The sequence below is a fragment of the Rathayibacter sp. AY1C2 genome (genome assembly GCF_002931195.1).
Lineage (GTDB): Bacteria > Actinomycetota > Actinomycetes > Actinomycetales > Microbacteriaceae > Rathayibacter.
Map to the genome: position 1 here is coordinate 1 of NZ_PSWG01000004.1, position 54,165 is coordinate 54,165.

Genomic DNA, 54,165 nt, shown 5'->3' on the forward strand with positions numbered 1-54,165 from the left:
CCCCGGGGGTCGGCGCAGGGTCGCCGACACGCCGACGCCCCGGTGCCGTTCGGCCCGGGGCGTCGGTGCGGGGGGGGAACGGGTCAGACGACGCGCGGGTCGGACTCCTGGGTGTCGTCCTCGGGGATGTGGACGTCCTGGACGGTCACGTTGATCTCGGCGACCTCCATGCCGGCGATGTGCTGGATGGCGTCGGCGACGGCGGAGCGCACGTCCTCGGCGACCTTCTGCAGCGGCGCGGGATACTCGGCGACGATGGTGATGTCGGCGGCGACCTGACGCTCGCCGACCTCGACCTTGACGCCCTGGCCGCGGTCGTCGTTGCCGATCGCGCTGCGGATGGCGCCGATCGCTCGGGCCGCTCCTCCGCCGAGGGCGTGGACGCCCGGGACCTCGCGCGCGGCGATGCCGGCGACCTTGGCGATGACGCCGTCCTCGATCACGGTGCGTCCGGATCCGGTGCTGGTCTGACGGGTGGTGGTCGCGGTGGTCTCGGCCATGGTCTCCTCTTTCGCTCGGGGCCCGATCGCTCGATCAGGCGGGGTATGCAGGTAGGACGCTCCGTCGACGCCGAACGTCACGGTCGGATCCGGCCCGCCCAGGCAACTGCCAGAGAGGCGGGCCGGGCCGGGCCGGTCCTCTCAGGAACGCGGTCGACGCCCGTCGATTCGCCCCCGGCCCGGTGCTGTGGTGGCATGGAGCCGTGACCGACGCGACCGCCCCGCAGGCGCCCCTCCCCGATCGGACGGCCGCGCGCATGCGCCCGCGCGCCCTGCTCGTCCTGGCACTGATCGGCGCGGTCGGCGGGACCCTGTCGGGCGCGTTCGGCGTCGGCGGCGGGATCGTGATGGTGCCGATGCTGATCGCGTGGGCCGGGATGGACCAGCGCCGCGCCTCCGCCACCTCGCTGCTCGCGATCGCTCCGACCTCGGTCGCCGGAGCGTTCGGCTACGCCCTCGCCGGTCAGGTCGCCTGGGTTCCGGCGGCGGTGATCGCGGCTGCGGCGATGCTCGGGGCGGTGGCCGGATCCTGGCTGCTCGCGCGGCTGCCGCTCGGCGTGCTGCGCTGGATGTTCGTGGCGCTGCTCGTGGCCGCGGCGGTGCGGATGGCCGTGTTCGGCTCGAACGACACCGGCGACGTCGCCGAGGGCTGGGGCGTGTGGCCCGGATTCGCCGGGCTCGGCATCGGGATGGGCGTCGCCTCCGGCCTCTTCGGCATCGGCGGCGGAGCGATCGCCGTGCCGGTCCTGGTCGGCGCCTTCGGGCTCGCGGACCTCCTGGCCAAGGGCACCTCGCTCGCCGCGATGATCCCGACGGCGGTCACCGGCTCGATCGCGAACGCCCGGCGCGGCCTGCTCGACGTGCGGGCGGGCCTCGTGGTCGGGCTCACCGCCACGGCGTTCTCCTTCGCCGGAGTGGCGCTCTCCTTCCTCCTGCCGGCGCGCGTGTCCGGGATCCTCTTCGCGGTCCTCCTCCTGCTCGCGGCGGTGCAGCTCGCCCTTCGCGGGCGGCGCCGCTGAGCCCTGCACGACGCGGATCCCCGCCGTCAACGCCCTGTCCGATCCGTCGCAGACGCTCGTAGCGTCGTCGCGATCGGGCGCGGGCCCGGAGGGGCGGGAGCACGATGGACCAGCAGCAGCGCGAGCAGCAGGGCCGGCAGCAGCGGCGAGGGGGCGGCGCGAGCCTGCACCGGGACGTCGCACCCGGAGTGCACCGGCTCGAGCACGCCTGGACGAACCTCTACCTGATCGAGGAGGCCGGCCGGCTGACCGTCGTCGACGCCGGACTCCCGAGGACGTGGCCGCACCTGGTCCGCGCGCTGGAGGTGCTCGGCCGCTCGCTCGGCGACATCGACGCCCTCGTGCTGACCCACGCGCACTTCGACCACCTCGGCGTCGCCCGCAGCCTCGTCCGGCGGGGCGTCCCCGTGCACCTGCACGCGGCCGACCAGCCGCTCGCCGCGCAGCCCTACTCCTACCGCCGCCAGCGCACGCCGTTCGTGTACCCGCTGCTGCACCCCTCCGCGATCCCGGTGCTCGGAGCGATGGCCCGTGCGGGCGCGCTCGCGGTGCCGCCCGTGCACGGGACCCTGCCGCTGACCGCCGGAGCGGTGCTCGACGTGCCCGGATCGCCCCGCGTGCTCGCGACTCCGGGGCACACCGACGGGCACGTCTCGCTGCACCTGCCCGAGCGCGACGCGGTGATCGGCGGAGACGCGCTGGTCACGCTCGACCCCTACTCCGCGCGCACCGGCCCGCACCTGGTCGCGCGCGCCGCCACCGCCGACACGGCGCAGTCCCTCGACTCGCTGCGGGTCCTCGCCGGGACCGGGGCGCGGACACTCCTGCCCGGCCACGGCGCGCCCTGGCGCCTGGGCGTCGCGGCGGCGGCCGAGCTCGCGGCGCGGACGCCGATCGCCTAGGGCAGGCTCCGCAGGCCGCTCGGACGCCGGTGGCCTGCCTCCCCGCCCGACCCGGTCCCGCAGCCGTGACACCATCGGAGGTGATGTCGATCTCCGGTCCCGCATGAGCGCGGTCAGCTACCAGGCCGCGTCGATCCCCCTCCGCCTGGCCAGCGCCGGCATGGTCGTCGCCCTCCCCGTCCTCGCCGTCGAGCGTCTCGGCGACGTCGCGCTCGGCGGCGCCCTGACCGGAGCGGCGCTCTTCCCCGCCGTGATCGCCGCGCCGCTCGTCGGCACGGTGCTCGACCGGGTCCGCCGCCCCCGTCGGCTCCTGGTCGGCGCCGCGCTCACGACAGCCGTCGCCTTCGCGGTCGCCGCCTTCCTCGGCGAGGTGTCGACGCCGCTCATCGTGGTGCTGCTGCTCCTCGCGGGGCTCGCGACGCCCGTCTACATGGGCGGCATGTCGAGCTTCGTCACGAGCGCCATCCCGGAGCCGCGCCGCGCCTACGCGCAGGACTCGCTCTCGTACACGGTCGCCTCGATCAGCGGGCCGGCGATCGTGGGCCTCGCGGTCGGAGTCGGGGGAGCGCGGACCGCGATGCTCGCCATGGCGGTCCTCGCCCTCATCGGCGTCGTCGGGTCGCTCGGCCTGGCGATGGAGGCCCGTCCGGCGCCGACCGTCGGCGTGCTGCGGACGATCGTCGCGGGCGTCACCCACCTCGTGCGGCACCGTCCGATCGCGGTGGTCACCTCGGCGGGCACGCTCAGCCAGGTCGCGGGCGGAGCGGCGGGAGTCGCGGCGATCAGCCTCTCGGTGGAGCGGCTGGGCAGCACCGACGCCGCCGCGTGGATCCTGACCGCCTTCGCCGTGGGCGGCCTGCTGGGCGCCCTCGCCGTGGCGGCCCGCCGCTGGACCCGCCGTCCGCCGGCGTGGACCATGGGCGCCGCCTACATCGCGACCGGCGCCGTCCTCCTGATCGCCGTCCCCGACCTGGGCATAGTCGTGGCGGTCGCCGCCTTCGCGGTCGCGGGCGTCTTCACGGCCCCCTCGAACGCGGCGATGCTGCTGCTGCGCGATCAGGAGAGCCCCGCCGCCGTCCGCTCGCAGGTGTTCACGATCGGCGCTGGGCTGCGCTCCGCCGCAGCGGCCGTCGGCGCTGTGCTGGCGGGAGCGGCGGCCGGCCTCGGAGCCTCCTGGCTCGTCGCGGGGATCGCCGTGGTCTGGATCGGCTCCGGCCTGCTGCTGCGGCTGTTCCCCGCGCGCGACCGCGACTGACCCGGGCCGCGCGCGGAGCGCTCGGCGGGACCGGCACCGCCGCGCGCGGAGATGGCGATCAGGCCGCGACGCCCGCCAGCGTGCCCGTGCTCGGCCCGTTCGGGTCGGTGATCATGCAGTTGATCGTGCGGTCGCCCGTGCCCCAGCTCTCGGCGGTCGGGTAGTAGTAGCTGAAGTCGTACGCCGAGTCCTGGTAGCCGATCCCGGTGAACGACTCGAACGCCGTGACGCAGTCGGTCTCGGCCTGCTCCGTCGCGACGGACTCGCCCGGGTACTCGTCGGCGTCGGCCATCGTCAGGTTCTGGAACACCTCGTAGACGTGCGGGTCGGTGCAGGGCACGGTCGGCACGTCGGTGACCTCGGTCGCCTCCTCGCTGAGCTCGCCGTTCAGGCAGTCGCCCACGCGCAGCTGGAAGACGTCGGTCGTCCCGCCCTCGGTGATCTCCCCGGTCTCGTCGTCGCGGGTCTCGCCTCCCATCAGGCCGTTCAGGCCCGAGCAGCCGGTCAGGCCGAGGGCGAGGGCCGCGCCGGCGGCCAGGACGAGGGCGGTTCTGCGGCGGTTCATGACGACTCCCGGGATCTGCTGCACGTGCTGCACGGAGGTGTTCCTGTGACGGCTCCCAGGCCAGGGGTGCAGGGCATCCGTCCCGAGGGGGATGCACCCGATCCGGATCTCCACTTTCCGGAGTAGCGGACGCTCAGCCCGGTCCGGTCGAATGGGGTCATGGCTCAGAAGACGGTCGCAGACCAGCTCATCGCTCAGCTCATCGACGCCGGCGTCTCCCGCATCTACGGGATCGTCGGCGACTCGCTGAATCCGATCGTCGACGCGGTGCGCCGCAGCGGCGGATCCGAGAAGGGAGGCATCGACTGGATCCACGTGCGCAACGAGGAGGCGGCCGCCTTCGCCGCCGGCGCGGAGGCGCAGCTCACCGGGCGCCTCGCCGTCTGCGCCGGCAGCTGCGGCCCCGGCAACCTGCACCTCATCAACGGCCTCTACGACGCGCACCGCTCCTCCGCCCCGGTGCTCGCCATCGCGAGCCACATCCCGAGCAACGAGATCGGCTCGTCCTACTTCCAGGAGACGCACCCGGACAGGCTCTTCGTCGAGTGCTCGAACTACCGCGAGCTGATCTCGACCGCCGCCCAGGCCCCGCGGGTCGTGAACGCCGCGATGCGCAGCGCGGTGGCGCTCCGCGGAGTCGCCGTGGTCACCCTCCCCGGCGACATCGCCGAGCTGGAGGCGGTCGACGGCTTCCCCGCGTTCGTGCTGCCGTCGACGCCCGTCCTGGTCCCCGCCGACGCCGACGTCCGCGCCCTCGCGGCCGCGATCGACCAGGCGCGGACCGTCGCGATCTTCGCGGGCGCCGGAGTGCAGAACGCGCACGACGAGGTCGTCGCCTTCGCCGAGCTGGTGGGCGCGCCCGTCGGGCACAGCCTGCGCGGCAAGGAGTGGATCCAGTACGACAACCCCTACGACGTCGGCATGACGGGCCTCCTCGGCTACGGAGCGGCTCACGCCGGCATGCACGACGCCGACCTGCTCCTCCTCCTCGGCACCGACTTCCCCTACGAGCAGTTCCTCCCCGACGCCTCGAAGGTGGTGATCGCTCAGGTCGACAGCGACGCCTCGAAGCTCGGGCGCCGCGTCAGCGTCGCGCACCCCGTCCACGGCGACGTGGCGGCGACCCTCACCGCGCTGACCCCGCTCGTGCAGCGGAAGGACCACCGCTTCCTCGACAAGACGCTGAAGAAGCACGAGAAGCTGGTCACCGGAGTCGTCGGGAAGTACACCGAGGTCGGCACGCGCAGCCCGATCCACCCCGAGCTCGTCGCCTCCACGCTCGACGGCCTGCTCTCCGAGGACGCGATCGTCACCGCCGACACCGGCATGGGCAACGTCTGGCAGGCCCGCTACATCACCCCCAACGGGAAGCGGCGCCTGCTCGGCTCGTACATGCACGGCTCGATGGCGAACGCGCTGCCGCAGGCGGTCGGCGCGCAGCTCTCGCACCCCGGTCGCCAGGTCGTCTCGCTGAGCGGCGACGGCGGGCTCTCGATGCTGATGGGCGAGCTGGTCACGGTCGCCGCCTACCGGCTGCCCGTGACGATCGTCGTGTTCAACAACTCCACGCTCGGGCTGGTGAAGGTCGAGATGCTGGTCGACGGCTTCCCGGACTTCGCTGTCGACGTGCCGATGGTCGACTACGCGAAGGTGGCGGAGGCGATAGGAATCCGCGGGATCCGCGTCGAGGACCCGCGAGACGTGGAGGAGGCCCTCCGCTCGGCTCTCGCCGACGGCGGCCCGGTCCTCGTCGACGTGGTGACGGATCCGCTCGCCCTCTCGCTCCCGCCCACGATCACGGGCGCGCAGGTGAAGGGCTTCGCGCTGGCGGTCTCGAAGATCGTGATGAACGGAGGAGCGGGCGAGGCCGTCGCGCTGGCCCGCACCAACATCAAGCACGCCCTCCGATGATCGACGCCCGGGCGCTCGCGAGCGGCACCTGGTTCGTCCGGGGCTCCTCGCTGCCGCTCTGGCGCTCGCGGTCGGGGGTGGCGATCACGTACGCGCCGCTCCCGACCGGCGGGATCGGCGACGTCGTCAGCTGGCGCGGCCGGACGCGCTCGCACTACGTGGTCGGGATCGACACCCCCGACCCGCACGATCCGTCCGGCTTCCGCTGGCGGGGCGTCGAGCCGCTGACCCTCCTCGCCCGCAGCCGCTGGTCGTTCGTGGCCGCCGACGAGGAGGCGGGCTGGGCGCTCACCCGCTTCGCCCGGACTCCGTTCACGCCCGCCGGCGTCGACGTGTGCGTCCGAGAGCCGCACCCGGCCCGCGGCGTCCTCGCGGCGGCGCTCGCCGCCTGCGCCGCCGACCCGCGCACGTCCGCGCTGCGCCCGCGCCTCTTCGAGGTCGCGCCCTGACTCCTGAGCGCGCGCCCTCCCGTGAGGCGTCACGAACGGTCGTCATCCCGCTCGGATGACGACCGTTCGTGACCCCTCGGCGGTCGTCGATGCGGAGCCCGGTCGGCGAGTGCTCGTCGCAGGCGCTCGACGGAGCGCTCGGGGTGGGGGACGAACTCGGCGCCGACGATGCGGACGACGCGGACCCCGATCGAGGCGAGGTCGTCGTAGCGGCCGAGGTCGCGCGCGAAGCGCCGGTTGCTGGTGCGGTGATCGTCGCCCTCGTACTCCCACGCGACCCGCTCCGCGGGGTACCAGCCGTCCGGCCGCCCGACGAAGACCCCGTCGGAGTCGAACAGCGGCTCCTGCAGCACCGGCTCCGGGAGCCCCGCCCGCATGGACGCGAGCCGGAACCGCGACTCCTGCCGCGACTCCGCCCCGTCGCGCACCAGAGCGAGCGCGGCGCGGAGTCGCACCGAGCCCCGACCGCGGAAGGCCGACACGCGCTCCCGCAGGTCGGGCAGCGGCACCCAGGGCCGTCGATCCGCCGGATCACCGACGACCGGCGTGCGCACCAGCGCGTCGCCCACCGCGACGAGGTCGTCCGGCTCGAGGAGCGTGGAGAGATGGCAGAAGAGCGAGGCCGGATCGGTGAGGGGCAGTCCGCGGCGCAGGACGCGGCGGACGTCGGGATCGGCGAGGGCGTGGCCGACGACGTTCCGGGGCCGGGGAGCGCGTCCCGGCCGACGGACGCTGACGTGCACCGGCTCGTCCGCAGCGGCGGGCGGGAGGTCGAGCGGCCAGAGCCGCGCCGCCGTCAGGTGGCTCAGGAGCGCCTCCGGACCGACCAGCGCGAGGAGCGCCTCCGCGCGCAGGCGCAGGTCGGGGTCGGGGTCGGCGGTGCGGACCCCGTGGAAGGGCCGGTGGAGGTCGGAGCTGCGGAGCCGCCCGCGGCTCAGTCCGCTCGCGCGAGCGTCAGCGACGGTGAAGGCGCGGCCGCGGAGTCCGATCGGAAGGGGCGAGGGATCGTGCATCCGGCCACTGTCCCGCCTTCCGATCCTCGTGAACCGGTTCTCCACAGGTCGGATCCTGCGCCCCTCCCGCTCGACCGCGTCCAGGCGTCACGCACGGCCGTCGTCCCGCTCGGATGACGACCGTTCGTGACGCCTCGGCGGGCCCCTGAAGCCCGCCGGGCGCGTCACTCGCCGAGCGTGATCGCCTGCGCCTCGACGAGCTCGGGCTCGGGCTCGTGGGCGTCGGCGCGGGCCAGGGTGCGGCGTCCGAGCAGCACGATCAGCGCGGCGACGGCGACGGCTCCGGCCGCGGCGTACATCGGGAAGGCCGGCGAGATCGCCGCGGCCAGGGCGGAGGCGGCGGGCGGGGCGATCGCGCCGCCGAGGAAGCGGACGCCGGAGTAGGCGGACGAGGCGACGGAGCGGGGCAGGTCGGTCGCCTCCATCACGCACTCGGTGAGCACCGTGTTGACGACTCCGAGCAGCAGGCCGCCGACGATGATGCAGACGATCAGGCCGACGCGCGACGAGATCACGAGGCCGCCGGCGATCAGGTCGAGCGCGAGCAGCAGCAGCACCGAGCGCAGCACGACGGTGCGCGGGAGGCGCCGGGTGAGCAGCGGAGCGACGAACACGGAGGTGATCGCCACGCCCAGGCCCCAGCCGAAGAACGTGAAGCCGAGGCCCATCTCGTCCAGCCCGAGCGGGTAGGGCGTGTAGGCGAGCAGCACGAAGAAGCCGATGTTGTAGAACAGGGCGGCGCCCGCCAGCGTTCGGATGGCCGGGACCTTGAGGGCCGCGAAGGGCGCCGAGAGCGGAGTCGGAGCGGGCTTCGGGCCGTCCTCGCGCAGGAGCGTCGCGATGGCGATGAAGCCGACGGCCATCAGCACGGCGGTCCCGAAGAACGGGCCGCGCCACGAGACGCTGCCGAGAAGCCCGCCGAGCAGCGGGCCGACGGCGATGCCGATGCCCAGCGCGGCCTCGTAGAGCACGATCGCCGCGGAGGAGCCTCCGCTCGCCGCGCCGACGATGGTCGACAGGGCGGTCGAGATGAACAGCGCGTTGCCGAAGCCCCAGCCCGCGCGGAAGCCGATGACGCCCTCGACGCTGCCCGCCGTGCCGGCGAGCGCGGCGAACACCACGATCAGCACCAGGCCGATCATGAGGGTCTTCTTGGCGCCGATGCGGCTGGAGAGCCAGCTGGTGAAGAACATCACGACGCCGGTGATGACGAGGTAGCTCGTGAAGAGCAGCGAGGTCTCGGTCGGAGTCGCCTGCAGGCTCTCGGCGATGGCCGGGAGGATCGGGTCGACCAGGCCGATCCCCATGAAGGCGATCACCGCGGCGAAGGCGACGGCCCAGACGGCCAGCGGCTGCTTCAGGATCGAGCCCTGGGCGGGCGAGTGGGGGGAGGTGGTCACGGCGTGGAGCCTTTCTCGGGGGAGGAGGGGACGGGGGTGCCGGCGATGCGGGCGACGCGGGCCTCGACGAGGGTCGCGGCGCGCTCGAGGGCGAGGCGGTCGTCCTCGTCGAGGTCCTCGAACAGCGGGGCCAGGGCGGCCTCGAGGCGGAGACGGTGCTCGGCGAGGGCGTCGAAGCCGGCGGGAGTGCCCTCGATCAGCCAGGCGCGGCCGTCGCCGGCGTCGTGGACGCGGCGGATCCAGCCGGCCTCGTCGAGCCGGGCGATGATGCCGGTCATCGTCGGCTGGGTGACGCGGACCCGCTCGGCGAGCTCGCCGAGGCGGGAGGGGGAGGCGGTGCGCAGCTCGGCGAGCGTCGACCAGACGGCTCCGGACTGCGCGCCGAGCCCGGTCGCGCCGCTCGCCCGGCCCGCGAACCGCGTGAGGGCGGTGGCGGCGGAGGCGAGACGCACGGGGGCACTGGGATCGGGCACGAGAAACAATATAGCATGCCTATGTAGTTCGATGGAGGGCGCTCCGAGTCCACCCTCCATCGGGCGCACTCACTGATGTTCTCCTCCGCTTCTGTGACAGGATCGTCCGTATTCGCGCGTCCACTCCCGCGATCACCGACGGAAAGAGAAGTCATGTCCCCGAGCGAGCACGACGTCGTCGTGATCGGAGCCGGTGCCACCGGACTCACCGCGGCGCTCCGGCTGCAGCAGCACGGACTCGACGTCGTCGTCGTCGAGGCGCGCGAGCGCGTGGGCGGGCGGCTCGAGACCCGCGTGGTCGACGGGCAGCTCCTCGAGCTCGGCGGCCAGTGGGTCTCGCCGGACCAGACGGCGCTCCTCGAGACCCTCGACGAGCTCGGCCTCGGCACCTACTCCCGCTACCGCGAGGGCGAGAGCGTCTACATCGGCGCCGACGGCTCCGCTCGCCGCTTCACCGGCGACATCTTCCCGGGGAGCGAGCGCACCGAGTCCGAGATCTCCCGCCTGATCGAGGTGCTCGACCGCCTCGTGGCCGAGACCGATCCGGCGGCGCCGTGGACGCATCCGCTCGCCCGAGACTACGACCGCATCACCTTCGCCGCCTGGCTGGAGCGGCAGAGCGACGACGAGGAGGCGCGGGCCAACATCGCCCTCTTCCTCGCCGACGCCATGCTCACCAAGCCGGCGCACGCCTTCTCCCTCCTCCAGGCGCTCCTCATGGCCGCGAGCGCGGGGAGCTTCAGCAACCTGGTCGACGCTGACTTCATCCTCGACAAGCGCGTGATCGGCGGCCTCCAGCAGGTCCCGGAGCGGCTCGCCGAGCGCCTCGGCGCCGAGCGCGTCCTGCTCGGGCACCCGGTCCGCTCCGTCCGCCACGGCGACGACGGGGTCGAGGTGCGCGCCGACGGCGTCGTCCTCCGCGCCCGCCGCGCGATCGTCGCCGTGCCACCGAACCTCGTCGGCCGCATCTCGTTCGACCCGCCGCTCCCGCGACTGCGGCAGCAGGCCCTGCAGCACCAGTCGCTCGGCCTCGTGATCAAGGTGCACGCCACCTACGCCACGCCCTTCTGGCGCGCCGACGGCCTCTCCGGCACCGCGTTCAGCCCGCACTCGCTCGTGCACGAGGCCTACGACAACTCGAACCACGGGGAGGAGCGCGGCACCCTGGTCGGCTTCGTCTCGGACGAGAAGGCCGACCGCGTGCTCGCGCTCGACGAGGCGGAGCGGAAGGCCGCGATCCTCGACTCGCTCGCCGCCTACTTCGGCCCGGCCGCACTCGATCCGGTCGTCTACTACGAGAGCGACTGGGCGTCCGAGGAGTGGACGCAGGGCGCGTACGCCGCGAGCTTCGACCTGGGCGGGCTGACCCGGTACGGCGCGCTGCAGCTGGAGCCGGTGGGTCCGCTCCGCTTCGGCACGAGCGACCTCGCCGCCGAGGGCTACCAGCACGTCGACGGCGCCATCCGCGTCGGCAGGCGCCTGGCACAGGAGATCATCGACGAGGACGGCGCGACCGCACCGGCCCCCCGCAGCGAAGGAGCACAGCCCGCATGAGCACCCACTACGCCGTGATCGACCCGGCCACGGGGGAGACCCTCCGCGAGTACCCGACCCTCGGCGACGCCGAGCTGACCGCGGCGATCGGCTCGGCGCAGGACGCCTACTCCTCGTGGTCGCGAACCGTGCCCGTCGCGACCCGCGCGGCGCTGATCGCCCGCGTGTCAGAGCTGCACGTCGAGCGCGCCGACGAGCTCGCGGCGATCATCGTCCGCGAGATGGGCAAGCCACTCGACCAGGCGCAGGGCGAGGTCGGCTTCGCCGCCGACATCTACCGCTACTACGCCGAGAACGGCGAGGCCTTCCTCGCCGACGAGCCGATCGAGCTCGCCGAGGGCACCGGCTCCGCGCTGATCCGCCGCGCCGGGCTGGGCGTGCTGCTGGGCATCATGCCGTGGAACTTCCCCTACTACCAGGTGGCCCGCTTCGCCGGCCCGAACGTGGTCGCGGGCAACACGATCCTGCTCAAGCACGCGCCGCAGTGCCCGGAGTCGGCCGCCGCCATCGCCGACATGTTCCGCACCGCGGCCGAGGAGCTGGGTGCGCCCGCCGGCGTCTACGTGAACCTCTACGCCACGAACGAGCAGGCCGCGACCGTCATCGCCGACCCCCGGGTCCAGGGCGTCTCCGTCACCGGTTCCGAGCGGGCCGGCGCGGCCGTCGCGGAGCTCGCGGGCCGGCACCTGAAGAAGGTCGTGCTCGAGCTCGGCGGCTCCGACCCGTTCGTGCTCCTGTCGACCGACGACCTCGACAAGGCGGTCGAGGACGCGGTCGCCGCGCGCCTGGACAACAACGGCCAGTCCTGCAACGCCGCGAAGCGCTTCATCGTGATCGACGAGCTGTACGACGCGTTCGCCGAGAAGTTCACGGAGGCGTTCACCCGCGCCCAGCCGGCCGATCCGTTCGCGGAGGGCACCCTCCTCGGCCCGCTCTCCTCCTCCGCCGCGACGGAGCGACTCGAGGCGCAGCTGGCGGCCGCGCGCGAGCAGGGGGCCACCGTCCGCGCCAGCGGCGAGGTGACCGGCAACTTCTTCCCGCCCGCCGTGCTCGAGGGCGTCACGCCCGAGATGGACGCCTACCGCGAGGAGTTCTTCGGCCCCGTCGCCGCGCTCTACCGCGTCCGCGACGAGGACGAGGCGATCGCCCTCGCGAACGACACCCCCTACGGCCTCGGCTCCTACCTCTACACGACCGACCAGGAGCAGGCGCTGCGCCTGGCGGACCGGATCGACGCGGGGATGGTCTGGATCAACCTCGTCCTCGGCGACGCGGCCGAGCTGCCCTTCGGCGGCGTGAAGCGCTCGGGCACCGGCCGCGAGATGGGCCGCCCCGCCCTCGAGGAGTTCGTGAACAAGAAGCTCATCCGCATCGCGTGAGACGGGCGCGGGCCGGGCCCCGGAGTCGATCCGGAGCCCGGTCCGCAGCCGCTCGGCCTGCGCCCGCTCACTTCTTCGTCAGCGACGACTCCTTGTGCGCGGCCTTCGCGTCGGTCTTGTCGCTCTGCACGATCCAGTAGGGCTCGTCGTCCGAGGCGTTGAACTTCTGCCCCTCGAACTGGAACTCCTTCGTCTTCTTCTCGACCAGCTCGCCGTGGGTCTCGCCCTGCGAGGTGTTCCAGCTGATCTTGTCGCCCTTCTTCACGAGGCGGCTCCTCTCTCTCGGTCGCGCCGGAGCGCGGTGGTCCCCTCGCGCGGAAGCGCGATGGTGGTGGTGACGTCGACGATCGCCGGAGCGGCGGGCGCCGACGAGAAGCCGAACCGCACGGGCGGCGAGAGCGGGCGCAACGGGCCGAGGTCCTCCTCCGCCAGCACCGCGTGGACGCCCTCGACGCGGCGGATCGCCCGCACGCCGTAGTACTCGCGGCGTCCGTGCCCGGCCGACCCGGCCGTGCTGACCCCGCGGACGAGCAGGGAGGCGACCGGCGAGATCGCGGTCAGCCATGCCGGGTGCTCGGCGAGCGGTCGCGGAACGATCCGCAGCAGCCGGCCGAGCGCAGTGAGACCGCCGAGCTCCAGTCGCACCGCGAGCGGTCCGGCCGCGACGGACAGGCCGCCCGCGATCCTCCGCCACGACACCGGCGCGATCCGCACCTCGTCGAACGCGTACGTCGACCCGATGAAGTCCGCGACCTCGCGGGTCGGTGCGATCAGGAGGCGGTGGCCGTCGCCGTCCTCGACCATCGCGTCGGCGAACGGGCCGAAGGGGGTGTCCTCCCAGAGGCCCAGCACGATCCTCGTGCCCGAGGACGTGCCGAACCCCGCGATGCGCCCGCCGAAGCGGAGGAGCCGCGGGGTCCGGCCGGTCATCAGGAGGCCGAGCGCAGCAGCGTGAACGAGCCGTCGCGGACGATCAGCGTGGTGACCTCGCCCTCGACGACCTGCTCCGGGTCGCTCGAGGCGGCCAGCGTCCACTCGGCGCCGGGCGCCTCGGGGACGGTGAACTCGACGCCGTTCTCCGCCGCGTTCAGCAGCAGGGCGAAGCTCGCGCTGCCCTCGTGCTCGAACACGAAGGTGATCGAGCGGGCGTCGGGGTTGTCCCAGTCCTCGTCGGCGAAGCCCTGCGCGTCGGAGCGGAGGATGTCGACCGTGTCGGGGCCGCCGTCGCCGGGGGCGCGGCGGAACCACTTCGGGCGCAGCGCCGGCTCCGCGGCGCGGAGGGCGATCAGCTCGCGGGTGAAGGCGAGCAGCTCGCGGTCCGCGTTCTCCCAGTCGAACCACGAGATCTCGTCGTCCTGGCAGTAGGCGTTGTTGTTGCCGCCCTGCGTGCGGGCGATCTCGTCGCCGCCCAGGATCATCGGCACGCCGGCCGAGAGCAGCAGCGTCGCGAGGAAGTTGCGGCGCATGCGGTCGCGGCGCTCGTTGACCGCCTCGTTCTCGGTCGGGCCCTCGGCGCCGTTGTTGGAGGAGCGGTTGTCGCTCTCGCCGTCGTTGTTGTCCTCGCCGTTGGCCGCGTTGTGCTTGCGCGAGTACGCGGTGAGGTCGGCGAGGGTGAAGCCGTCGTGCGCGGTGACGAAGTTGATGCTGGAGACCGGCGAGCGGCGGTCGGCCTCGTACACGTCGGGAGAGCCGAGGACGCGCTGCGCGGTCGTGCCGAGCACCGAGTCGGCGCCGTTCCAGAAGTCGCGCACGTCGTCGCGGAACTTCCCGTTCCACTCCGACCAGTCCGCGGGGAAGCCGCCGACCTGGTAGCCGGCGGTGTCCCACGGCTCGGCGATCATCTTGACGGGCGCGAGCACCGGGTCCTGCGCGATCAGGTCGAGGAAGGCGCTGTGCACCTCGGCCTCACCGGTCTGGCGGGTGAGGGTGGTGGCGAGGTCGAAGCGGAAGCCGTCGATGTGCATCTCGGTCACCCAGTAGCGCAGGGAGTCCATGATCAGGCCGAGCGCGGCCGGGTGCGCGACGTTGAGGCTGTTGCCGGTGCCGGTGGTGTCGAAGTAGTTCGCGCGGTCCTCCTCCACCAGGCGGTAGTAGGAGCCGTTGTCGATGCCCTTGAACGAGAGGGTGGGGCCCTTGTCGTTGCCCTCGGCGGTGTGGTTGTAGACCACGTCGAGGATGACCTCGAGGCCGGCCTCGTGGAACGCCTTGACCATGGCCTTGAACTCGTCGACCTGCGAGCCGTCGTCCCCGGCGTGCGAGTACTCGTTGTGCGGCGCGAAGAAGCCGAGGGAGTTGTAGCCCCAGTAGTTGCGCAGGCCCTTCTCCTCGAGGTGCGAGTCCTGCACGAACTGGTGCACGGGGAGCAGCTCGACCGAGGTCACGCCCAGGTCGGTGAAGTGCTTGATCGCGGCGGGGTGAGCGAGGCCGCGGTAGGTGCCGCGGATGTCCTCGGGCACGTCGGGGTGCAGCTTCGTGAAGCCCTTCACGTGCACCTCGTAGACGACGGTCTCCTCGAGCGGGATGCGCGGCGCGGTGTCGCCGCTCCAGTCGAAGGAGTCGGGGTCGGTGACGACGCAGCGGGGGACCGCGTGCGCGGAGTCGGCGTCGTTGCGGGAGTCGGCGTCCTCGTAGAACTGGCCGAAGACGTCCTCGGACCAGGTGTACGAGCCCTCGATCGCGGTGGCGTGCGGGTCGAGGAGGAGCTTGGCGGCGTTGTGGCGGAGGCCGTTGGCGGGGTCCCAAGGGCCGTCGACGCGCAGTCCGTAGCGGGTGCCGATGCCCATCTCGGGGACGAGGCCGTGGAAGACGTGGCCGGTCCGCTCGGTGAGGGCGACGCGGGTCTCTGCTCCGGACTCGTCGAAGAGGCAGACCTCGACGCTGTCCGCGGTCTCGGAGTAGACGGCGACGTCGGCGCCGGCGTCGCCGCGGAGGGAGACGCCGAGGGGATACGGGAAGGAACGGGGGGATGCGGGCATGCGTCCATCCTGACCGGGCGGCTCCGGGAGCTTCGCGCCCTTGTCGCCGCGCCCGCCTCCCGCTAATCTTCCAGGCCCTCCCTTCGACACGGCGCCCTCCGCGGGCATATAGTCAGCTGGCTTACTAAATCGTCGGAGGAGAGCGTCGTGCGCGACCGCAAGTGGATCGGGCTGGTCGTCATCAGCCTCGGAGTGGCGACGATCATCGTCGACTCGACCATCGTCAACGTCGCCATCCCGTCGATCGTCGCCGATCTCGGCATCACCTCGACCCAGGTGCAGTGGGTGCAGGAGTCGTACACGCTCGTGTTCGCCGCGCTCCTGCTGGTCTTCGGCACTCTCGCCGACCGCTGGGGCCGGCGCCGGATGCTGATCGTCGGCGTCTCGCTCTTCGCGCTCTCCTCCGTCGCGGCGGCCCTCGCTCCGACCGGCGACCTGCTGATCCTCTCCCGGGTCGTGCAGGGCGTCGGAGGAGCGATGGTGCTGCCGACGACCCTCTCGCTGATCAACGCCACCTTCCGCGGGCGCGAGCGCGCCATCGCCTTCGCCGTCTGGGGCTCGACCATCGGCGGCATGACCGCGGTCGGTCCGCTGCTCGGCGGCTGGCTCACCACCGACTTCTCCTGGCGCTGGGCGTTCGGCATCAACATCCCGCTCGGCGTGATCATCGTGGTCGGAGCGCTGCTGTTCGTCGACGAGTCGCGGCAGCCCGACGGGCGGCGGGTCGACCTCGTCGGCGCCGCGCTCTCGATCATCGCCTCCGCCTCCCTCGTGTTCGCCCTCATCGAGGGGCGCACCCTCGGCTGGTGGGGCGTCGACGAGCGGCTGAGCGTCGGCGGCTGGAGCTGGCCGCTCGGTCTCTCGCCGGTCCCGATCGCGTTCGCCGTCGCGGTGCTCGCCGGGCTCGCCTTCGTCCTCTGGGCGCGGGCCCGTGAGCGCGCCGGGCGCTCGGCGATGCTCGCGATCGGGCTCTTCCGCCTCGCTTCGTTCCGCAACGGCAACCTCGCCGCGATGATCGTCTCGCTCGGCGAGTTCGGGATCATCCTGGCGCTGCCGATCTGGCTCCAGAGCGTCCTCGGCTACACGGCCGTGCAGACCGGCCTGGTGCTCCTCGCGCTCGCGCTCGGCTCCTTCGTCGCCTCGGGCTTCGCCGGCGCCTTCGGCAACAGGGTCGCGCCGGTGCTGATCGTGCGGGTGGGCCTCGCGGCCGAGATCGTCGGCGTCGCGGGCATCGGCCTGGTCGTCTCCGACTCCACCCCGTGGTGGGCCCTCGTCCCGTTCCTCGCCGTCTACGGCTTCGGCGTCGGCCTCGCGACGGCGCAGCTGACCGGGGTCGTGCTCCGGGACGTGCCCGTCGAGCTCAGCGGGCAGGGCTCGGGCACGCAGTCGACCGCGCGGCAGATCGGCTCGGCGCTGGGCATCGCCGTGCTCGGGACGATCCTCTACACCTCGACCGCGGGAGTCCTCACGACCTCGCTCGAGCAGCAGGGCCTCCCCGCGGAGCAGGTCGCGAGCACCGTCGCCGCGGTGGTCGACTCCTCCGGCGCCGCGATCGCCGGGCTGGCCGCCTCACCGGACACCGCCGACGCGGCCCGGGCGGCGGGCGAGGCGTTCTCGGACGGCACCCGCTACGCGGCCTTCGCCGCCGCCGGGTTCCTCGCCGTCGGCTTCCTGGCCACGCTCTCGCTCGGCCGCCCGGCAGAGGAGGAGGAGCCGAAGGTCAGCTCAGCGGAGCCGAGTCGTCGGCGGTGAAGACGATCTTGCCGATCGTGCGGTCGGCGCCGGTCGCTCGGCGCGACAGCACGTCGACGACGTCGCCCAGCGGATGCACGGCGCCCGGCCGGGGCCGCAGCTCGCCGGAGGTGGCGAGCGAGACCGCGCGCCCGATCCGCTCCGCCGTCGCCACCACGATCATGTTGCGCACCCGCGGGTGGTCGCGGCGGACGAGGCCCGTCGCCTGCGAGACCAGCGCCGGACCGCTCGGCACCAGCGTCGCGATGCGCCCGCCCTCGGCCAGGAGGATCGCCGCGTCGTCGACCGGCAGGTGGCCGGAGACGTCGACGACCACGTCGAAGCGGCCGCCCAGCACCCCGAGGTCGAGCGCGCGGTAGTCGTGCGGCTCGGCGCCGAGCGAGCGGAGCAGGTCGGCGGAGGCGGCCGAGCCGGTGGCCGCGACCGTGCAGCCCGCCCGCACCAGCAGCTGGATCGTCGGATCGCCGATGGCTCCCGAGCCGCCGCTGACGAGGACGCGCTCGCCGGCGTGCACGTGCAGTGCGTCCACCAGGCCCACCGCGGTGCCGCCCGACATCGCGAGCGTGACAGCCTCGACGAAGCCGAGGGAGTCGGGCATCGGGACGAGCGAGCGGCTGCGGGCGATGGACGCGTCGGCGAAGGCGTCGCCGTCGCGGGTCATCCCCACCACTCGGTCGCCGATCGCGACCGAGTGCGACCCCGGGCCGAGCGCCTCGACGGTGCCGGCGATGTCGAGGCCGAACCCGTAGGGACGGGAGCGGCCGACGGCCATGATCCGCGCGGAGCCGGACAGGATCTTCTCGTCGGTCGCGTTGATGCTCGCCGCGCGCGTGCGCACCAGGACCTCGCCGCGACCCGGCATGGGCACCGGCGCTTCCCGCCACGAGAGCAGATCGGGCCCGCCGAACCTGTCGTACCCGAGTCGTCGCATGTCGCTCCCGTCGTCCGTGCCAGCCCCCCGAGCCTAGGGCGTGGCCGCTGAGCGGAGGCGTCGCGGGAGCCCGGCGGAACCCCCTCCGGTGCCCGCGGGCCCGGTGCTACCGTGGCGGCCATGAGCGCAGACGACAGCCCCGAGTTCGCAGGCTTCGAGGCCACCCCTTCCACCGATGCGGAGAAGGCCGACGACGTCCGCCCCGCCGACGCCGAGGTCGAGGAGAACACGACGGCCGACGAGAGCCGCGACCCGGACCACGGCTACGACCCGATGAGCGAGAGCGGCTCCGAGAACACCCCCGAGGACGAGGTCGGCCCCCGCGAGGATGAGGAGGGCCTGCTTCCCCCCGGCAGCACCGCCGAGGGAGCCGGCACCGCGCTCGGCGCCGACGCGGTCGAGGGCGGCGAGCCCCTGGGCGAGAACGCGAGCGTCGGCACCCCCGGCCAGCTCGCCGACGAGCGCTGGCGCACCAACGGCATCAACCCGCTGGGTTGAGCCTTTTCCCGCGGCGGTCCCCGCCCGCCGCGGGAACGAACACCGCCTGAGGCGAACCGTCGAAACGCGTTCCAGCGTTTCGGCGTAGCCGGACGCGACACGCTCCACCTGCCCGGCCTTTCCTGGGAGCCGACCGCGCCGCGGCGGGCGGGGACCGCCGCGGGAGTGAACACCGCCGGAGGCGAACCGTCGAAACGCGTTCCAGCGTTTCGGCGTAGCCGGACGCGACCCGCTCCACCTGCCCGGCCTTTCCTGGGAGCCGACCGCGCCGCGGCGGGCGGGGACCGCCGCGGGAACGAACACCGCACACAGCTGGCGTTCCGGTTGCTCAGAGGAGGAGCAGGGGTAAGCGCCGTAGCGTTCCGGGAGCGCGGCACGCCGGTCGCGCGGACGGGGAGTCCCATGTCGTTGTTCCTGAACCGCATTCGTGAGGTCCGATGGACCGAGGACGAGAGGCGGGCGCTGGCCGAGGCGGTGGCGGAGGACCGGGCCGACGCCTGGCGCGGAGTGGGTGCGCTGGATCGCACCGTCGTCGTCTCGACCGAGGACCCGGGCGTCCGCGGCGGCGCGCGCTGGCCCACCGATCACCGTGCGTTCCTGCGCGTGGACCGCGGCGCCTCCGTGGTGCTCGCGACCGACGGGCTGAGCGATCCCTTCGACCGGCTCGCGCATCCCGGCACCGGTCTCGGCCTCGAGCTGTGCCTCGAGACGTCCGCCGTCCGCGGCGTCCCCACCGCCGAGCTCTGGAACCACTGGCACTTCCGCCTGCTGTACGAGGCCGCCCGACGGGCCGCCCTGCAGGGGGTGTGCTGCCGCAGCTCCCTCGACACGGCGCGGCTCGCGAACGTCGCGGCGCCGCCCGCCTGGACCGATGAGCAGGGCACCGTCGGTGTCCTCCTGGGCCTGCGCAGCCCCGGCCTGCCCGAGCGGCTCGACCTGGCGACCGGTCACGCCGACCTGGTCACCCTCACGCCACTGCGGCCGCAGGAGCACGCCCGGGCGTCGGTCGACGCGGGCGCCCGTGCCGAGATCGCCGAGCGCCTCCGGGCCCTGCCGCACGAGGAGCTCGTGCACACGGCCCGGCCGCTCGTGGTCTGAGGAGCGTCGCGGGTCAGGAGCCCTCGGCCGGCTCCGGCACCACGGTCATCTCGCCGGTGTTGTTCGCGCTCGCGATGAACTGCTCGATCCACAGGCGGTTCAGAGACGGGCGCTTGCTGCCGTGGAACCGGAAGTGCAGCGGAGTCGTCGGGTGCACCCAGACGGAACTGCGGCCGTAGCCGGACGATTCCGGCTCGCTCCAGGAGAGGCTGAACGACTCGTTCCGCCGCATCTTGGTGAACATCGCGACCTTGAGGTGCGCGAGGAGCCGGTCCTCGAAGTCGATCTCGAGTGATTGCGGTCCGTAGATCAGTCGTCCCATTGTCTCCGCCGTGAAGTGGTGCCGACGCGCCGGAGTCCCGGACGGCGTCGCGGGCTCCGTGAGCTCGGGAGCCGCCACGGAGAGGATACCGATCCTGCGACCCGGAGGGGTGACACGGCTCTCGCCTCCGCCGGCCGAGGGCGGGATCACCCCGTCAACGACGGACGCCCCGCCGACCGGATCCGGGGATCCTGGTCGACGGGGCGTCGGAAGTCGGAGATTACTCGCCGACGCCGCGGATGTTCGCGGCCTGCGGGCCCTTGCGGCCCTGCTCGACGTCGTACTCGACGTGCTGGTTCTCGACGAGCTCGCGGTAGCCCTGCTTCGCGATGGCGGAGAAGTGCGCGAACACGTCGGCGCCTCCGTCGTCGGGAGCGATGAAGCCGAAGCCCTTTTCGGAGTTGAACCACTTAACGGTGCCAGTAGGCATTTCTTTTCCTTATGTGTTAATGACGCCGACCGGGGCCTGCGTCGTCAGAGTCCGCACGAGTGTGCGGTACCCGCTCGACTCGGCCTCCGCGGGTGAAACACGCGTCTGCCGGAGTCGTCCGGGTCGTCTAGGGGCTGAGCTCGCGCCTCCGGGGGAGGGCGGCTCTGCGGGGGAGAACGTCCCGCGGACCGGGCGTGCCGGTGGAGCGGGGGTCGAACGAGGAACGGCGCGGCTTCCGCGGCGTCCTGTGAAGGGCGGTACCCGCGTGCGAGGCGGGCGTTCGAACCGGACGACCGAGGACGATGCTCTCGGTCGGTGCGGTCTCTATCAGGGGCTGAGTCTCTTCGTCGTCGTGCGACTTCTCAGCCGTGGAATTCGGGCGATCGCCCAGGAGATGTCTCGACTCTACGGGATCACGGCCCCCGAGCGCGACCGCCCGCGTCAGACGGCGCGCCGATCCGCGTGCGCGAGGCGGCCGGAACCGCTGTCCGGGCGGGTCGCGGTGTGCCACGATACGACTCGGATCGCGCCGTTCCCCGCCGCCGATCCCCGCCACAGCCTCCCCGCCACAGCCTCCCCGCCACCGTCGCCCCGGAACGAGCCCGGAGCCCGTCCTCCCGAGGTCACCGTGCCCCTGCCTCCCCGGCCCGCCGACGCCGCGGTGCTGCTGCGCGAGCAGCGCGAGGTCGGCGTGCTCTGCGCCCGGCGGGCGGGCGGGGTGCTGACCGCCGCCTCCGCGTTGCACCTGCTCGCCCTGACGCCCGCGCAGCTGACCACGGTTCTGCCCAGCCTGGCGCTGCTGGTCGTCTCGGCGCTCGTGCAGCTCGCGCCCGGCCGATCGGTCGCGACCGGGACGAGGGCCGTGATCCTGGGATCCGCGCTGGACGTCGCGGCACTCGCCGCCTTCCTCTCGCCGGGCGTCGACGCCTCCCTCCGCGCCGTTCTGGGCGGGATCACGATGCTCGCCTCGATGGCGCTGCCGTGCGCGCTGCTCGCCGTCGGCTCCTGGCGGGGCATGCCGTGGGCCGCGGTCCTCGCGCTGCTCCCGGTCCTCGCCCTCGGCGCGGCGGCGACGGGCGCGTCCGGGCGCGCTCCCTTCGTCCTGATCTCGGTCGTCGTCTGCTGGGCGCTGCTGCTGACCGCCGCGCGGTGGCTCGCGGGCAGCGTCGCGCGTGCGCACGTCGGCACCGCCCGCCTCCGGACCGCCCACGTCGCCGAGCGCCGCTCGAGCGAGAGCGAGTCCCGGCACCGCGCCGACGCGCGGCTGATGCACGACACGATCCTGGCGACGCTGACGCTGGTGGCGCACCGGGGGGAGGGCGTGCCCGATCCGGTGCTGCGCGACCGGGCAGCCGCCGACCTGGCCCTCCTGCGCGGCCTGAAGACGGTGGAGGAGCCGGACCCGGACGGGGCGGCCGGGGTGCCGGAGGCGCTCCTCGCGCTCGGTCGGCGGTCGGCGGCGGTGGGCGTGGAGGTGCGCTGGCACGGCGGTGCGCAGCCGCGGATCCGACCGGAGGTGCTCGACGCCGTGGTGCGCGCGACCGGGGAGTGCCTCGAGAACGTGCGGCGCCACTCCGGAGCGGCCCTGGCCCACGTGAGCGTGGCGGAGGAGGCGGGCACGCTCCGCGTCGTCGTCTCGGACGAGGGGCGCGGTTTCGACCCGGCCGCGGTGGCGGCCGGGCGCCTCGGCCTCGCGGAGTCGGTCGTCGGCCGGATCGAGGCGGTGGGCGGCGCGGTCCGGGTCTTCTCGGCGCCCGGGTCAGGCGCGACCGTGCTGCTGAGCGTGCCGCTGTGAGCGGGTCGCGGCAGGAGGAGGGGACGCTCCTGGAGCTGGTCCGGGCGGCGGACAGGAGCCCGGGCGCGCTGTGGAGCATCCGCGAGCGCCTCACCCGGCCGAACCGCCTGAGCGGGAGCTACCTCGGGCTGGGCTTCCTCACGATGGCGGTGCTGCTCGACATCCGCGGAGTGATCTCGTACCTCTGGTCCCTCGACGCGCGGTCCGCGACCTGGCTGAGCGGACTCTCCTGGCTGCTGGTCGTCGTCGCGAGCGCGGTGGGGGTCTCGATCGCCCTCCGCCGCCACGGCGAGCTGCCACGCCGGGCCTTCGCGGGCGTCCTCGCTGTGGACGTGGCCGCGCTGCTGCTCGAGTTCGCCGACCACGCCCTGCCGACACCGGCTCCGATGTACTACCCGTCGGTCTGCGTGGGAGTGGGCGCGGGCGTGATCGCGCTGATCACCTTCCAGCCACTCTCGCGCTCGTTCCTCGCTCTGGTGGTCCTGGTCGGGCTCACGGCGCTCGGCCTCGTCGGCCAGGCGCTCCTCGGCGACGGAGGCGCCGCCCTCGCGGTGAGCAACGTCCTCCTCGCCGTCGCGCCCGCGGCCGTGTGCGTCGTCGTGCTCACCTCGCTCGACCAGTACGTGCGGCGCACGCTCGACCGCAGCCTGGCCGACGGCACCGTCCACGCCGCGGACGACGAGTTCTCGCAGGTGGACGGCCGCATCGAGGAGCTCCTCGAGCGGGTCCGGACGCCGGTGCCGCTGGACGAGGAGCTGGGCGAGCGGGCGCGGGTGCTCGGAGACGAGCTCCGCGAGGCGCTCGCCCGCAGCCACGACCGCACCTGGCTGAGGATCGCGGTGGAGGAGTCGGCGCTGCTGTCCTCCGCTGTCGCGATCGACGATCCGAGCGGGGCCGCGGCGCTGCTGGCCCCGCTCGACCGCTCGCGTCTGCTCTCGGTGCTCTGGCTGCTCACCGCCCCCGCGGGGAGGACTCCGCTCGCCGTCCGCCTGGAGCCGGGCCAGGGCGGCGGGGTGGAGCTCGCCCTGGTCGCCGCGGGCATCCGCGCCCGCGACCTCGACCGCTCGGTCTGGGGCATCCTCACCGAGCTCGGCGAGCACCGCACGACGACCGACCACGGCGCGACGAGGATCCTCGTCGCCCACCGGCCCCGGAGGAGGGCGACGACATGAGCGACGAGCCCGCGATCACGCTGGCCATCCTCGACGACCACCCGATCCTGCTGGCGGCGCTGGCGGAGTGGATCCGCCGCTCGGGCACGGACATCCGCGTGGCGGCGACGGTCGGCACCTGGACGGACCTGCTCGCGCATCCGGCCTTCCCGACCGACGTGGTGCTGCTCGACATCGACCTCGGCGACGAGCTCGACCTCGCCATGAAGATCCGGATCATCGCGGCCGCCGGCGCCGCCACGATCATCATCAGCACGCACTCCGAGCCGGGGACGATCAACCGGGCGCTCGAGGCCGGGGCGCGCGGCTACGTGGTCAAGAGCGAGCGGACCGAGACGATCCTCGCGGCCATCCGAGCGGCGGCGCGCGACGAGCGCTTCCTGACGGCGCAGACGCGGGAGCTGCTCGGGGCCGACCGCCCGGGCACCCTGACGCACCGCGAGCGGGAGATCGTCCGCCTCTTCGTCGACGGGATGCCGCTGAAGCAGGTCGCCACGCTCCTCGGCATCACCCAGGACGCCGCGCGGAGCTCGCTGCGCAGCGCCCGGGGCAAGTACCGGGCGGAGGGGCTGGCCGTCGGCACGAAGATCTCGCTCCGCCGGCAGGCGCTGCGCGACGGGATCGTCGAGCGCTAGGCCCGCGCTCGACGGTCCCGGGGGCCTAGACCGTCTCGGCGCGCTTCTGCCGCGCGGGCTCGGCGGGGTCGGAGGGCCCGTTCCAGATCGAGACGATGCCCCAGACGACGGCCGCGATCGGCACGGCCAGCACGGCGCCGACGATGCCGGCGAGGACGGTGCCCACGGTCAGGGCGATCAGGACGATCAGCGGATGCAGCTTCAGCGAGCGCGCCATCACGACCGGCTGGAGGAAGTTGCCCTCGAGCTGGTTGACCCCGATGACGACCAGGATCACGATCAGCGCGGCGACCGGGCCGTTGGCGACCAGCGCGACGAGAGCGGCGAGGATGCCGGCGGCCGTGGCTCCGACGATCGGGATGAACGCGGTGAGGAAGACGATGACGGCCAGCGGGATCGCCAGCGGCACCTGGATGATCGCCAGCGCGACGCCGATGCCGATCGCGTCGACCGCCGCGACGGTCGCCGTTCCGCGGACGTAGCCGCCCAGCACGTCGACCGTCTTGTGCCCGACGCGCTTGGCGCGCTCGTAGCCCGAGCCGGTGAAGGGGCGCAGGAGGAACTCCCAGATCTTCGGGCCGTCCTTCATGAAGAAGAAGAGCACCACGATCATCAGCACGAGGCCGGTGATGAAGTTCGCCGCTGCGGAGACGCCCGCGAGCGCGCCGTTGCCGAACGAGCTGGAGGTGAGGAAGTCGACGACCGACTGGCGGGCGGACTCGATCTGCTCGTCGGTGATCTGGAACGGCAGGTGCTGCACGTAGTCCTGCAGCGAGGTGATGCCGTCGGAGGCGCTGCTGACCAGCTCGTCCCACTGGTTGCGGACCGCGACCGTGATCAGCCAGCCGACCGCGCCGAGGACCGCGAGCAGCCCGATCAGCGCCAGCCAGGTCGCGAGGATCGACGGCACGCCCTTGCGCCGCATCCACGCCAGGACCGGGTGGATCGCCGCGGCGAGGATGAGCGCGATCATCACGGGGATGAGCACCAGCGTGAGCTGCGTCATCGCGAAGACGAGCACCGAGGCCAGCAGGAGAACGATGACCACCTGGAGGCAGCGGGTGGCGAACCGGCCGAGGCCGTCGCTCCAGACCCGCCGCTGCGGATCGGGTGCGCTCGGCTGCGGCGCGGCGGCGCTGGTCGAGGAGTCGTTGCGGTCGAAGAAGCCCATGGAGGGACGGTATCGGCTCGGGCCGACCTGCCGTCCCTCCTTGACACCCCGCCCGCGCCGCGGCGATGCGGGGGTCAGAGACCGGCGGGCTTCTCCGGCGTGCGCAGCCAGGCGTCGAAGAAGTCCGCCAGGTCGGAGCCGGAGACGTTCTCGGCCAGGGCCTGGAAGTCGGCGGTCGTCGCGTTCGAGTAGCGGTTCTCGGAGGCCCAGCGCTTCAGCAGCACGCCGAACGCGTCCGCGCCGATCCGGTCGCGGAGGGCGACGAGCGTCAGGCCGCCGCGGGCGTAGACGGGCGCGTCGAAGAGGCCCGCGGCTCCGGGGTCGGCGACGGCGGTCGACCAGAACGGGTCGTCGGCGGGAGCGGCGGCGACCCGGGCGGCGGACTCGGTGACGCTCGCGCCGCCGGTGTGCTCCTCCCAGAGCCACTCGGCGTAGGTCGCGAAGCCCTCGTTCAGCCAGATGTCGGACCAGGTCTCCGGCGTGACGCTGTCGCCGTACCACTGGTGCGCGGTCTCGTGCGCGACGGTCGACTCGTCCGCGCCGCCGGAGTAGAACGAGCGGCCCTGGGTCTCGAGGGCGTAGCCGATCCGCTCGTCGTCGACCACGGCTCCGGCCGAGCGGAACGGGTACGGGCCGAAGACGGAGGAGAAGTAGTCGATGATCGCGCCCTGCTTCGCGAGGGCCGCCTCGGTGCGGGCGCGGGTGTCGCCGGTGATGTCCCGGTCGATCGCGTCGATGGTCGTCACGCCGCCCTGGGTGGAGCGGACCAGGTCGTAGTCGCCGATGTTCACCATGGCGAGGTAGCTCGCCATCGGGCTGGTCTCGACCCAGCGGGAGGTCGTCCACCCCTTCGACGTGGTGGGGGAGCCGACCGGCAGGCCGTTCGCGACCACCGTCCGGCCCTCCGGGACCGTGATGCTGAAGGTGTAGCGCGCCTTGTCGGCGGGCGAGTCGTTGACGGGGTACCAGGTCGAGGCGCCGTCCGGCTCGCTGGCGACCAGGGCGCCGTCGTCCGTCGACCACCAGCCGAAGGGGGCCCCGGTGCCGTCGACGGGGTTCCCGGTGGTCCCGGCGTAGTCGATGCTCACCAGTGCGGGCAGGCCCTTCCGGAGGGTCCGCGCGGGCGTGACGGTCAGCTCGTCCCCCGATTGCGAGAACCGGGCGCCCCCGGCGTTGACGGTGACCTTCGAGACGGTGAGCCCGGTCAGGTCGAAGGAGAGCGAGCGCAGGTCCTTCTGGGGCGCGAGGGTGACCACGGCCCTGCCGCCGAGGGCCCGGGTCGCCGGATCGTACTTCAGGACGAGGCTGTAGGTGAGGGCGTCGAAGCCGCTGCTGCCGAGGCCGGGGAAGTAGGGATCGCCGGCGCTGGTGCCCCCGTCGACGGCGCCCGCGCGGGCGGCGGGGGAGGCGATGGCGGCGGGTGCGAGGAGGAGGGAGGAGGCCACAAGCGCGCTGAGCGCGGCTGACGCACGGAATGTCATGTCCGCACGCTAGCGGGCGGGCGTTTCGTGCGCGTGTCGGCACCGTGCCGAGGAGAAGCCCCGTCGATCGACGGACGGGCGACCACGCTCCTGCCGGGGCGAGTCAGCTGCGGAATCCGTCGCGGTCACGGAGCATCGCACGGTGGAATTACCCATTCGAGCCGCCGGAGCCCCGCGGATCGTTGCGGCGGCGACGGATTCCGCACTACAGTCGCCGTGTTCATGCAGGTGCATGGGGTGCGGTACCCGAAGCCGCACTGCACCGCCCTGCTCGGAGCAGACGCCTCCGCCGGGAGGGATGACGATCCTCTCTCCCGGCGGGAGGCGGACCGGGCGGATCCGCCCGGCCGCCGCCGGCGCTACGCCGGGACGCGCACCGTCAGCCCGCCGGGCTCGATCCAGGTGCGGAACGCCGAGGTCGAGCCGAACGGGTCGCCGTCGAGCTCGATCTCCTGCGCGTGCTCGAGGCGGACCGTGAGGTCGCGGCCCTTCACGTACCGCAGGGCCGACACCTCCTTGGTCAGGCCCATCAGCTTCTTGCCGACGACGCCGCTGCGGCGGAGCACGCCGTTCTCCCACACCACCTTGAAGATGATCTGCACCCAGCCGAAGAAGCCCTCGGGGCGCAGCAGGACGATGTCGAACTCGCCGTCGTCGACGGCCGCGTCCGGCAGCAGGAGGATGTTCGCCGGCAGGGCGCCGCAGTTGCCCACGATGATCGTGTGCGCGCGCACCTTGCGGGTCCTCGAGCCGTCGAGGCGGTAGCGGAACTCGAGCTGGTTCTTGTCGAGCAGGGCCTTCCGCAGCGCGTCCACGTAGGCGAGCCAGCCGGCCCGCTTCTTGAGGTCGTCGTCGGTGTTGGCGAGCATCTTCGCGTCGATCCCGAGGCCCGCCATCACGACGTAGGCGTGGCGGTCGCGGCCCGTGGAGGTCTCGATGTCGATCATCCCGAGGTCGATCGCCCGGTCCTGTCCGGAGAACGCGACGGTCAGGGAGTTGTCGATGTCGTCGAGCGTGAGGTTCAGGTTGCGGGCGAGCAGGTTGCCGGTGCCGGAGGGCAGCAGCGCGAGCGAGGCGTCGGAGCCGCGGAGGGCCTCCGCCACGACGCGGACCGTCCCGTCGCCGCCGGCCGCGATCACGACGTCGGCGCCCGCGGCGAGGGCCTCCTTCGTCTGACCGGCTCCGGGGTCCTCGACGGAGGTCTCGTACCAGAGCGTCTCCTCCCAGCCGGCGGCCTCCTCGGCGCGCTTCACCGCGGCCTTCACGGACTCCAGGTCGACCTTGACGGGGTTGTAGACGAGGGCGGCGCGGCGGCGCTCAGGCATCGTCGCGGCTCTCGTCGAGCTCGTCGCCGTTCTCGTCGACACGGCCCGGTCGCACGGCGGCGTCCTCGCGGATGTCGATGCGGGTGTCGCCGGCCTCGGTGGTGGAGACCTCGATGCGCGGGGCCGCGTCGGCCTCCGTCGCCTTCGGGGCGCTCGTCAGCTGGTCGTGGCGGTCGTCCGCGCTCTGGTCGGTCATGCCTGGACGGTAGCAGCGGGCGATCCGCGCCCGCGCGGGCTTGCGTCAGCGGCTGCGTGCCGCCTGAAGACCCCAGAGCACGAGCGGGATCTGGAGCGGGAGGCGCAGCAGCGTGATCACCCGGGTCCGCGGCCGACGGGCGTCCCGCGCCATCTGCACGTTGCCGGGGAGGACGGCGGCCATCAGGGTGGCGGAGGCGAGACCGCCGACCGCGCGGGTCCGCGGGTGCAGCGTCGCGGCCGCGCAGACCAGCTCCGCCGCTCCCGAGACGAGGACCCATCCGCGCGCCGAGCCGGGCATCCCTCGCGGGACCACCGCGTCGAAGGTCCGCGGGTGCACCAGGTGCACGACTCCCGAGACCGCCATCGCCGACACGAGCACGAGCGGGCCCGCGCCCAGGCCGCTCATCGGCCCTCCGCCCCGCGCTCGAGCGGAGCGACGTGGTCGAGGATCCGGCGCCACTCACGCACCAGCGCCAGCCGGCCGGCTCCGTCGACCGTCACGGTGCGGGCCCGGGCGAGGCGGCCGCGGTACCAGCGGCCGTCCTCGGCGCTCGCCACCGGGTCCGCGTCGCCGTGGACCAGGAGCGTCTCGGCGGTCACCCGGTCGAGGTCGTCGGCCCAGGAGCCGTCGCGGAGCGCCGCGAGATCGGTCGCGGCGCCGCTCGGGCCCTGCCGCCAGCCCTCGGCGAGCATCCGCTCCAGCCGGTTGCGCAGTCCGCCGTGGGTGGCGAGCACCGGGTCGTCGGAGTCGATCCCGAGCGCGTCCAGGCCCGGCTGCGTCTGCGGGAGGGCGGCGGCGATCGCGTCGGCGTCCTCCCCGCGGAGGGTCTCGCGCCGCTCCCACGCGCTGGTGGGGTGCACGATCACGCCGGCCTGCGGGGGCGCGGGGGTGCCGACCAGCGCGAGGCGGTCCACGAGGTCGGGGTGCCGGGCCGCGAGCGAGAGCGCGAACGCGCCGCCGGAGCCCCAGCCGACCACGCCGACGCTGCCGAAGCGGGCGCCCTCGACCATGCGGGCGGTGCGCTCGGAGCGGCGCAGGTACTCGGCGAGGTCGTCCGCGCGGTCCTCGACGCGGCCGTGAGCGGCGTCGACCGGGTCCGAGGCGCCGTAGCCGGGGCGGTCGAGGATCAGCAGGTGCAGACCCCACGGACCGGTGACGGTCGGGTCGGGGTCGAAGCCGCCCGCTCCGGGAGTGGGGTGGCAGAACACCACCAGCCGGTCGGCGACGGGATCGCCCGCCGCCGAGACGCCCATCCCGCGGCCGGACCGCAGCTCGAAACGGTGGTTCGCCATGTCGCCTCCCGGGTGCGCCGAGGGTCGGCGCGTCGCCCCCAGTCAAGCGGAGACGGCGGCCCGCGCGCTGGGCCTTGTGCCGGAGCGGGAGCAGTCGGACGCGTCCGGAGCGGGCGTGCTCGCGGTCGCCTTCGTCGCCGAGCGCGGCGACCTCCCGCCCCTCGTCGTCGAGTCGATGGACGGGCTCCTCGCGCTCGTCTCGGGACTGCGCCGGTAACCCCTGCCCCCCGCGGAGGTCGACCCCCGTGGCAGGCGGCCGGCCGCCGCCCAGCGTGCTGGGAGCGGGTCGGCACCGGCTCCGTTCCGTGCTGCCGCGGATGATCGAGCAGGGGCGGGGCAGCGTGATCAACACCTCCTCCGTCGCCGGGCTCGACGGCGCCCCGGGCCTCAGCCCCTCCGTCGCCTCGAAGCGCGGGGTCGCCGGGCTCACCAGGAGCGCGGCCCTCGAGGTCGCGGGCACCGGCGTCCGCGTCGACTCGGTCCACCCGTCGCCCGTGAACACCCGGATGATGCGCTCGATCGAGGCGGGAGCCGTCGACGCCGGCGCACCGTCCGTTCACCCGATGTCCACGTGACGCCGCGGAGGAGGGGAGCGAGGATGGGGGCGTGTCCCGTCGCCTCCTCCTCCCCGTCGCCGGCGTCCTCGCCGCGGCCCTCGCCGCCGGCGGGCTGACGCTCCTCGTCTGGACGATCGACGAGACGCCGTTCGCACGGCCCGACGCCGGCTTCGACCGTCTGACGAGCGAGGTCGCCGCGGTGCCCGGAGTCTCCCTCGATGGCGCCGAGCGCTGGGTCGAGGCGCCGGCGTTCGGCCCGCCGACCTCCTGGGTCGGGGTCGCGGTCGAGGAGCCGGCGCTCGCCGACGCCCTCGCGACGGCCTGTGCGACCGAGTACGCGGATCCGGTGCTGTGGTCGTTCCGGGCGACGTCCGCAGGCGGGAACACCCTCTCCTTCGCGGGCGCGGAGGAGCCGACCGCCGCGTGCCCCGCTCCCGCTGTCGACGCGTCGGCCCTGCTCGAGCGGATCGACGGGCTCGGCCGCGACCTGGAGCTGCACGCGTCGCTCCGCGAGGGGTCCTTCGCCCTCGACTCCTTCGAGGACGTCTCCGGCGGGTTGCCCGCGCTGCTCCCGATCGTCCGGGCGGCGGAGGACCTGCGGGACGCTGCGGGCGCGGAGCGGGGCGCCCCGGTCGAGATCTCCGGTCCCTGGGCCGCGATCACCGTCGGTCCCGGCGAGCAGGAGCGGACCGCCGCGCTGCTCACGACCCTCGTCGAGGAGCACGGCGTCACCGCCTACTGGGCGACCGAGGACGGCCTGCGGATCGTCGCGCCCGACGGCGGGCACGCCGCGATCGAGGCCGCCGTGCGCGACTCCGGGCTGCCGGTGGCCGACCGGTCCCTGCGCTTCGAGGCCGACGAGTCCTGACGCCGGGCGGCCGTGAACGGGTGCGGCCTGGCTCAGACCTCGGTGGCGGGTGCTCGACGGGCTCCCCGGCTCACGACGGGAGGCACCTCCAAGACGGGGACTGCACGCTTCATGAACCGGTCGAAGTCCGGAACAGTGAACGCGGCGTACCCGTGCTCGGGAGTGAACAGGAGCCCCATCCCGATCAGCTCCGCGCGGACCGATCCGAGCTGAGTGGACGCGCGCTCCAGAAGCGCCGCGACGTCGCCCGCTTTCTGGGGCTCTGGTCCGAGCTCCGCCATGGCTCGCATGTACGCGGTCTGAAGTGGACTCGCCCGATCGAGTCGCACGCGGAAGAGGGAGCTGTCCAGCTTCGCCTCGTAGGCCTCCCTCGCCAGTTCGACGTCCTCCCGGTGGATGCGATCGTTCTCAGCCACCGTCCAGACCTGGTAGCCCAGTTCCTGGATGAAAGAGGGGTATCCGGTCGTGATCTCGACTACGAGTTCAACAGCGTCGTCGTCGTAGACCGCGCCCTCGGCCGCTGCCGGCTCTCGGAGAGCCGCTACCGCTTCGTCGTGATCGAGCGAGTCGATCCGCGGAAAGGTGAAGAGCCGCTCGGCGTACGATCTCGCATCGCCCACCAGCTCGGCGATCTGCGGAAGACCGGCACCGACGAATGTGACGGGGAGGCTCCGCTGCACGGTCTTGTGGATGGCTTGGATGAGCGCTTCGAGCTGCGGTGAGTCGAGGTACTGGACCTCGTCGATGAGCAGGACGATCCCCTCGCCCTGTTCGGCCGCCGCTTCACCCACAGCGACGAGGACGTCCGTCAGGTCCAGTCCGAGATCCCGATGATCGGCCACTCCTTCTGCCGGCGGTACATCCCATCCGATGGACCACTCGCCGTCCGCTCCGACAGACACCGCGAAGGCGCTCAAGACCGCGGCGGCGTGCCTCCCGCGGTCGGTCCATCTCGCGCGGGGGGACAGGCGGAGGAGTGCCGCCTTGAGCTGGGATGCCAGCACCTGGCGGAACCGGCCCTCGTCGTGCTTGACCGCCTCGAACTCGATCACTTCCCCGTTCTCCTCCTGGGCGATCGTCCGGAAGCCGTTGAGAAGGACCGTCTTTCCGACGCCCCGCAGCCCCGTGATGATCATCGACTGGTTCGTGCGGCCCCGTCGCAGGCGCGTCAGCAGGGTGCGGAACGCCTGGGTCTGCTCGTCTCTGCCGATGAGGATCCCCGGTCGCGCTCCCGCATTCGGCGTGTAGGGATTGTCGACGGCATCCATACGGGCCGGTTCAGGAGTCTTACTGTGCTTTATCCAGATCGAGTGAAGCGCAGTAAAGCCATCGAACGGCGCCCGTCACGCGCGCCAGGCCGCCAGCTCCTCCGCAGCCGCCAGGACGCGGTGGGTCGGCGAGAGGTCGAGGACGCGCGCGCCTGAGCGCCTGCGAGGCCCGGATCCCGCCTCCTGGACCCGCGACCCAGGGAACGCTGGCAGGATGTACGGGACGGTCGGTGCGCGAGAGCGCGCCGCACGGACGGCACCGCCCGCTGAGAGCGGCCCCGCCCGGCCCCGTCCCGCACACCTCCACCCGCTCCCGACAGCGCTCACAGCGCCGGAGCGACACATCACCGCGGCCCGACCGGGCGCGCGGTCGGACCCTGCGCCGCGCGCCCGCGTCCAGCCACTCCCTCCCGGAAGAACCGCATGAGAAACGCCAGAACCGCCAAGCCCGCCCGCCACCACCTCGAGCTCCCCAAGCCCAAGCCCCTCGAGAAGGGCGCCATGCGGATCACCCCGCTCGGCGGCCTCGGCGAGATCGGCCGCAACATGACCGTCTTCGAGCACAAGGGCAAGCTGCTCATCGTCGACTGCGGCGTCCTCTTCCCCGAGGAGAACCAGCCCGGCATCGACGTGATCCTCCCCGACTTCGCCGCGATCCGCTCGCGCCTGAAGGACATCGAGGCCATCGTCCTCACCCACGGCCACGAGGACCACATCGGCGGCGTGCCGTACCTCCTCAAGGAGCGCGGCGACATCCCGATCATCGCCTCGACCTTCACCCTCGCGCTGATCAGCGCGAAGCTGCAGGAGCACCGCATCACGCCGCGCACGCGCCCGGTGAAGGAGGGCGACCGGATCGACGCCGGCGTCTTCGACCTCGAGTTCCTCGCCGTGAACCACTCCATCCCGGACGGGCTCGCCGTCGCGATCCGCACCGAGGCCGGCCTCGTGCTGCACACGGGCGACTTCAAGATGGACCAGTTCCCGCTCGACGGGCGCACCACCGACCTCCCCGGCTTCGCGCGCCTCGGCGACGAGGGAGTCGACCTGTTCCTGGTCGACTCCACGAACGCCGACGTCCCCGGCTTCGCGATCTCGGAGGGCGACCTCGCCCCCGCGATCGACCAGGTGTTCCGCACCGCGCCGCGCCGCATCGTCGTGTCCAGCTTCGCGAGCCACGTGCACCGCATCCAGCAGGTCCTCGACGCCGCGCAGCGCCACGGCCGCAAGGTCGCCTTCGTCGGCCGCTCGATGGTCCGCAACATGGGCATCGCCGCCGACCTGGGCTACCTCAAGATCCCGGCCGGCCTCGTCGTCGATATGAAGGTGCTCGAGAAGCTCCCCGCGACCGAGATCGTGATGATCTGCACCGGTTCGCAGGGCGAGCCGATGGCGGCGCTCTCGCGCATGGCCAACAAGGACCACATCATCGACATCGGCCCCGGCGACACCGTGCTGCTGGCCAGCTCGCTGATCCCCGGCAACGAGAACGCGATCTACCGGATCATCAACGCCTTCACCCGCTGGGGCGCCACCGTCGTGCACAAGGGCAACGCCAAGGTGCACGTCTCGGGTCACGCCAGCGCGGGCGAGCTCGCCTACTGCTACAACATCCTCCGCCCCACCGCGGTGCTCCCCGTGCACGGCGAGTGGCGCCACCTCACCGCGAACGCGGCGATCGCGACCCGCACCGGGATCGACGAGAAGGACGTCTTCGTCATCGAGGACGGCGTCTCGATCGACCTGGTGAAGGGCCGCTCGCGCATCAGCGGGCGCATCCCGGCCGACCAGATCCTGGTCGACGGCACCACGATGGGCGTCGCCACCGAGGACGCGATGAACGACCGCATCGTCCTCGCCGAGGAGGGGGCCATCACGGTCCTCGCCATCGCCGACCTCGACCGCGGCACGCTCGGCGAGCCGGTCGAGTTCTTCACCCGCGGCTTCGTCGAGGAGCCGGGCTGGAAGGCCAACGCGAGCAAGGCGATCGACGACGCCGTCCTGCAGGCCGCGGGCAAGCCGGTCGAGCTCGAGGCCATGGAGGCGCTGATCACGCGCACCCTCGGCCGCTGGCTGACCCGCCGCCACCGCCGGAACCCGGTCATCACCACCATCGTCGTCGAGGAGTAGGCGCATTCCACGCCGGCCTCCGCCTCCGCTACCCCCTGCCCCGCGAGGCGCGGGCGGAGCAGAGTGGGAGGGTCGGCAGGTCGCCGACGCGAAGGGAGAGCGCCATGAGCACCGACCGCACCACGGGTGAGGACACCGAGAAGACCGAGGACCTCCCCGACGGCACCGGGACGGACACCTCCTCCGGTGGCGGCGACACCGACACCGTCTCCGGCGGCGAGCCGGACGAGCCCGCCGAGTAGGGCCGTGAACGACGAAGGGCGGGACCGCGAGGTCCCGCCCTTCGTCGTTCCGCCGATCAGATCAGCGGGCCGTCGCTCTCGCTCGAGCGGCGGGTGACCTGCTCGCCGCTGGCCGGGTCGACGGCCGAGCGCGTGGTCGAGACGGCCTGGCGGCGGCGCGTCAGCAGGACCAGCCCGAGGATCAGGCCGACCGCTCCGGCCGCCATGAGGATGTAGCCGACCAGCTTCAGGTCGATCCCGGACACCTGCACGTCCACCGCGAAGGCGAGGACCGCGCCGACGACGAGGAGGAAGATCCCTGCTCCGATGCTCATTGCGTGCTCCTTCTGACTGCCGCCGGAGCGCGCGCGGGAAGCGCGCAGGGGCACCGGCGATCGCCCCACGGTAGACCCCGGGTCCGGCGGCCCCCAGGCCTTCCGGCGGGAGCCTCCGGGGGTGTAGGGCGGTGCCGGGTCAGCGGTCGGAGACGCGGAGCATCACGCGGGTGCGGTCGGCGCGGGTGACCAGGCCCTCGATCAGGAGGAACACGCGGTACTCGAGCCGGTACTTCGCCAGGAACACGCGGCCCAGGCGCCCCACCTCGCCGGGGTCGGCGTCGATCTCCGCGGCGGCCTCGACCGGCACCGCGTAGTCGGAGACGCGGCCGCGGCGGTCGCAGGGGACGAGGGTCACCCGCGCGTCGTTGCGGAGGCGCTTCACCTTGCCGCTGCGGCGGGGAGTGGTGACGATCAGCTCGTCGCCGTCGCGGGCGATCCAGACCGGGGTCGAGACGGCGTCCCCGGACTTCCGGAACGTGGTGAGCGAGACGAAGCGCTCGTCGGCGAGAGCGGAGAGGTCCTGGGAGAGGGGCATGTCCGAAGTAGAGCGGCCGGGAGCGGTCACCGCAAGCCTCCGTGGCACCTCGATCCGCCCCCGTAGGGTGGAGTGATGACCGACGCGACGCCTCTGATCGGCCCGACCGAGGCGCCTGATCTGCACGTGATGACCTACAACATCCGCCGCCGCATGCCGCGCCTCACCTCCCGCGCCGTCGACCAGTGGGACCGGCGCCGCCCGCTCGTCCAGCGGGTGCTGGAGCAGGAGCGCCCCTCGATCCTCGCCGTGCAGGAGGCGCTGCCGGACCAGTCGGCCGCCGTGCACGAGGCGCTGGGCTCCTCCTTCGAGGCGATGGGCTTCGGCCGGGACGCGGACCGCGGCGGCGAGCGCGTGATGCTCTTCGTCGACCGCAGCCGCTACGCCGTCCGGCACTGGACCCAGATCGCCCTCTCGGACACCCCGGACGTCGCCGGCTCGCGCAGCTGGGGCAACCGCATCCCGCGCACCGCCGTGATCGCGGAGCTGACCGATCACGCGACCAGCCGCGAGCTCACCGTGATCTCGACCCACTTCGACCACATCTCGCGGCGCTCGCGCCAGCGCTCCGCCGAGCTGATCGCTCGCCGCGTCCTCGAGCTCGGACGCCCCGCGATCGTGATGGGCGACACCAACACCGACGTCGACACCGTCCCCTACCGGACGATCCTCGAGGAGGGCCGCCTCGCGGACGCGTGGGAGACGGCGGAGAAGCACCTCACCCACTCGTGGAGCACCTTCTCGAACTACCGCGCGCCGGCGCCGGGCAAGCGGATCGACTGGCTGCTCGTCAGCGAGGGCGCGTTCGAGGTGGTCTCCGCCGGGATCAACGCCGTCCGCTACGGGGGAGCGGCGCCCTCCGACCACGAGCCGGTCCAGGCCGTGCTGCGCTTCACGAGCCCGTGAGCGGCTCCGCCCTCGTCGAGACCTTCCTCGAGCCCCCGCGCACCCGCGGGGAGTGGACGGCCGACGGCATCCGCGCGATCGGGGCGGCGAGCATCGTGGCGGCCGCGATCGGCTGGGACCTGGTCGACGTGGCGGTGCTCGCGCTCGCGGCGATCGGGCTGGTGCTGCCGCGCTTCCTCGGCATCCGTCCGGCGCTCGACGCCCTCTTCGGGCTCGCGCTGCTCGTGGCGTCCTGGAGCAGCGTCCTCGGCCTCTACGAGGCCTGGCCGCAGTGGGACCTGGTCGTGCACTGCGTGCTCAACGGGCTGATCGCCGCGGTGGCCTACATCGTCGCCGCGCGGGCCGGAGTCGTGCCGGCCGTCGCGGGCGATCGCGGGCCGCTGCTCCCGGCGGTCGTGCTCTGCGCCTGCTTCGGGACGACGGCGGGCGTCCTGTGGGAGTGGGGCGAGTGGGCGGGGCACCGCTTCATCGACTCCTCGATCTTCGTCGGATACGAGGACACGCTCGGCGACCTCGCCGCAGGTGCGCTGGGCTCGATCCTCGCCGGCGCGCTGATGCGCTTCTGGTCCGCGAAGTCCCGGGTGGTCGCACCGCGCGCCTCGCGCGGCGTCGGAGGTGCGGCGTAGCCTGTCCCGCATGTGCGGCCGCTTCGCGATGGACTCCGAGACCGATGAGCTGATCCGCGAGTTCGTCGCCGCGGGCGGGCGCGCCGAGGACTGGGCGCCCGACTACAGCGTCGCTCCCACCGACGTCGCGCCGATCGTGCGCGAGCGGCTCCACGACGGCGAGCGGGAGCGCGAGCTGGAGCTCGCGTCCTGGGGCTTCACCCCGTCCTGGTCGAAGGGCAGGGGGCCCTCGCCGATCAACGCGCGCCTCGAGTCGGTCGCGACGAACGGCCTGTTCCGCGGGGCGTTCGCCAAGCAGCGCGCGATCGTGCCGATGCGCGGGTACTACGAGTGGGAGACCCGCGCCGACGGCAAGCAGCCCTGGTTCCTGCAGGGCGAGGAGCCGATCCTCGCCGCGGCCGGCCTCTACACGGCCCGCAAGGAGGGCGACGACTGGCGCGTCTCCTTCACGATCATCACCCGCGAGGCGCGCGACGCCTCCGGCGAGGTGCACGACCGGATGCCCGTGTTCCTCACGCCCGACGTGCGCGACGCCTGGCTCGACCCGGCTCCGCTCGCCTCCGCCGAGGAGATGCTCGCCACCCTCGACCGGGCGTCCGTCGCGATGGCCTCGACCGTCACGGCCCACCCGGTCGACCGCCGCGTGAACAACTCCCGCACGGTCGACCGCCGCGACCCGGGCCTGCTGACGCCGATCGCCTGACGCCGTTCGCTCGGTAGGCGCGGGACGCTCCGCGCGGTCTGCGGAACCTCGGGGCGAGGGCGGACGACCGGTGGTGGGTGGACCGGAGAGCACGGGAGGGGCGGAGCCGCGGCCCCGCCCCTCCCGGGCGTCCTACTTCGTGCCGGCGTGACCCGGGAACGGCTTGCCGTTCAGCGAGACCTCGTCGGGGTCGACCTCGACGTCGCCCACGTCGTCCGGGCCGCCCGTGCCGGGCACGGCCTTCACCTCGGCCGAGCCGGAGACCTCGGTGCGGCTCTCCGCCGGGTCCGAGTCCTGCTTGGCCTCGGTCTCGCGCTCGCTGCCGGGCGACTCCGAGATGTCCTTCTCGATGGTCTCGCTCTCGGAGGAGGTGGCGGGCGCCGCCCCGTCCGGCTTGCCGATGGTCGAGCCCTGGTCGTCCTGCTCCGTGCGGTCCTGGTCCATGTCGTCGCCTTTCGTCGGGACCTCCGACGCTACGTCGGGGCGCGCGCGGGGGCACCCGCTTGACAGCCCGGCCGGGGGAGGGCGGCGTGCAGGGTCGACGTACTACCCTGGGTCGACGGTCGCACCGGGGGGCGCGGCACACCCGCCGCCGACCGCGAGGAGGACCCGTGGCATCCCACCGGACAGGCGACACCCGCATCGTCGGGACGACGGTCGACGGCCGGTACACGATCGAGGAGCTCATCGGCCGCGGCGGCATGGCCACGGTCTACCGGGCGCGAGACGGCGTCCTCGGCCGCTCCGTCGCGCTGAAGATGTTCGCCCCCGGCATCGACGACGCGCAGGACCTGCAGCGCAAGGCGTCCGAGATCCGGCTGCTCGCGGCCCTCAACCACCCCGCCCTCGTCACCCTCTACGATGCGCACGACGGCGGCGACGACACCAACGGCCAGGCCTACATGGTGATGGAGCTCGCCGAGGGCCCGAGCCTGTCCGAGCGGCTCGCCGAGGGCCCGGTCGCGCCGAACGACGTCGCCTCGATGGCGGGCGACCTCGGCGAGGCCCTGCACACGGTCCACGCGGCCGGAGTCGTGCACCGCGACGTGAAGCCGTCGAACGTGCTGCTCGTCCCGAGCCCGCTGACCAGCCGCGAGTTCCGCCCGAAGCTGGCCGACTTCGGCATCGCCTCCCTCATCGACGCGACGCGGATCACCGCGCCCGGCACCCTCATCGGCACCGCCGCCTACCTCAGCCCCGAGCAGGCGCACGGCGACCCGGTCACCTCGGCGAGCGACATCTACTCCCTCGGCCTGGTGCTCCTGGAGTCGCTGACCGGTCGCCGCCCGTTCACGGGTTCGGCGATCGAGGTCACGCTCGCCCGCCTGCTCCGCGACCCCGAGGTCTCGGAGTCGCTCGGCAGCGGCTGGACCTCGCTCCTGACCGCGATGACGCGGCGCGAGCCCGGCGAGCGTCCCGCCGCGCTGCAGGTGGCGGAGTCGGCGCGCCGGCTGATCGATCCGCGGCGCGACTCCCCGCCGGCGGCCATCGTCGTGCCCGACGTCCCCGCCACCCAGGTGATGTCGACGGAGCCGCTCGCCGAGACCGAGCCGATCACGCGGGCGGAGGCGCTCGATCCGACCCGCCGGCTCGCGGCCGACGCCAACCCGGCCACGGAGGCGATCGCTCCGACGCAGCGCTTCACCGCGACCGAGCGGATCGCTCCGGCACCGCAGACCGCTCCGGCGCCGCTCCGCCCCGCGGCCGCTCCTCCGCAGCGCCGCGGCCCGAGCCCGTGGCTGATCGTGCTGGTGCTCGCGCTGGTCGCGGTCGCCGTCGGGCTCGCGATCATCCTGATCGACGGTCCCCAGTCGCCTCTGCCGCAGGTGGACGGCGAGCTGGGCGACCACCTCCGTCAGCTGCGCGAGAGCATCCGCTCGTGAGGGGCCTCCGACTGCGCGCCGCCGGCGCCGTGCTCGCCTCGGTCCTGCTGCTGAGCGGATGCTCCTCCGCGCCGCAGGGCATCGACGAGGGCACCGCCCAGACCCTCGACGACGCGGTGGTGGCCGTCGCCGAGAAGGCATCGGCCGACGACTACCAGGGCGCTCTCACCGAGCTCGCCTCGCTGCAGTCGGCGCTCGACGCCGCGCTCGCCGAGGGCTCGGTCAGCTCCGACCGCGCAGCGACGGTGCAGGCGCAGGTCGACGTCGTCCGCGGCGACCTCGAGGCCCTGATCGCGGGAGCCCCGGAGCCGGCGCCGGCCGAGACGACCGCCCCGGCTCCCGAGGAGACGACCCCGGTCGAGGAGGAGCCGGACGACACGCCGGCCCCCGTCGAGATCGAGGACGACCCCGCCCCCTCGCCCGAGGAGTCGGAGCCGGAGGAGACGCCGACCGAGCCGGAGGAGCCCGCGGAGGAGACCCCGGCCGCTCCCGGCGAGGACGCTCCGGGGAACGGCGGCGACGCTCCGGGGAACAGCGGGGACGCTCCGGGGAACAGCGGCGGCGCACCCGGGAACAGCGGGAACGCTCCCGGCAACGGCAACGGCAACGGCAACGCGGGCGGCAACGGCCCGGGCGCTCGCGGTGCGGCGACCGGCGTCGGCGCCCCCGCGGGCAGCGGTGCCGCGCCCGGGGCCGCGAAGGGCCCCGGCGGCCGCTAGAGCGCTACTCCTGCGTCGAGAGCACGGCGAACGCCGCGTCGAGCTCGACGTCCACGTCCGTGCCGTCCTCGCGGGTGACCTCCACCTCGAAGGCGTGGTCGGCGTCGTCGCTGCGCTCGGCCTCGGTGACGGTCCCGGAGCCGACGGCGCCCAGCGCCGCCTCGCTCGCGCGGGCGAGGTCGTCGCCGGTGAGGTCGTCCGGGTCAACGGCGGCCGCGGTCGGGTCGCCGGCAGGCACGCCGTCGTCGCCGGAGCCGGCCTGGAGGGCGCGGTCGTCGGGGTCGACGGACACGACGGCGAAGGAGTCGTCGAGGCGCACCTCGTACTCGAGGCCGTCGCGGTCGGTCAGGTCCAGCTCGTAGCCGGTGGCGCCGTCGTCGTCGCGCTCGGCCGAGGTGACGGTCCCGCCGCCGATCTCGGCGAGCGCGGCCTCGCTCGCGCGGTCCAGGTCGCTGCCGGTGAGGGAGTCGGATCCCTCGAAGCCGTCGGTCGCCGCGTAGGCGATGCCCGTCCCGGCTCCGATCAGCACGACCGCTCCGGCGATCCCGGCGATGATCTTCGTCTTCTTCTGCACGATGGCTCCGTCCCGGCGCCGCTCGTCGACGCCTCCAGCACTCTCGCGGTCGGGCGCTGAAGCAGGCCTGAAGCGCCCGCTCAGCGGACGAGCGGCACCCGCACCTCGACCCGGGCGCCGCCCAGCGCCGAGTCGCCGACGACGACCCGTCCGCCGTGCGCCCGGGCGATCCCGGCGACGATCGCCAGGCCGAGGCCCGACCCTCCGGCGTCGCGCGCCCGGCCCTCGTCGAGGCGGACGAAGCGCTCGAGCACCCGCTCGCGCTCCGCCGCCGGGATGCCCGGCCCGTCGTCGTCCACCGCGAGCACCGCCTCCGCTCCGTCGATCCGGGTCGAGAGCGCCAGCTGCGAGGAGCGGTGCCGCACCGCGTTGTCGACCAGGTTCCGCAGCGCCCGCGAGAGCAGGGCCTCGTCGGCCACCGCCTGCACGGGCGAGATCCCGCTCGCGTCGACCCGGGCTCCGGAGTCGCGCAGGCGCCGCACCTCGCCGAGGGCGAGGTCGTCGAGGTCCACGGGAGCCGCCGCCACGGCCAGGCGCGCCTCGTCCGCCCGGGCGAGCAGCAGCAGGCCCTCGATCAGCCCGCCGAGCCGCACCGACTCCTCCGCGACCGTCCTCGCCAGCCGGGCGGAGTCGAGCCGGTCCGGGTGCGCGAGCGCCACCTCCGCGGTCTGGCGCAGCGCCGCGACGGGGGAGCGCAGCTCGTGCGAGGCGTCCGAGACGAAGCGCCGCTGCCGCTCCTGCCCGCTCTGCAGCCGATCGAGCATCCGGTTGAGGGTGTGCGCCAGCCGGTCGACCTCGTCGCCGGAGCCGGGAGCGGCGATCCGGCGGTCCAGGGCGGAGGAGGTGACCGCCTCGGCCTCCTCGCGCATCCGCTCCACGGGGCGCAGCGCCCGGCCGACGACGACGGCGCACACCACCGCCACCAGCGCGATCAGCAGCGGGACGGCGACCGCGAGCAGCCCGATCGTCGTGGACACCGCCTCCTCGCGGCCCTCGTCGGGCACGCCGACCACGACGAGGGAGTCGTCGTCGAGCTCGCGGGCGGCGACCACCACCGGCCCCTCGTCGTCCACGTCGACCGTGACCGGGTCGTCGCTCTCGGCCAGCGCGAGCGGAGGGAGGTCCTCCGCGTCCTCGCCCGCGGCGGCGACCCGCCCGTCGACCACGAGCTGGACCAGTCCCTCCGAGCCACGGACGGCCTCCGGGCCGCCCTGCTCGACCAGCGCAGCGACCCGCTCCGCCTCGGCGTCGGCGGCGGAGGCGGCGCTCGAGGCGAGCACGGAGGAGAGGACCAGGACGAAGAGCACGCTCCCGAGGAGCGCGGCGGCGGCCACCACGGCGGTCGCGGCCGCGGTGATGCGGGTCCGCAGGCTCCGGCGGCTCACCCGGCCACCAGCGTGTAGCCCGCCCCGCGCCGGGTGCGGAGGGTGTCGCGGCCGAAGGGCCGGTCGATCTTGTTGCGCAGGGTGCGGACGTAGACCTCGACGATGTTCGGGTCGCCGTCGTAGTCGAAGTCCCAGACGGCTCCGAGGACGTCGCGCTTGGAGACGACCTCGCCCGCCCGTGAGACGAAGTACTCGAGGACGCTGAACTCGCGCGCGGTCAGCGGCACGGCGACTCCGCCCCGCTCGACGGTCCGGGACGCCGGATCCAGCACGAGATCGCCGACGACGCGCACTGTGGGCCGCTCGGCGGCTCCACGGCGGATGAGGGCGCGCAGCCGCGCGACGAGCACCGGGAACGAGAACGGCTTGGTGAGGTAGTCGTCGGCGCCGGTGTCTAGGGCCTCGACCTGGTCGAGGTCGCCGTCCTTCGCGGTGAGCATCAGGATCGGGGTCCAGTCCTCTTCGGCGCGCAGCCGCTCGCAGACGCGGAAGCCGCTGACGTCCGGGAGCATCAGGTCGAGGACGATGGCGGCGTAGTCGGCCTCCTGCGCGTACCAGAGGGCGTCGGTGCCGGTGGTGGCGGTGTCCACGGCGAAGCCCTCGGCCTCCAGGCCCGTCTCGAGGGCACGGAGCAGGTTGATCTCGTCGTCGACGACCAGGATGCGGATGGCGGCCTCCCCGGGCTCGGCGCGCGGGGGTCCGCGCGAGCCCAGGCTAGCCGCGGCCCCGCTGAAGCCCGCCTGAAGCGCCGGCGGACCACCGCGTCCCGCCGAGGCGCCGGCTCCCCGCCGGGACACCGGCGGGAGCGCGGTGTCCCGGCGGGACGCGCGGCGCCCGGGCGCGGGTCACTCGTCGCGGTCGGTGTACTCGCCCTCGCCCTCGGCGGAGGTGCCCGCGGCGCTGGTGTCGACGTAGCTGCCCTTGTCGGCGGTGCTCTGCTCGTTCGCCGAGGTGTCGACGTAGCTGCCCTCGGCCTCGCCGGCGGTGTGCGAGACGCCCTCCGTCGAGGTGTACTCGCCGCCCTCGGTGTCCTCGGTGCTCGTGCCCTCGGCGACGTGACGGCCGTGGCCGGCGGTGTGCTCGTCGTGACCCTCGTGGTGGTCGTGGTGCTCGTGACCCTCGTGGTGCTCGTTGTCGTGGTCGTGGTGGGCCATGGCGGCCTCCTCGCTTCGTCGCGTCGGTGCGCGGTCGGATCGGCCGCGCTCGCTCCGAGACTTCTGCATCGGGGGCGGGGGTGCAAGACGTGGCGGCTGCACATCCGTGCCGCGCAACTCCTACCGGCGCCGGATCCGCCCGCCTAGCCTCCGAGGATGAACAGACCCCCTCGCACCCGCTGGAGCGTCATCGGCCAGCTCGGACCGGCCTTCGACGACGGCGGTCCGATGCTGCTGGTCGAGGCCCGATCGGCGTTCGGGCGCCGCCCGATGCACCGCGCCAAGGCGCAACTGCTGCTGTCGGCGCTCCGCCACCGCGCCCGCGAGCTCGGGGACCGCGCCGAGTACGTCCGCTCCGAGACCTTCGGCGAGGCCCTCGCCGGGCGCGACGACCTCGAGGTGATCGACCCGCCCACCCGCGGCGGCCGCCGCCTCGCCCGCAGGCTCGGCATGAGCGTTCTGCCCAGCCGCGGCTTCATCACGGCCGAGGAGGACTTCCGCGAGTGGGCGCTCTCCCGCTCGGGCAAGCGCCTGCTGCTGGAGGACTTCTACCGGTGGAGCCGCGAGCGCACCGGCGTGCTGATGCGCGGCGACCAGCCCGAGGGCGGCCGCTGGAACTACGACCACGACAACCGCCAGCCTCCGCCCAAGGGCGCCTCCCGGCTCGGCCTGCCCGACCCGTGGTGGCCGGAGGAGGACGACATCGACGAGGAGGTGCGCGCCGACCTCGCGCGCTGGGAGGCCGAGGGGGCGGTCCGCCTGGTCGGCGCCGACGGTCCGCGCCGCTTCGCCGCGACGCCCGCCGAGGCAGAGGCGGCGCTCGCCGACTTCGTGTCGTCGCGGCTGGGCGACTTCGGGACCTACGAGGACGCGATGCTCTCGGGCGACTGGACGATGGCGCACTCGCTGCTCAGCGCCCCGATGAACCTCGGCGTGCTCGATCCGCGGACGGTCGTCGAGGCGGCCGAGGCGGAGTACGCCGCCGGGGGCGCGCCGATCGCGGCGACGGAGGGGTTCATCCGCCAGATCCTCGGCTGGCGCGACTACGTCTGGAACCTGTTCTGGCACCTCGGGCCGGAGTACCGGAACCGCAGCCGTGCGCTCGGCGCCTCCACACCGCTGCCCGCGGAGCTGCTCGCTCTCGACCCGAGCGGCATCGAGGCGAACTGCCTGCACGAGACGCTCGACGACGTGCACCGGCACGGCTGGGCGCACCACATCCAGCGCCTGATGGTGCTCGGCAACTGGGGACTGCAGCGGGGGTGGGATCCGGCGGAGCTCAACGACTGGTTCGTGGACGTCTTCGTCGACGGCACGGAGTGGGTGATGCCGGCGAACGTGATCGGGATGTCCCAGCACGCCGACGGCGGCGTCGTCGCGACGAAGCCGTACGCCTCGGGCGGCGCCTACATCAACCGGATGTCCGACTACTGCGGCGGCTGCCGCTTCGACCCGAAGGTGCGCCTGGGCGAGAACGCCTGCCCGGTGACCGCCGGGTACTGGGCCTTCCTCGACCGGGCCGAGCCGGTCCTCCGCGGCAACCACCGGATGGCCCAGCCCCTCGCGGGCCTGCGCCGCCTCGCGGACCGCGAAGCGGTGGTCGACCAGGAGCGCCTGCGCGAGACGTACTGACGCGGGGCCGGCGGCGCGCCCGCCGCTACTCCGCGCGCACGAAGCGCGACACGGTGACCGCGACCGTCACCGCGGTCGTCCCCTCCACCGCCGCGAGCCGAGCGTCCAGCGCCTCGGGATCCACGTGGTGGGCACTCGGCCCCATCAGCACCTCGGCGCGCAGCTCGTCGACGCTCATCAGCACCGTCGTGTCGAGCTCGATGCGCTCCTCGAGCGCGAACCCCGCCAGCTGCTCGTCGAGCCGCTCCGCCTTGCCGGCGTCGATGCCGAGCATCCCGAACCGCTCGCGGATCTCGTGCAGGTGCCTCTCGCGCGGAGTGACGACGACGGCGACGCCGCCCGGACGGAGCACCCGCCGCATCTCCGGGGCGTTCCGCGGCGCGAAGACGGTGAGCAGCGCGTCGGCGGAGGCGTCGGCCAGCGGGAGGGGCTGCCAGAGGTCCGCGGTCGCGATCGCCGCCCGGGGGTGCGCGCGGGCGGCGCGGCGGGCGGCCGGGGCCGAGAGGTCCAGGCCCAGCCCGTCCGCCGCCGGATGCGCCTCGAGCGCGGCCGCGAGGTACGCCCCGGTGCCGCAGCCGAGGTCGACCACGAGCCGCGCGCCGGCGGGGACGGCCGCGGCGACCGCGTCCTGGATCACCCGGTAGTGGCCGGAGCCGAGCAGGTCGGCGCGGGCCTGCACCATCGCCGCGGTGTCGCCCGAGGTCGCGTGCCTCCCGCGCAGCAGCGAGGCGTAGCCCTGGCGCGCGAGGTCGGCGCTGTGCCCGAGGGGGCAGCGGAGCGAGGAGGGGCGGGGGAGCGCGTCGGGGGCGAGCGCGCCGCCGCAGACCGGGCAGGCGAGGGCGGGCAGCACCGTCGATCCGGGTCGGGCGGCCGGATCGAACGCGCTCACTCCGCTCCGGGCGTGCGCGCCCGCATGGCGGTGACCGCCGCGTTCAGCGTCGCGATGGTCGGCACCGCGAACAGCGCCCCGGCGAGCCCGGCCACCTCGAGCCCGGTCGCGACTCCGAGCACCACGGCGAGCGGATGCACCTTCACGGCGGTCCCGAGGATGAGCGGCTGCAGCACGTGCCCCTCGAGCAGGTGCACCAGGATCACGACGCCGACCATCACCAGCGCGGCGACGGGCCCGCTGAACAGCAGCGCGACCAGTGCGGCGAGCGCACCGGTCACGATCGCGCCGAGGATAGGGACGAACGAGCCGAGGAACACCACGATCGCGATCGGCACGACGAGCGGCAGCTGCAGCGCGAGCGCGCCGATGCCGATGCCGACGGCGTTGATCCCGGCGACGCCGAGCTGCGCGATCACGAACTGGCTGAGGGTCCGCCAGCCGGCGGCGCCGCCGCGCCCGCCCGGCGATGGAGCGCGGCGGGGGAGGAGGCGGAGGAACCAGTGCCAGATGCGGCGGCCGTCGAGGAGCAGGAAGATCAGCGAGAACAGGGTGAGGAGGGTTCCGGCGAAGACCTCGGCCAGCTGGGAGCCGACGGCGAGGGCCCCGGACGCGATCGTCGACGCCTGCGCGTCGGCCCAGTCGACCGCGCGCTGCGCCCAGTCCGAGAGCTGGACGTCCGAGAACGACAGCGGCGGGCTCCGCAGCCACGCCTCGACGCCGTCGACCGCGTCGAGAGCGCGCTGCCCCACTCCGCTGAAGCCGGAGCGCGACTGCACGATCACCAGCCCGACGAGGCCGGTCAGCAGGAGGAGCATCAGGACGATCGAGACCAGGACCGCGAGCGGGCGGGGGAGCCGCAGGCGCTCGAGCCGGTTCCGCAGCGGGGTGAGGAGCGCGGTGAGCAGCAGCGCGATCAGCACCGGCACGACGATCACGGGCAGCAGCGAGACGAGGCGCACGAGGAGGTAGAGGAGCCCGGCGACGGCGAGGAAGCGCCACGACCAGGCGGCGGCGATCCGCATCCCGGTCGAGACGTCGCTCGAGGCGTCGTCCGGCGAGTCCGCGAGGGCCGGAGCCGGGACCGCTGCCGGGGGAGCGGCGTCCGCAGGCGGGGTCGTCGCCGTGCCGTGCCGCTCGTCGCGCGCTCGCCGTCCCCGCATGACCCCTCCGATCCTCTCGCAGTGTACGGCTGAGCGGCCGTCCGGGACCGGGAGAGAGCCCGGGGGCGCCGCGCCTGGCCGGATCGGGGCACCGGATGCACCGGCAACGGCTCGTCCGGAGGGCGGAACGCGCCGGATCGCGCCGTCTCCGCCCCGTTCCCCGCCTCGGCCGCGGGAGGCCGGTCCGCGCCGGTAGCGTCGCGCGGGTCGATGCCGAGCGAGGAGGGCGACGGATGCTGGAGGCGGTTCTCGCGATCGCCGGGTGGTGCGCGGGCGCGGTGCTCGTCGTCAGCGGTGCCCTGAAGCTCGGCCGCGCGGAGCGGTTCCGGGCGACCCTCGAGGCGCTCGGGGTCCCCCTCCTCCTCCGGCGCCGCGGCTGGTTCGCGGCCGCCTTCCCCGTCGTCGAGATCGCGCTGGGCGCCGCGGTGGTGCTGGCGCCCGCTCCGGCGCACCGTACCGCCCTCGTGCCGGTGGCGCTCCTCGACGCCGTGTTCCTCGTCGTCGCCGTCCGCGCGGTCCGCGCGGCGGAGGACGTCGACTGCGAGTGCTTCGGCGGTCTGGGCTCGGCGCGGATGACCGGACGCACCGTCGCGAGGAACGCGGTGCTGCTCGCGCTGGCGGTCGCCGGGGCGCTCGGCGGGCTCGCTCCGGCCGCGCTGCTCGGCGGCGGCGGTGCCTCGGCGGCGGCGTCCGGGCTCGCCGCCGCTCTCGCCGCGGTCTCGCTCGTGCTGGTGCGCGACCGCCGTGCGGCGTCGACGGCCGCTCGCGTCCGGGCGGCCGCCCGCCTGTCCGCAGCCGACAGGGAGTCCGCGCCGGGGCCCGCGCATGAGGGCGACCTCTCGGCCGCCGACCTCGCGTTCGTCACGGTGGCCGGCGAGCTCCTGACGCTCGAGGAGCTGTCCCGCCCGGCGACGCACCTCGTCTTCTTCTCGCCTTCGTGCGCCGCCTGCCACGAGCTCGTCGAGCGCTTCCGCTGGTGGCCCCACGGCCTGCGCCCGGGCGAGGAGCTGCTGCCCGTCCTTCTCGGCAGCCGCGAGGACTTCGCGGTGCACGCCGTCTACGGGCCGCTCGTCGACCACGCCCTCTACGATCCGGAGGGCCGCGTCGCCGCCGTCCTCGGCCGAGCAGGGACGCCGGGCCACGTGCTCCTCACGCCCGAGCGTCCGCTCGGCGACGGCTGGACCTCGGGAGCCGCGTCGATCGAGGCGCGCGTGCTCCGGCCCGGGTTCCTCGCCGAGCTGCAGGCGGGCGGCCCGGACCCGGCTCCGGCGGCGGGCGGCGCGGTACCGGCGGGGTGACGACGGCCGGAGGGCGGAGCAGGGCCGACGACGACCGACCGAGGGCGGCCGGGCTCAGCGGCGCTCGAACTCGCCGGACATCGAGCCGTGCACGGGGTGGGCGGGATCGTCACCGACGGCGCGGGAGGGATCGTCGATCTCGACGGCGCGGGACGGGGCCTCCTCGTCGCTCGCGTCGAGGCCGAAGCCGTCCTCGAGCAGCTCCTGGGCGATGCGGCTCGAGAGGCCGCTCCTCTCGCCCGGTCCGGGGTCGCTCTCCGGGTCGACGGGGGCGGCGAACGCCTGCTCGAGTCCGGACGCCGGCATCCCGGCGTCGTCGATCGAGTCGGCTCGTCCGTCGGAGGGTCCTCGTGCAGGTCTCGGCATGCGCCCGAGCGTAGAGGACAGGCCCCTGAAGGTCGACGCTCCGTCGCGCACTGCCTGGCCGCCTGCGCGCCGGGTCAGTCGTGCAGCGACCAGGAGTGGGGAGCGACCTGGACGCCGCCGACGGTCGCCGTCTCGTCGCCGATGTTCAGCGCGAGCCGCGCGGTGCGTCCCCCAGGGCCCTCCGCCACGAGCATCACGGCGGTGTTGGAGAGGTCGACCGTGCGGGTGCTCGCGCCGACCAGCCACGGGTTCCGTCGGCGGAACGCGACGACCTCCTGGTGGGCCCGGTAGGCCTCCCCGCCCGGCCACTCGGCGGGATCGGCCGGGAACTCCGGGCGGATCGCGTCGTCGCCGCCGATCCGCTCCTCCTTGACGCCGCGCAGGCCCCGCTCGTCGCCGGAGTAGATGCTCGGCACGCCGGCGACGAAGCCGAGGATCGCCGTGGCGTGGCCGTGGTGGCGCTCGTCGCTGACGGCGCTGGCGATCCGGGTCACGTCGTGGTTGCCGACGAAGGTCAGGGGCAGGAACTCGCGGACGAAGTCGTCGTGGCGCTTCAGGGACCAGGCCAGCTCGAAGAGGTTCGCCTCCTCGAGGGAGTTGCGGACGGCCTTCCAGAGCTCGTACTGCGTGACCGAGTCGAGCCCCGACTCCCGCACGTAGCCGGTGTAGTCGCCGTGGATGACCTCGCCGACGAACCACGCGTCGGGGAAGCGCTGCCGCACCGGGTCGATCGCCGCGTGCCAGGCCGCCGGCGCGACCGCGTACGCCGCGTCGAGCCGCCAGCCGTCGATGCCCCGCTCGAGCCAGTGCGCGAGCACGGAGGACACGTGCTCCGCGACCTCGGGGTTCCCGTTGTCGAGCTCGACCAGGGCGTCGTGCCCCTCGAACACGTCGACGCGGAGGCCGTCGACCTCCTGCGACCGCTCGCTGCGGGAGAAGCGCGCCGCCTCGGGGGAGCCCTCGCCGGCCGCGACGGCGGCACGCCACCAGGGGTGCTCCCGTCCCACGTGGTTGAAGACCCCGTCGAGCAGCACCCGGATCCCGCGCTCGCGGCACGCGGCGATCAGCGCGTCGAGGTCTGCCTCGTCGCCGAGGCGGGGATCGATCCGGAAGTGGTCGACCGTGTCGTAGCCGTGGGTGGAGGAGGCGAAGACCGGCCCGAGCAGCAGCCCGTTGCAGCCCAGCGCCAGCAGGTCGTCGAGCCAGGGGAGCAGGGCGCGGAGGCGGTGCTGCGGCTCGTCGTCCGGACCCGGACCCTCCGAGGCGCTCGCCTCGGCGCCCGTGAAGCCGAGCGGGTAGACGTGCCACCAGATCGCCGTCGAGATCCAACCGTCCGTCTGAGCCATCGTGGCCGTCCTCCCGGCCCGCTCGGGCGCGGGCCGCCGTCACTGTAGCGAGGCGGGCTGGACCGGAGCCGCGCCCGCTCACGGGCCGGGCCGCAGGGCGGTGATCCAGGCCAGCACGGCCAGGCCCGCCCGCACGGAGGCGGGTGCCGTGACGGAGCAGACGAGCAGTGCGAGAGCCGCGCAGGCGAGCCCGGCCACCGCGCTCCTCCGCTCGCCCGCCCACCGCAGCGCCCGCACGGACGCGATCACCGCGGCGACCGCCACGGCGACGGCGGGGAGGGCCCAGAGCGGATGCACGGAGGACGCGAGCGCGAGCAGGCCCAGCGCGAGCGCGGCGAGACCGGGCTCGTACGGCCGGTGGGCGGGAGGGTGCCGCCGGGGCGGCCGGGGGAGGGCCGCGTCGGCCGGAGCGGGTAGGGGGAGGAGTGCTGTCGTCGTCATGAGCCGATCCTCGTCAGGCCGCGGGCGGCGCGGAGAGGCGATCGGCGGATCGGTGGACGAGGGGCGCCGAGCGCCTCCTGTGGAGGGACCGACCGGCGCGATCGGCGTCGTTCCGGGCGTCTCGAGGCCGGAATCGCCGGAGATCCGGGGCGGGGCTGGTAGGTTACCGACGGTCCGACCGGTTGAGGACGTCCGTCCCCGGCCGAGGACGATCCATCGAAACCAGCTGTTCCGACAGCGAGAACGTCCTGGGAGGACACTCCATGGCTGACAAGTCGCTCAACCGCACCGAGCTCGTCGCGAAGATCGCCGCCGACTCCGGCCAGAGCCAGGCCGCCGTCAACGGCGTCCTCGACTCGCTCTTCACCACCCTCGCCGACTCCGTGTCGAACGACGTGAAGGTCACCATCCCCGGCTGGATCGCCGTCGAGCGCACCTCCCGCGCCGCGCGCACCGGCCGCAACCCGCAGACCGGCGAGACCATCCAGATCGCCGCCGGCCACTCGGTCAAGGTCTCCGCGGGCACCAAGCTCAAGGCCGCCGCGAAGTAGTCGCGCCCTCCGACACGGCCCCGGCACTGCGCCGGGGCCGTCGTCGTCCGCGGACGCGGCCGCCGATCGTCCGCGGACGCGGCTGCCGATCAGCCGCGGAACGTAGGCTGGACCGGTGAATCGAACCGTCCGGATCGTCGGCCCTGCGCTCGTGCTCGTCGCCGCAGCGCTCGTCGCCCTCCTCGCGGCCCTGGCCTTCGGCGGGGGAGCCGCGGCTCCGCTGCTGAACGATCCCGGCCCCGTGGTCCGCTACGGCCTCCCGATCGCCAAGCTGGCCGTCAATCTCGGCGCCGCGGGCATGATCGGCTCGCTCGTGCTGACGCTGTTCGCGCTGAGCCCCCGCGCCGCCGCCGCCCGCGACGCCCAGTCCTCGTCCCGCGCCTCGACCGCTCACGCCTCCTCGCGCGGCGGCCAGTCCTCGCGCGGCGGCCAGTCCTCCTCCCGCGCCGGATCGACGCGCACCGCGGTCGCCCCCGCGCGCCCCGCGCCCGCCGAGGCCGCGCCCGAGCCGCGCACCGAGTTCTCGATCGCCCTCGACGTCGCCGCCGCCAGCGCCGCCTTCTTCGCGGCGGCCAGCGCGGTGACCGGGTTCCTCACCTTCCTCAACGTCACGCAGACGCCCCTGAGCCTCGACCGCGACTTCGGCACCAAGCTCAGCTACTTCATCGGCAGCATCGAGGTCGGCCAGGCCTGGCTCATCACGACTTTGCTCGCGGCCGTCGTCACTGTCCTCTGCTTCGCCGTCCGCAACCAGACCGCGCTCGTCTTCGTCACGGGCCTGGCCCTGCTCACGCTGCTGCCGATGGCGCAGCAGGGGCACGCGGCGGGAGCGAGCGGGCACGACGCCGCCGTCACGGCGCTGGGCCTGCACCTCGTCTTCGCGGCGATCTGGCTGGGCGGCCTCATCACCGTCATCGCCCTGCGGCCCCTGCTCGGCGGCTCCCGCCTGCTGCCCGTGATCGAGCGCTACTCCAGCCTCGCGCTGGTGAGCTTCGTCGTGGTCGCGGCGTCCGGGTACGTCAGCGCCGAGCTCCGGCTCGCCACTCTCGACAACCTGCTGACCGGCTACGGGATCCTCGTGCTGGTCAAGGTCGCGGCGCTGGTCGCGCTGGGCCTGTTCGGCGTTCTGCAGCGCCGCTACCTCATCGAGCGGATGCGGAAGGCCGGCGGTGTCGGCGGCCGCAGCTTCTGGTGGCTCGTCGGCGCCGAGATCGCCTTCATGGGGATCGCGTCCGGAGTCGCCGCGGCTCTCGCGCGCACCGCGACCCCGGTCGACCAGATCGCCGCGAGCCAGCTCACGGATCCGACCCCGGCCCAGCTGCTGACGGGCGAGCCCCTGCCGCCGCCCGCGAGCGCGATGAACTTCCTCACGCTCTGGAACATCGACCTGGTCTGGCTCCTGGTCTGCTCCTTCGCCATCGCGTTCTACGTCGCCGGAGTGGTGCGCCTGCACCGCCGGGGTGACCGCTGGCCCCTGCACCGCACGATCCTCTGGATCGCGGGCATGCTCCTCCTGGCCTACATCACGAACGGCGGGGTGAACGCGTACGAGAAGTACCTGTTCAGCGCCCACATGCTCTCGCACATGGTCCTCACCATGGCGGTGCCGCTGCTGCTCGTCCCGGCGGCACCGGTCACGCTCATCGCCCGCGCCGCCGCCCGCCGCACCGACGGCTCCCGCGGTGCCCGCGAGTGGGTGCTGCTCGCCGTGCACTCGCGCTTCGCCACCGCGATCTCGCACCCGATCGTCGCCGCGCTGCTGTTCGTCGGGTCGCTCTGGGGCTTCTACTACTCCCCGCTGTTCCGCTGGGCCACCACGGACCACATCGGCCACGAGTGGATGATCGTCCACTTCCTGATCACCGGCTACCTCTTCGTCAGCGTCCTGATCGGAGTGGACCCGAGCGTGCACCGCGTGCCCTACGCGATGCGCCTCCTGCTGCTGCTGGGCACCATGGCGTTCCACGCCTTCTTCGGCCTCGCACTGATGACGGGGGAGGGGCTGCTCCTCGCCGACTGGTACGGAGCGATGGGCTGGGGCACCTCCGCGCTCGCCGATCAGCAGGCGGCCGGCGGCATCGCGTGGAGCATCGGCGAGATCCCCACCCTCGCGCTCGCGATCGTCGTCGCGATGATGTGGAGCCGCTCCGACGCCCGCGAGACCAAGCGCCGCGACCGCCAGGCCGACCGCACCGGAGAGGCCGAGCTCACGGCCTACAACGACCGCCTGGCCGCCCTCCAGAAGCGCGGCTGATCCGCGCCCGGGCCCCGGGGTCCTGGCGGCCCGCGGGTACAGTGGAGCGGTGACTCAGCCGACCCTCTCCGACGAGCAGCAGCGGGTCTTCGACCTCATCGAGAACACGCGCGAGCACCTGTTCGTCACGGGTCGCGCGGGCACGGGCAAGTCCACCCTGCTCAACCACCTGAGCTGGAACACCGACAAGCAGATCGTCATCTGCGCCCCCACCGGCGTCGCGGCGCTGAACGTCGGCGGCCAGACCATCCACTCGCTCTTCCGACTGCCGATCGGCGTCATCGCCGACTCCGACCTCGACCAGCCGCCCGAGCTGCGCAAGCTCCTCAACACCATCGACACGCTCGTCATCGACGAGATCTCCATGGTCAACGCCGACCTGCTCGACGGGATCGACCGCAGCCTCCGGCAGGCGCGGCAGCGGCGCTCCGAGCCGTTCGGGGGCGTGCAGGTCGTCCTCTTCGGCGACCCGTTCCAGCTCGCACCCGTTCCCGGCGATCCGGAGGAGCGCGCCTACTTCGCCGACCGCTACCGCTCGCTGTGGTTCTTCGACGCCCTCGTTTGGCACGAGGCGCCGCTGCGGATCGTCGAGCTCGGCCGGATCCACCGGCAGAGCGATGAGCGCTTCAAGTGGATGCTCAACGCGGTCCGCTTCGGCATGGTGACGAAGGAGATCGCCGACGTGCTGAACGCCGCGGGCGCGCGGACGCCTCCGGCGGACGACGCGATCACGCTCGCGACCCGCAACGACACGGTCAACCGCATCAACCAGGCGGCGCTCGCGCGGCTGAAGGGCCCGCTGAAGACCGCGTCGGCCGAGATCAGCGGCGACTTCGGCGGGCGCGCCTATCCAGCGGACCAG

The 54,165-nt window shown here is 73.7% G+C and carries 58 protein-coding genes (1 of these 58 only partly in view); 28 read left to right on the forward strand and 30 right to left on the reverse strand.

Annotated elements, in window-relative coordinates; all coding sequences use genetic code 11:
* Window positions 1-83: 83 nt before the first annotated feature.
* The gene (locus tag C5C55_RS04340) at window positions 84-500 is read right to left on the reverse strand and encodes an Asp23/Gls24 family envelope stress response protein (RefSeq protein ID WP_104225148.1); all 417 of its coding nucleotides are present in this window, start codon (window positions 498-500) and stop codon (window positions 84-86) included.
* Window positions 501-703: 203 nt separating this feature from the next.
* Between C5C55_RS04340 and C5C55_RS04345 the strand changes: the two genes are divergently transcribed.
* The 3 genes from C5C55_RS04345 to C5C55_RS04355 all read left to right on the forward strand — a co-directional run bounded on the left by C5C55_RS04345 (window position 704) and on the right by C5C55_RS04355 (window position 3,676).
* Window positions 704-1,519: a sulfite exporter TauE/SafE family protein gene (locus C5C55_RS04345; protein WP_104233037.1), complete on the forward strand. Its 816-nt coding sequence runs from the start codon at window positions 704-706 to the stop codon at window positions 1,517-1,519.
* A 104-nt stretch (window positions 1,520-1,623) separates the two neighbouring features.
* Window positions 1,624-2,421: an MBL fold metallo-hydrolase gene (locus C5C55_RS04350; protein ID WP_104233038.1), complete on the forward strand. Its 798-nt coding sequence runs from the start codon at window positions 1,624-1,626 to the stop codon at window positions 2,419-2,421.
* Window positions 2,422-2,524: 103 nt separating this feature from the next.
* Complete coding sequence (locus tag C5C55_RS04355; RefSeq protein ID WP_104233039.1) at window positions 2,525-3,676, forward strand: MFS transporter; 1,152 nt, start codon at window positions 2,525-2,527, stop codon at window positions 3,674-3,676.
* Between the two features lie 58 nt (window positions 3,677-3,734).
* Here C5C55_RS04355 and C5C55_RS04360 read toward each other — a convergent pair whose 3' ends face one another.
* Window positions 3,735-4,274, reverse strand: a complete 540-nt coding sequence (locus C5C55_RS04360) for a septum formation family protein (protein ID WP_104233040.1) — start codon at window positions 4,272-4,274, stop codon at window positions 3,735-3,737.
* Between the two features lie 126 nt (window positions 4,275-4,400).
* On the opposite strand from C5C55_RS04360, the gene C5C55_RS04365 reads away from it, so the two are divergent.
* Window positions 4,401-6,152, forward strand: a complete 1,752-nt coding sequence (locus C5C55_RS04365; protein ID WP_104226089.1) for a pyruvate dehydrogenase — start codon at window positions 4,401-4,403, stop codon at window positions 6,150-6,152.
* Window positions 6,149-6,601, forward strand: a complete 453-nt coding sequence (locus tag C5C55_RS04370) for a hypothetical protein (protein ID WP_104233041.1) — start codon at window positions 6,149-6,151, stop codon at window positions 6,599-6,601. Before C5C55_RS04365 ends, C5C55_RS04370 begins: the two co-directional genes overlap by 4 nt.
* Window positions 6,602-6,630: 29 nt before the next feature.
* Here C5C55_RS04370 and C5C55_RS04375 read toward each other — a convergent pair whose 3' ends face one another.
* The 3 genes from C5C55_RS04375 to C5C55_RS04385 all read right to left on the reverse strand — a co-directional run bounded on the left by C5C55_RS04375 (window position 6,631) and on the right by C5C55_RS04385 (window position 9,487).
* Window positions 6,631-7,614, reverse strand: coding sequence for a hypothetical protein (locus tag C5C55_RS04375; protein WP_104233042.1), 984 nt, complete (start codon window positions 7,612-7,614; stop codon window positions 6,631-6,633).
* A gap of 164 nt (window positions 7,615-7,778) precedes the next feature.
* A complete protein-coding gene (locus tag C5C55_RS04380) occupies window positions 7,779-9,014 on the reverse strand; it encodes an MFS transporter (RefSeq protein ID WP_104225140.1) in 1,236 nt (411 codons plus the stop codon).
* Window positions 9,011-9,487, reverse strand: coding sequence for a MarR family winged helix-turn-helix transcriptional regulator (locus tag C5C55_RS04385; protein WP_146084654.1), 477 nt, complete (start codon window positions 9,485-9,487; stop codon window positions 9,011-9,013). Before C5C55_RS04385 ends, C5C55_RS04380 begins: the two co-directional genes overlap by 4 nt.
* A 153-nt stretch (window positions 9,488-9,640) precedes the next feature.
* On the opposite strand from C5C55_RS04385, the gene C5C55_RS04390 reads away from it, so the two are divergent.
* Both C5C55_RS04390 and C5C55_RS04395 read left to right on the forward strand, forming a co-directional pair.
* A complete protein-coding gene (locus C5C55_RS04390; RefSeq protein ID WP_104233044.1) occupies window positions 9,641-11,041 on the forward strand; it encodes an NAD(P)/FAD-dependent oxidoreductase in 1,401 nt (466 codons plus the stop codon).
* A complete protein-coding gene (locus tag C5C55_RS04395) occupies window positions 11,038-12,420 on the forward strand; it encodes an NAD-dependent succinate-semialdehyde dehydrogenase (protein ID WP_104233045.1) in 1,383 nt (460 codons plus the stop codon). The genes C5C55_RS04390 and C5C55_RS04395 overlap by 4 nt, the downstream gene beginning before the upstream one ends.
* A gap of 67 nt (window positions 12,421-12,487) precedes the next feature.
* Here C5C55_RS04395 and C5C55_RS04400 read toward each other — a convergent pair whose 3' ends face one another.
* From C5C55_RS04400 to glgX, 3 genes are read right to left on the reverse strand one after another with little or no spacing between them, the layout of a single operon-like run.
* Window positions 12,488-12,685, reverse strand: a complete 198-nt coding sequence (locus tag C5C55_RS04400; RefSeq protein WP_056866275.1) for a DUF2945 domain-containing protein — start codon at window positions 12,683-12,685, stop codon at window positions 12,488-12,490.
* Entirely contained in the window at window positions 12,682-13,350 is a 669-nt protein-coding gene (locus C5C55_RS04405; RefSeq protein ID WP_104233046.1) for a hypothetical protein, read from the reverse strand. The genes C5C55_RS04400 and C5C55_RS04405 overlap by 4 nt, the downstream gene beginning before the upstream one ends.
* The gene (gene glgX / locus C5C55_RS04410) at window positions 13,350-15,395 is read right to left on the reverse strand and encodes a glycogen debranching protein GlgX (protein ID WP_104233047.1); all 2,046 of its coding nucleotides are present in this window, start codon (window positions 15,393-15,395) and stop codon (window positions 13,350-13,352) included. The genes C5C55_RS04405 and glgX overlap by 1 nt, the downstream gene beginning before the upstream one ends.
* Before the next feature lie 147 nt (window positions 15,396-15,542).
* Between glgX and C5C55_RS04415 the strand changes: the two genes are divergently transcribed.
* Entirely contained in the window at window positions 15,543-17,147 is a 1,605-nt protein-coding gene (locus C5C55_RS04415) for a DHA2 family efflux MFS transporter permease subunit (RefSeq protein WP_104233048.1), read from the forward strand.
* Here C5C55_RS04415 and C5C55_RS04420 read toward each other — a convergent pair.
* A complete protein-coding gene (locus C5C55_RS04420) occupies window positions 17,116-18,078 on the reverse strand; it encodes an NADP-dependent oxidoreductase (RefSeq protein WP_104233049.1) in 963 nt (320 codons plus the stop codon). The two genes, C5C55_RS04415 and C5C55_RS04420, sit on opposite strands and share 32 nt — an antisense overlap.
* 120 nt (window positions 18,079-18,198) lie before the next feature.
* On the opposite strand from C5C55_RS04420, the gene C5C55_RS04425 reads away from it, so the two are divergent.
* Together C5C55_RS04425 and C5C55_RS04430 are read left to right on the forward strand one after the other, a co-directional pair.
* Window positions 18,199-18,576, forward strand: a complete 378-nt coding sequence (locus C5C55_RS04425; protein ID WP_146080888.1) for a hypothetical protein — start codon at window positions 18,199-18,201, stop codon at window positions 18,574-18,576.
* 402 nt (window positions 18,577-18,978) lie between these two features.
* Entirely contained in the window at window positions 18,979-19,674 is a 696-nt protein-coding gene (locus C5C55_RS04430; RefSeq protein ID WP_104233051.1) for a hypothetical protein, read from the forward strand.
* Between the two features lie 13 nt (window positions 19,675-19,687).
* On the opposite strand, the gene C5C55_RS04435 is transcribed toward C5C55_RS04430, so the two are convergent.
* Both C5C55_RS04435 and C5C55_RS04440 read right to left on the reverse strand, forming a co-directional pair.
* On the reverse strand, window positions 19,688-19,996 hold the full coding sequence (locus C5C55_RS04435) for a hypothetical protein (RefSeq protein ID WP_104226101.1): 309 nt from the start codon (window positions 19,994-19,996) through the stop codon (window positions 19,688-19,690).
* 220 nt (window positions 19,997-20,216) lie between these two features.
* Window positions 20,217-20,426 (reverse strand): cold-shock protein, encoded by a 210-nt coding sequence (locus C5C55_RS04440; protein WP_055786246.1) that lies wholly within the window; start codon window positions 20,424-20,426, stop codon window positions 20,217-20,219.
* A gap of 628 nt (window positions 20,427-21,054) precedes the next feature.
* On the opposite strand from C5C55_RS04440, the gene C5C55_RS04445 reads away from it, so the two are divergent.
* The 3 genes from C5C55_RS04445 to C5C55_RS04455 are packed head-to-tail and all read left to right on the forward strand — an operon-like array spanning window position 21,055 to window position 24,028.
* Window positions 21,055-22,221 carry a sensor histidine kinase gene (locus C5C55_RS04445; protein ID WP_104233052.1) on the forward strand — a complete coding sequence of 389 codons (1,167 nt, stop codon included), beginning with the start codon at window positions 21,055-21,057 and terminating at the stop codon, window positions 22,219-22,221.
* Window positions 22,218-23,393, forward strand: a complete 1,176-nt coding sequence (locus tag C5C55_RS04450; RefSeq protein WP_104233053.1) for a hypothetical protein — start codon at window positions 22,218-22,220, stop codon at window positions 23,391-23,393. The genes C5C55_RS04445 and C5C55_RS04450 overlap by 4 nt, the downstream gene beginning before the upstream one ends.
* On the forward strand, window positions 23,390-24,028 hold the full coding sequence (locus C5C55_RS04455; protein WP_104233054.1) for a response regulator: 639 nt from the start codon (window positions 23,390-23,392) through the stop codon (window positions 24,026-24,028). The genes C5C55_RS04450 and C5C55_RS04455 overlap by 4 nt, the downstream gene beginning before the upstream one ends.
* A gap of 25 nt (window positions 24,029-24,053) precedes the next feature.
* Here C5C55_RS04455 and C5C55_RS04460 read toward each other — a convergent pair whose 3' ends face one another.
* From C5C55_RS04460 to C5C55_RS04485, 6 genes are all read right to left on the reverse strand, one after another.
* Complete coding sequence (locus tag C5C55_RS04460; protein WP_104233055.1) at window positions 24,054-25,199, reverse strand: AI-2E family transporter; 1,146 nt, start codon at window positions 25,197-25,199, stop codon at window positions 24,054-24,056.
* Window positions 25,200-25,273: 74 nt separating this feature from the next.
* A complete protein-coding gene (locus C5C55_RS16270) occupies window positions 25,274-26,680 on the reverse strand; it encodes a M1 family metallopeptidase (protein ID WP_104256475.1) in 1,407 nt (468 codons plus the stop codon).
* A 359-nt stretch (window positions 26,681-27,039) separates the two neighbouring features.
* Window positions 27,040-28,005 carry a diacylglycerol kinase family protein gene (locus C5C55_RS04470; RefSeq protein WP_104233056.1) on the reverse strand — a complete coding sequence of 322 codons (966 nt, stop codon included), beginning with the start codon at window positions 28,003-28,005 and terminating at the stop codon, window positions 27,040-27,042.
* Window positions 27,998-28,201: a multidrug transporter gene (locus tag C5C55_RS04475; protein ID WP_104222930.1), complete on the reverse strand. Its 204-nt coding sequence runs from the start codon at window positions 28,199-28,201 to the stop codon at window positions 27,998-28,000. The genes C5C55_RS04470 and C5C55_RS04475 overlap by 8 nt, the downstream gene beginning before the upstream one ends.
* Before the next feature lie 45 nt (window positions 28,202-28,246).
* Complete coding sequence (locus C5C55_RS04480) at window positions 28,247-28,609, reverse strand: hypothetical protein (RefSeq protein WP_181067772.1); 363 nt, start codon at window positions 28,607-28,609, stop codon at window positions 28,247-28,249.
* Complete coding sequence (locus tag C5C55_RS04485) at window positions 28,606-29,496, reverse strand: alpha/beta fold hydrolase (RefSeq protein ID WP_104222928.1); 891 nt, start codon at window positions 29,494-29,496, stop codon at window positions 28,606-28,608. The genes C5C55_RS04480 and C5C55_RS04485 overlap by 4 nt, the downstream gene beginning before the upstream one ends.
* On the opposite strand from C5C55_RS04485, the gene C5C55_RS16275 reads away from it, so the two are divergent.
* The 3 genes from C5C55_RS16275 (at window position 29,495) to C5C55_RS04495 (ending at window position 30,921) form a co-directional block, all read left to right on the forward strand.
* Window positions 29,495-29,713, forward strand: a complete 219-nt coding sequence (locus tag C5C55_RS16275; RefSeq protein ID WP_146078495.1) for a hypothetical protein — start codon at window positions 29,495-29,497, stop codon at window positions 29,711-29,713. The two genes, C5C55_RS04485 and C5C55_RS16275, sit on opposite strands and share 2 nt — an antisense overlap.
* 88 nt (window positions 29,714-29,801) lie before the next feature.
* Window positions 29,802-30,071 (forward strand): SDR family NAD(P)-dependent oxidoreductase, encoded by a 270-nt coding sequence (locus tag C5C55_RS04490; protein ID WP_258072502.1) that lies wholly within the window; start codon window positions 29,802-29,804, stop codon window positions 30,069-30,071.
* Between the two features lie 31 nt (window positions 30,072-30,102).
* Window positions 30,103-30,921: a hypothetical protein gene (locus tag C5C55_RS04495; RefSeq protein WP_104233057.1), complete on the forward strand. Its 819-nt coding sequence runs from the start codon at window positions 30,103-30,105 to the stop codon at window positions 30,919-30,921.
* 32 nt (window positions 30,922-30,953) lie between these two features.
* On the opposite strand, the gene C5C55_RS04500 is transcribed toward C5C55_RS04495, so the two are convergent.
* Window positions 30,954-32,189, reverse strand: coding sequence for an AAA family ATPase (locus C5C55_RS04500; protein ID WP_104233058.1), 1,236 nt, complete (start codon window positions 32,187-32,189; stop codon window positions 30,954-30,956).
* 423 nt (window positions 32,190-32,612) lie between these two features.
* On the opposite strand from C5C55_RS04500, the gene C5C55_RS04505 reads away from it, so the two are divergent.
* Together C5C55_RS04505 and C5C55_RS16485 are read left to right on the forward strand one after the other, a co-directional pair.
* Entirely contained in the window at window positions 32,613-34,319 is a 1,707-nt protein-coding gene (locus C5C55_RS04505; protein ID WP_104222925.1) for a ribonuclease J, read from the forward strand.
* Window positions 34,320-34,423: 104 nt separating this feature from the next.
* Window positions 34,424-34,561 (forward strand): hypothetical protein, encoded by a 138-nt coding sequence (locus C5C55_RS16485; protein WP_159940924.1) that lies wholly within the window; start codon window positions 34,424-34,426, stop codon window positions 34,559-34,561.
* Window positions 34,562-34,617: 56 nt separating this feature from the next.
* Here the strand turns inward: C5C55_RS16485 and C5C55_RS04510 are convergent, their stop codons facing one another.
* Window positions 34,618-34,875 carry a DUF6458 family protein gene (locus C5C55_RS04510; RefSeq protein WP_104222924.1) on the reverse strand — a complete coding sequence of 86 codons (258 nt, stop codon included), beginning with the start codon at window positions 34,873-34,875 and terminating at the stop codon, window positions 34,618-34,620.
* A gap of 139 nt (window positions 34,876-35,014) precedes the next feature.
* A complete protein-coding gene (locus C5C55_RS04515; protein WP_104233059.1) occupies window positions 35,015-35,413 on the reverse strand; it encodes a PPOX class F420-dependent oxidoreductase in 399 nt (132 codons plus the stop codon).
* Window positions 35,414-35,488: 75 nt separating this feature from the next.
* Between C5C55_RS04515 and C5C55_RS04520 the strand changes: the two genes are divergently transcribed.
* The 3 genes from C5C55_RS04520 to C5C55_RS04530 are packed head-to-tail and all read left to right on the forward strand — an operon-like array spanning window position 35,489 to window position 37,648.
* Window positions 35,489-36,319, forward strand: coding sequence for an endonuclease/exonuclease/phosphatase family protein (locus C5C55_RS04520; protein ID WP_104233060.1), 831 nt, complete (start codon window positions 35,489-35,491; stop codon window positions 36,317-36,319).
* Window positions 36,316-36,945: a hypothetical protein gene (locus C5C55_RS04525; RefSeq protein WP_104233061.1), complete on the forward strand. Its 630-nt coding sequence runs from the start codon at window positions 36,316-36,318 to the stop codon at window positions 36,943-36,945. Before C5C55_RS04520 ends, C5C55_RS04525 begins: the two co-directional genes overlap by 4 nt.
* A 10-nt stretch (window positions 36,946-36,955) precedes the next feature.
* Window positions 36,956-37,648, forward strand: a complete 693-nt coding sequence (locus C5C55_RS04530; RefSeq protein ID WP_104233062.1) for an SOS response-associated peptidase — start codon at window positions 36,956-36,958, stop codon at window positions 37,646-37,648.
* A gap of 132 nt (window positions 37,649-37,780) precedes the next feature.
* On the opposite strand, the gene C5C55_RS04535 is transcribed toward C5C55_RS04530, so the two are convergent.
* Window positions 37,781-38,092 (reverse strand): hypothetical protein, encoded by a 312-nt coding sequence (locus C5C55_RS04535; RefSeq protein WP_104222919.1) that lies wholly within the window; start codon window positions 38,090-38,092, stop codon window positions 37,781-37,783.
* A gap of 167 nt (window positions 38,093-38,259) precedes the next feature.
* On the opposite strand from C5C55_RS04535, the gene C5C55_RS04540 reads away from it, so the two are divergent.
* Both C5C55_RS04540 and C5C55_RS04545 read left to right on the forward strand, forming a co-directional pair.
* Entirely contained in the window at window positions 38,260-39,531 is a 1,272-nt protein-coding gene (locus C5C55_RS04540) for a serine/threonine-protein kinase (RefSeq protein ID WP_104233063.1), read from the forward strand.
* Window positions 39,528-40,250 (forward strand): hypothetical protein, encoded by a 723-nt coding sequence (locus C5C55_RS04545; protein ID WP_104233064.1) that lies wholly within the window; start codon window positions 39,528-39,530, stop codon window positions 40,248-40,250. The genes C5C55_RS04540 and C5C55_RS04545 overlap by 4 nt, the downstream gene beginning before the upstream one ends.
* Before the next feature lie 4 nt (window positions 40,251-40,254).
* Here the strand turns inward: C5C55_RS04545 and C5C55_RS04550 are convergent, their stop codons facing one another.
* The 4 genes from C5C55_RS04550 to C5C55_RS16490 form a co-directional block, all read right to left on the reverse strand.
* On the reverse strand, window positions 40,255-40,824 hold the full coding sequence (locus C5C55_RS04550; protein ID WP_104233065.1) for a PepSY domain-containing protein: 570 nt from the start codon (window positions 40,822-40,824) through the stop codon (window positions 40,255-40,257).
* 80 nt (window positions 40,825-40,904) lie between these two features.
* Entirely contained in the window at window positions 40,905-42,209 is a 1,305-nt protein-coding gene (locus tag C5C55_RS04555; RefSeq protein WP_258065387.1) for an ATP-binding protein, read from the reverse strand.
* On the reverse strand, window positions 42,206-42,877 hold the full coding sequence (locus C5C55_RS04560) for a response regulator transcription factor (protein ID WP_104233165.1): 672 nt from the start codon (window positions 42,875-42,877) through the stop codon (window positions 42,206-42,208). Before C5C55_RS04560 ends, C5C55_RS04555 begins: the two co-directional genes overlap by 4 nt.
* Before the next feature lie 177 nt (window positions 42,878-43,054).
* Entirely contained in the window at window positions 43,055-43,363 is a 309-nt protein-coding gene (locus C5C55_RS16490; protein ID WP_181067773.1) for a hypothetical protein, read from the reverse strand.
* Window positions 43,364-43,519: 156 nt separating this feature from the next.
* On the opposite strand from C5C55_RS16490, the gene C5C55_RS04570 reads away from it, so the two are divergent.
* Entirely contained in the window at window positions 43,520-44,995 is a 1,476-nt protein-coding gene (locus tag C5C55_RS04570) for a cryptochrome/photolyase family protein (RefSeq protein WP_104233066.1), read from the forward strand.
* Window positions 44,996-45,020: 25 nt separating this feature from the next.
* On the opposite strand, the gene C5C55_RS04575 is transcribed toward C5C55_RS04570, so the two are convergent.
* Both C5C55_RS04575 and C5C55_RS04580 read right to left on the reverse strand, forming a co-directional pair.
* Window positions 45,021-45,884, reverse strand: coding sequence for a methyltransferase domain-containing protein (locus C5C55_RS04575; RefSeq protein ID WP_104233067.1), 864 nt, complete (start codon window positions 45,882-45,884; stop codon window positions 45,021-45,023).
* Window positions 45,881-47,047 (reverse strand): AI-2E family transporter, encoded by a 1,167-nt coding sequence (locus tag C5C55_RS04580; protein WP_104233068.1) that lies wholly within the window; start codon window positions 47,045-47,047, stop codon window positions 45,881-45,883. The genes C5C55_RS04575 and C5C55_RS04580 overlap by 4 nt, the downstream gene beginning before the upstream one ends.
* Window positions 47,048-47,280: 233 nt before the next feature.
* On the opposite strand from C5C55_RS04580, the gene C5C55_RS04585 reads away from it, so the two are divergent.
* Window positions 47,281-48,345 carry a MauE/DoxX family redox-associated membrane protein gene (locus tag C5C55_RS04585; protein WP_104233069.1) on the forward strand — a complete coding sequence of 355 codons (1,065 nt, stop codon included), beginning with the start codon at window positions 47,281-47,283 and terminating at the stop codon, window positions 48,343-48,345.
* A gap of 54 nt (window positions 48,346-48,399) precedes the next feature.
* Here C5C55_RS04585 and C5C55_RS04590 read toward each other — a convergent pair whose 3' ends face one another.
* From C5C55_RS04590 to C5C55_RS16280, 3 genes are all read right to left on the reverse strand, one after another.
* Window positions 48,400-48,711 (reverse strand): hypothetical protein, encoded by a 312-nt coding sequence (locus tag C5C55_RS04590; protein WP_146078496.1) that lies wholly within the window; start codon window positions 48,709-48,711, stop codon window positions 48,400-48,402.
* Between the two features lie 74 nt (window positions 48,712-48,785).
* Window positions 48,786-50,057, reverse strand: coding sequence for an alpha-amylase family glycosyl hydrolase (locus tag C5C55_RS04595; protein ID WP_104233071.1), 1,272 nt, complete (start codon window positions 50,055-50,057; stop codon window positions 48,786-48,788).
* A gap of 78 nt (window positions 50,058-50,135) precedes the next feature.
* The gene (locus C5C55_RS16280) at window positions 50,136-50,498 is read right to left on the reverse strand and encodes a hypothetical protein (RefSeq protein WP_104288973.1); all 363 of its coding nucleotides are present in this window, start codon (window positions 50,496-50,498) and stop codon (window positions 50,136-50,138) included.
* A gap of 263 nt (window positions 50,499-50,761) precedes the next feature.
* Between C5C55_RS16280 and C5C55_RS04605 the strand changes: the two genes are divergently transcribed.
* The 3 genes from C5C55_RS04605 to C5C55_RS04615 all read left to right on the forward strand — a co-directional run.
* Window positions 50,762-51,049, forward strand: coding sequence for an HU family DNA-binding protein (locus C5C55_RS04605; RefSeq protein ID WP_056037903.1), 288 nt, complete (start codon window positions 50,762-50,764; stop codon window positions 51,047-51,049).
* 115 nt (window positions 51,050-51,164) lie between these two features.
* The gene (locus C5C55_RS04610) at window positions 51,165-53,303 is read left to right on the forward strand and encodes a bifunctional copper resistance protein CopD/cytochrome c oxidase assembly protein (RefSeq protein WP_258072498.1); all 2,139 of its coding nucleotides are present in this window, start codon (window positions 51,165-51,167) and stop codon (window positions 53,301-53,303) included.
* 49 nt (window positions 53,304-53,352) lie between these two features.
* On the forward strand, window positions 53,353-54,165 hold the 5' portion of the coding sequence (locus C5C55_RS04615; protein WP_104233073.1) for an ATP-dependent RecD-like DNA helicase. The gene runs 489 nt beyond the window's last position; 813 of the gene's 1,302 nt are visible here — the first part of the coding sequence; it begins with the start codon at window positions 53,353-53,355; its stop codon lies beyond the right edge, outside the window.

Bases quoted from the DNA above. Each gene is read 5' to 3' on its own strand.
- C5C55_RS04340 (WP_104225148.1), bottom strand. From the start codon at position 500: ATGGCCGAGACCACCGCGACCACCACCCGTCAGACCAGCACCGGATCC.
- C5C55_RS04350 (WP_104233038.1), top strand. From the start codon at position 1,624: ATGGACCAGCAGCAGCGCGAGCAGCAGGGCCGGCAGCAGCGGCGAGGG.
- C5C55_RS04355 (WP_104233039.1), top strand. From the start codon at position 2,525: ATGAGCGCGGTCAGCTACCAGGCCGCGTCGATCCCCCTCCGCCTGGCC.
- C5C55_RS04365 (WP_104226089.1), top strand. From the start codon at position 4,401: ATGGCTCAGAAGACGGTCGCAGACCAGCTCATCGCTCAGCTCATCGAC.
- C5C55_RS04370 (WP_104233041.1), top strand. From the start codon at position 6,149: ATGATCGACGCCCGGGCGCTCGCGAGCGGCACCTGGTTCGTCCGGGGC.
- C5C55_RS04375 (WP_104233042.1), bottom strand. From the start codon at position 7,614: ATGCACGATCCCTCGCCCCTTCCGATCGGACTCCGCGGCCGCGCCTTC.
- C5C55_RS04390 (WP_104233044.1), top strand. From the start codon at position 9,641: ATGTCCCCGAGCGAGCACGACGTCGTCGTGATCGGAGCCGGTGCCACC.
- C5C55_RS04395 (WP_104233045.1), top strand. From the start codon at position 11,038: ATGAGCACCCACTACGCCGTGATCGACCCGGCCACGGGGGAGACCCTC.
- C5C55_RS04405 (WP_104233046.1), bottom strand. From the start codon at position 13,350: ATGACCGGCCGGACCCCGCGGCTCCTCCGCTTCGGCGGGCGCATCGCG.
- glgX (WP_104233047.1), bottom strand. From the start codon at position 15,395: ATGCCCGCATCCCCCCGTTCCTTCCCGTATCCCCTCGGCGTCTCCCTC.
- C5C55_RS04420 (WP_104233049.1), bottom strand. From the start codon at position 18,078: ATGCGACGACTCGGGTACGACAGGTTCGGCGGGCCCGATCTGCTCTCG.
- C5C55_RS04425 (WP_146080888.1), top strand. From the start codon at position 18,199: ATGAGCGCAGACGACAGCCCCGAGTTCGCAGGCTTCGAGGCCACCCCT.
- C5C55_RS04430 (WP_104233051.1), top strand. From the start codon at position 18,979: ATGTCGTTGTTCCTGAACCGCATTCGTGAGGTCCGATGGACCGAGGAC.
- C5C55_RS04435 (WP_104226101.1), bottom strand. From the start codon at position 19,996: ATGGGACGACTGATCTACGGACCGCAATCACTCGAGATCGACTTCGAG.
- C5C55_RS04440 (WP_055786246.1), bottom strand. From the start codon at position 20,426: ATGCCTACTGGCACCGTTAAGTGGTTCAACTCCGAAAAGGGCTTCGGC.
- C5C55_RS04455 (WP_104233054.1), top strand. From the start codon at position 23,390: ATGAGCGACGAGCCCGCGATCACGCTGGCCATCCTCGACGACCACCCG.
- C5C55_RS04460 (WP_104233055.1), bottom strand. From the start codon at position 25,199: ATGGGCTTCTTCGACCGCAACGACTCCTCGACCAGCGCCGCCGCGCCG.
- C5C55_RS16270 (WP_104256475.1), bottom strand. From the start codon at position 26,680: ATGACATTCCGTGCGTCAGCCGCGCTCAGCGCGCTTGTGGCCTCCTCC.
- C5C55_RS04470 (WP_104233056.1), bottom strand. From the start codon at position 28,005: ATGCCTGAGCGCCGCCGCGCCGCCCTCGTCTACAACCCCGTCAAGGTC.
- C5C55_RS04475 (WP_104222930.1), bottom strand. From the start codon at position 28,201: ATGACCGACCAGAGCGCGGACGACCGCCACGACCAGCTGACGAGCGCC.
- C5C55_RS04480 (WP_181067772.1), bottom strand. From the start codon at position 28,609: ATGAGCGGCCTGGGCGCGGGCCCGCTCGTGCTCGTGTCGGCGATGGCG.
- C5C55_RS16275 (WP_146078495.1), top strand. From the start codon at position 29,495: ATGTCGCCTCCCGGGTGCGCCGAGGGTCGGCGCGTCGCCCCCAGTCAA.
- C5C55_RS04485 (WP_104222928.1), bottom strand. From the start codon at position 29,496: ATGGCGAACCACCGTTTCGAGCTGCGGTCCGGCCGCGGGATGGGCGTC.
- C5C55_RS04500 (WP_104233058.1), bottom strand. From the start codon at position 32,189: ATGGATGCCGTCGACAATCCCTACACGCCGAATGCGGGAGCGCGACCG.
- C5C55_RS04505 (WP_104222925.1), top strand. From the start codon at position 32,613: ATGAGAAACGCCAGAACCGCCAAGCCCGCCCGCCACCACCTCGAGCTC.
- C5C55_RS16485 (WP_159940924.1), top strand. From the start codon at position 34,424: ATGAGCACCGACCGCACCACGGGTGAGGACACCGAGAAGACCGAGGAC.
- C5C55_RS04510 (WP_104222924.1), bottom strand. From the start codon at position 34,875: ATGAGCATCGGAGCAGGGATCTTCCTCCTCGTCGTCGGCGCGGTCCTC.
- C5C55_RS04515 (WP_104233059.1), bottom strand. From the start codon at position 35,413: ATGCCCCTCTCCCAGGACCTCTCCGCTCTCGCCGACGAGCGCTTCGTC.
- C5C55_RS04520 (WP_104233060.1), top strand. From the start codon at position 35,489: ATGACCGACGCGACGCCTCTGATCGGCCCGACCGAGGCGCCTGATCTG.
- C5C55_RS04530 (WP_104233062.1), top strand. From the start codon at position 36,956: ATGTGCGGCCGCTTCGCGATGGACTCCGAGACCGATGAGCTGATCCGC.
- C5C55_RS04535 (WP_104222919.1), bottom strand. From the start codon at position 38,092: ATGGACCAGGACCGCACGGAGCAGGACGACCAGGGCTCGACCATCGGC.
- C5C55_RS16490 (WP_181067773.1), bottom strand. From the start codon at position 43,363: ATGGCCCACCACGACCACGACAACGAGCACCACGAGGGTCACGAGCAC.
- C5C55_RS04570 (WP_104233066.1), top strand. From the start codon at position 43,520: ATGAACAGACCCCCTCGCACCCGCTGGAGCGTCATCGGCCAGCTCGGA.
- C5C55_RS04580 (WP_104233068.1), bottom strand. From the start codon at position 47,047: ATGCGGGGACGGCGAGCGCGCGACGAGCGGCACGGCACGGCGACGACC.
- C5C55_RS04585 (WP_104233069.1), top strand. From the start codon at position 47,281: ATGCTGGAGGCGGTTCTCGCGATCGCCGGGTGGTGCGCGGGCGCGGTG.
- C5C55_RS04590 (WP_146078496.1), bottom strand. From the start codon at position 48,711: ATGCCGAGACCTGCACGAGGACCCTCCGACGGACGAGCCGACTCGATC.
- C5C55_RS04595 (WP_104233071.1), bottom strand. From the start codon at position 50,057: ATGGCTCAGACGGACGGTTGGATCTCGACGGCGATCTGGTGGCACGTC.
- C5C55_RS16280 (WP_104288973.1), bottom strand. From the start codon at position 50,498: ATGACGACGACAGCACTCCTCCCCCTACCCGCTCCGGCCGACGCGGCC.
- C5C55_RS04605 (WP_056037903.1), top strand. From the start codon at position 50,762: ATGGCTGACAAGTCGCTCAACCGCACCGAGCTCGTCGCGAAGATCGCC.